The organism is Streptomyces massasporeus, from assembly GCF_014648995.1.
GTDB lineage: Bacteria > Actinomycetota > Actinomycetes > Streptomycetales > Streptomycetaceae > Streptomyces > Streptomyces massasporeus.
In genome coordinates, this window is the sequence record NZ_BMSE01000008.1 from 107946 (window position 1) to 162975 (window position 55030).

Annotated in this window: 54 protein-coding genes, 1 tRNA gene and 5 pseudogenes (2 of these 60 only partly in view); 23 read left to right on the top strand and 37 right to left on the bottom strand. The window is 69.6% G+C overall.

Annotated features, from left to right (window positions below):
• On the bottom strand, positions 1-26 hold the beginning of the coding sequence (locus IE153_RS19400) for an MDR family MFS transporter (protein ID WP_189590943.1). The gene continues 1279 nt to the left of window position 1, outside the view; 26 of the gene's 1305 nt are visible here — the first part of the coding sequence; the start codon lies at positions 24-26; the stop codon falls past the left edge of the window.
• 195 nt (positions 27-221) lie between these two features.
• Between IE153_RS19400 and IE153_RS19405 the strand changes: the two genes are divergently transcribed.
• Positions 222-983 carry a phosphoglyceromutase gene (locus IE153_RS19405; protein WP_189590945.1) on the top strand — a complete coding sequence of 254 codons (762 nt, stop codon included), beginning with the start codon at positions 222-224 and terminating at the stop codon, positions 981-983.
• Between the two features lie 78 nt (positions 984-1061).
• Here IE153_RS19405 and IE153_RS19410 read toward each other — a convergent pair whose 3' ends face one another.
• From IE153_RS19410 to IE153_RS19450, 9 genes are all read right to left on the bottom strand, one after another.
• Positions 1062-2300 (bottom strand): tyrosine-type recombinase/integrase, encoded by a 1239-nt coding sequence (locus IE153_RS19410; RefSeq protein WP_189590947.1) that lies wholly within the window; start codon positions 2298-2300, stop codon positions 1062-1064.
• A gap of 76 nt (positions 2301-2376) precedes the next feature.
• Entirely contained in the window at positions 2377-2622 is a 246-nt protein-coding gene (locus tag IE153_RS19415; protein WP_189590949.1) for a helix-turn-helix domain-containing protein, read from the bottom strand.
• Between the two features lie 446 nt (positions 2623-3068).
• A complete protein-coding gene (locus IE153_RS19420) occupies positions 3069-4550 on the bottom strand; it encodes an AICE element replication initiation protein (RefSeq protein ID WP_189590950.1) in 1482 nt (493 codons plus the stop codon).
• Entirely contained in the window at positions 4543-5406 is an 864-nt protein-coding gene (locus IE153_RS19425) for a bifunctional DNA primase/polymerase (protein ID WP_189590951.1), read from the bottom strand. Before IE153_RS19425 ends, IE153_RS19420 begins: the two co-directional genes overlap by 8 nt.
• A gap of 94 nt (positions 5407-5500) precedes the next feature.
• On the bottom strand, positions 5501-7342 hold the full coding sequence (locus IE153_RS19430) for a P-loop NTPase family protein (protein ID WP_189590952.1): 1842 nt from the start codon (positions 7340-7342) through the stop codon (positions 5501-5503).
• Positions 7343-7659: 317 nt separating this feature from the next.
• Complete coding sequence (locus IE153_RS19435) at positions 7660-8043, bottom strand: DUF6251 family protein (protein ID WP_189590953.1); 384 nt, start codon at positions 8041-8043, stop codon at positions 7660-7662.
• 65 nt (positions 8044-8108) lie between these two features.
• A complete protein-coding gene (locus IE153_RS19440) occupies positions 8109-9119 on the bottom strand; it encodes a DUF2637 domain-containing protein (RefSeq protein WP_189590954.1) in 1011 nt (336 codons plus the stop codon).
• Positions 9116-9412, bottom strand: a complete 297-nt coding sequence (locus IE153_RS19445; protein ID WP_189590955.1) for a DUF6303 family protein — start codon at positions 9410-9412, stop codon at positions 9116-9118. Before IE153_RS19445 ends, IE153_RS19440 begins: the two co-directional genes overlap by 4 nt.
• Positions 9409-9657, bottom strand: coding sequence for a DUF6284 family protein (locus IE153_RS19450; protein ID WP_189590956.1), 249 nt, complete (start codon positions 9655-9657; stop codon positions 9409-9411). The genes IE153_RS19445 and IE153_RS19450 overlap by 4 nt, the downstream gene beginning before the upstream one ends.
• A 457-nt stretch (positions 9658-10114) precedes the next feature.
• Here IE153_RS19450 and IE153_RS19455 point away from each other — a divergent pair, with 457 nt between their 5' ends.
• The 3 genes from IE153_RS19455 to IE153_RS19465 all read left to right on the top strand — a co-directional run bounded on the left by IE153_RS19455 (position 10115) and on the right by IE153_RS19465 (position 13499).
• Positions 10115-10888, top strand: a complete 774-nt coding sequence (locus tag IE153_RS19455; RefSeq protein WP_189590958.1) for a GntR family transcriptional regulator — start codon at positions 10115-10117, stop codon at positions 10886-10888.
• Positions 10885-11454 carry a GNAT family N-acetyltransferase gene (locus IE153_RS19460; protein ID WP_189590960.1) on the top strand — a complete coding sequence of 190 codons (570 nt, stop codon included), beginning with the start codon at positions 10885-10887 and terminating at the stop codon, positions 11452-11454. Before IE153_RS19455 ends, IE153_RS19460 begins: the two co-directional genes overlap by 4 nt.
• 224 nt (positions 11455-11678) lie before the next feature.
• Positions 11679-13499, top strand: coding sequence for a DUF262 domain-containing protein (locus tag IE153_RS19465; protein WP_189590962.1), 1821 nt, complete (start codon positions 11679-11681; stop codon positions 13497-13499).
• Between the two features lie 740 nt (positions 13500-14239).
• On the opposite strand, the pseudogene IE153_RS42375 reads toward IE153_RS19465, so the two are convergent.
• The 3 genes and pseudogenes from IE153_RS42375 to IE153_RS19475 form a co-directional block, all read right to left on the bottom strand.
• Positions 14240-14395 (bottom strand): annotated as a pseudogene (locus IE153_RS42375) (DUF6415 family natural product biosynthesis protein); the annotation flags it as partial.
• A gap of 12 nt (positions 14396-14407) precedes the next feature.
• Entirely contained in the window at positions 14408-14569 is a 162-nt protein-coding gene (locus tag IE153_RS19470; protein ID WP_189590964.1) for a hypothetical protein, read from the bottom strand.
• 175 nt (positions 14570-14744) lie between these two features.
• Positions 14745-15482, bottom strand: coding sequence for a dienelactone hydrolase family protein (locus IE153_RS19475; protein ID WP_189590966.1), 738 nt, complete (start codon positions 15480-15482; stop codon positions 14745-14747).
• 325 nt (positions 15483-15807) lie between these two features.
• On the opposite strand from IE153_RS19475, the gene IE153_RS19480 reads away from it, so the two are divergent.
• The 3 genes from IE153_RS19480 to IE153_RS19490 all read left to right on the top strand — a co-directional run bounded on the left by IE153_RS19480 (position 15808) and on the right by IE153_RS19490 (position 18108).
• Positions 15808-16437 (top strand): DinB family protein, encoded by a 630-nt coding sequence (locus tag IE153_RS19480; RefSeq protein WP_229829060.1) that lies wholly within the window; start codon positions 15808-15810, stop codon positions 16435-16437.
• A 110-nt stretch (positions 16438-16547) separates the two neighbouring features.
• Positions 16548-16970 (top strand): YciI family protein, encoded by a 423-nt coding sequence (locus IE153_RS19485; RefSeq protein ID WP_189590968.1) that lies wholly within the window; start codon positions 16548-16550, stop codon positions 16968-16970.
• Positions 16963-18108: an RNA polymerase sigma factor gene (locus IE153_RS19490; RefSeq protein ID WP_189590970.1), complete on the top strand. Its 1146-nt coding sequence runs from the start codon at positions 16963-16965 to the stop codon at positions 18106-18108. Before IE153_RS19485 ends, IE153_RS19490 begins: the two co-directional genes overlap by 8 nt.
• Before the next feature lie 36 nt (positions 18109-18144).
• Here the strand turns inward: IE153_RS19490 and IE153_RS19495 are convergent, their stop codons facing one another.
• From IE153_RS19495 to phoU, 3 genes are all read right to left on the bottom strand, one after another.
• Entirely contained in the window at positions 18145-18396 is a 252-nt protein-coding gene (locus IE153_RS19495; RefSeq protein WP_189590977.1) for an SCO4226 family nickel-binding protein, read from the bottom strand.
• 163 nt (positions 18397-18559) lie between these two features.
• On the bottom strand, positions 18560-18715 hold the full coding sequence (locus IE153_RS19500; protein WP_175433285.1) for a hypothetical protein: 156 nt from the start codon (positions 18713-18715) through the stop codon (positions 18560-18562).
• Between the two features lie 208 nt (positions 18716-18923).
• Positions 18924-19625 carry a phosphate signaling complex protein PhoU gene (phoU, locus tag IE153_RS19505; protein ID WP_189590979.1) on the bottom strand — a complete coding sequence of 234 codons (702 nt, stop codon included), beginning with the start codon at positions 19623-19625 and terminating at the stop codon, positions 18924-18926.
• A gap of 266 nt (positions 19626-19891) precedes the next feature.
• Between phoU and phoR the strand changes: the two genes are divergently transcribed.
• The gene (gene phoR, locus IE153_RS19510; protein WP_189590981.1) at positions 19892-21184 is read left to right on the top strand and encodes a two-component system sensor histidine kinase PhoR; all 1293 of its coding nucleotides are present in this window, start codon (positions 19892-19894) and stop codon (positions 21182-21184) included.
• 5 nt (positions 21185-21189) lie between these two features.
• Positions 21190-21861, top strand: coding sequence for a two-component system response regulator PhoP (gene phoP, locus IE153_RS19515; protein WP_020271862.1), 672 nt, complete (start codon positions 21190-21192; stop codon positions 21859-21861).
• Positions 21862-21951: 90 nt separating this feature from the next.
• Here the strand turns inward: phoP and IE153_RS19520 are convergent, their stop codons facing one another.
• Entirely contained in the window at positions 21952-22635 is a 684-nt protein-coding gene (locus IE153_RS19520; protein WP_189590983.1) for a copper chaperone PCu(A)C domain-containing protein, read from the bottom strand.
• A 604-nt stretch (positions 22636-23239) separates the two neighbouring features.
• Between IE153_RS19520 and IE153_RS19525 the strand changes: the two genes are divergently transcribed.
• The 6 genes from IE153_RS19525 (at position 23240) to IE153_RS19550 (ending at position 29694) form a co-directional block, all read left to right on the top strand.
• The gene (locus IE153_RS19525; RefSeq protein WP_003953493.1) at positions 23240-23722 is read left to right on the top strand and encodes a CarD family transcriptional regulator; all 483 of its coding nucleotides are present in this window, start codon (positions 23240-23242) and stop codon (positions 23720-23722) included.
• A 326-nt stretch (positions 23723-24048) separates the two neighbouring features.
• On the top strand, positions 24049-24813 hold the full coding sequence (gene ispD / locus IE153_RS19530) for a 2-C-methyl-D-erythritol 4-phosphate cytidylyltransferase (RefSeq protein ID WP_189590985.1): 765 nt from the start codon (positions 24049-24051) through the stop codon (positions 24811-24813).
• Complete coding sequence (gene ispF, locus IE153_RS19535) at positions 24803-25297, top strand: 2-C-methyl-D-erythritol 2,4-cyclodiphosphate synthase (RefSeq protein WP_097217387.1); 495 nt, start codon at positions 24803-24805, stop codon at positions 25295-25297. Before ispD ends, ispF begins: the two co-directional genes overlap by 11 nt.
• A 100-nt stretch (positions 25298-25397) precedes the next feature.
• Positions 25398-26795 (top strand): cysteine--tRNA ligase, encoded by a 1398-nt coding sequence (cysS, locus tag IE153_RS19540; protein ID WP_189590987.1) that lies wholly within the window; start codon positions 25398-25400, stop codon positions 26793-26795.
• Between the two features lie 131 nt (positions 26796-26926).
• A complete protein-coding gene (gene rlmB, locus IE153_RS19545; protein ID WP_185007148.1) occupies positions 26927-27868 on the top strand; it encodes a 23S rRNA (guanosine(2251)-2'-O)-methyltransferase RlmB in 942 nt (313 codons plus the stop codon).
• Between the two features lie 128 nt (positions 27869-27996).
• Entirely contained in the window at positions 27997-29694 is a 1698-nt protein-coding gene (locus tag IE153_RS19550; protein WP_189590989.1) for a DoxX family protein, read from the top strand.
• Positions 29695-30029: 335 nt separating this feature from the next.
• Here IE153_RS19550 and IE153_RS19555 read toward each other — a convergent pair whose 3' ends face one another.
• From IE153_RS19555 to IE153_RS19565, 3 genes are all read right to left on the bottom strand, one after another.
• On the bottom strand, positions 30030-30761 hold the full coding sequence (locus tag IE153_RS19555) for a nucleotidyltransferase family protein (RefSeq protein ID WP_189590990.1): 732 nt from the start codon (positions 30759-30761) through the stop codon (positions 30030-30032).
• 99 nt (positions 30762-30860) lie between these two features.
• Positions 30861-31310 carry a hypothetical protein gene (locus tag IE153_RS19560; RefSeq protein WP_189590991.1) on the bottom strand — a complete coding sequence of 150 codons (450 nt, stop codon included), beginning with the start codon at positions 31308-31310 and terminating at the stop codon, positions 30861-30863.
• 218 nt (positions 31311-31528) lie between these two features.
• Positions 31529-32617, bottom strand: a complete 1089-nt coding sequence (locus IE153_RS19565) for an ABC transporter ATP-binding protein (RefSeq protein WP_031105478.1) — start codon at positions 32615-32617, stop codon at positions 31529-31531.
• Between the two features lie 309 nt (positions 32618-32926).
• On the opposite strand from IE153_RS19565, the gene IE153_RS19570 reads away from it, so the two are divergent.
• Positions 32927-33000 (top strand) — tRNA-Thr (locus IE153_RS19570).
• A gap of 46 nt (positions 33001-33046) precedes the next feature.
• On the opposite strand, the pseudogene IE153_RS19575 reads toward IE153_RS19570, so the two are convergent.
• From IE153_RS19575 to IE153_RS19585, 3 genes and pseudogenes are all read right to left on the bottom strand, one after another.
• Positions 33047-34431 (bottom strand): annotated as a pseudogene (locus IE153_RS19575) (tyrosine-type recombinase/integrase).
• 63 nt (positions 34432-34494) lie between these two features.
• Complete coding sequence (locus IE153_RS19580; protein ID WP_189590993.1) at positions 34495-34698, bottom strand: helix-turn-helix domain-containing protein; 204 nt, start codon at positions 34696-34698, stop codon at positions 34495-34497.
• 468 nt (positions 34699-35166) lie between these two features.
• Positions 35167-36079 (bottom strand): annotated as a pseudogene (locus IE153_RS19585) (AICE element replication initiation protein); the annotation flags it as partial.
• Here IE153_RS19585 and IE153_RS19590 point away from each other — a divergent pair.
• Both IE153_RS19590 and IE153_RS19595 read left to right on the top strand, forming a co-directional pair.
• Positions 36073-36288 (top strand): annotated as a pseudogene (locus IE153_RS19590) (XRE family transcriptional regulator); the annotation flags it as partial. The pseudogenes IE153_RS19585 and IE153_RS19590 overlap by 7 nt on opposite strands.
• A 2-nt stretch (positions 36289-36290) precedes the next feature.
• Positions 36291-36764: an NUDIX domain-containing protein gene (locus IE153_RS19595; RefSeq protein WP_189590996.1), complete on the top strand. Its 474-nt coding sequence runs from the start codon at positions 36291-36293 to the stop codon at positions 36762-36764.
• On the opposite strand, the pseudogene IE153_RS19600 reads toward IE153_RS19595, so the two are convergent.
• Positions 36752-37317: pseudogene (locus IE153_RS19600) on the bottom strand (HD domain-containing protein). The gene IE153_RS19595 and the pseudogene IE153_RS19600 overlap by 13 nt on opposite strands.
• Before the next feature lies 1 nt (position 37318).
• On the bottom strand, positions 37319-37804 hold the full coding sequence (locus tag IE153_RS19605; RefSeq protein ID WP_308432195.1) for a GntR family transcriptional regulator: 486 nt from the start codon (positions 37802-37804) through the stop codon (positions 37319-37321).
• 575 nt (positions 37805-38379) lie between these two features.
• On the opposite strand from IE153_RS19605, the gene IE153_RS42380 reads away from it, so the two are divergent.
• Positions 38380-38514 (top strand): hypothetical protein, encoded by a 135-nt coding sequence (locus IE153_RS42380; RefSeq protein WP_268251814.1) that lies wholly within the window; start codon positions 38380-38382, stop codon positions 38512-38514.
• Between the two features lie 423 nt (positions 38515-38937).
• On the opposite strand, the gene IE153_RS19610 is transcribed toward IE153_RS42380, so the two are convergent.
• The 6 genes from IE153_RS19610 to IE153_RS19635 all read right to left on the bottom strand — a co-directional run bounded on the left by IE153_RS19610 (position 38938) and on the right by IE153_RS19635 (position 47177).
• Positions 38938-41487 (bottom strand): tetratricopeptide repeat protein, encoded by a 2550-nt coding sequence (locus IE153_RS19610; protein WP_189590998.1) that lies wholly within the window; start codon positions 41485-41487, stop codon positions 38938-38940.
• A 17-nt stretch (positions 41488-41504) separates the two neighbouring features.
• Positions 41505-41936 carry a hypothetical protein gene (locus IE153_RS19615; protein WP_189591000.1) on the bottom strand — a complete coding sequence of 144 codons (432 nt, stop codon included), beginning with the start codon at positions 41934-41936 and terminating at the stop codon, positions 41505-41507.
• A 457-nt stretch (positions 41937-42393) separates the two neighbouring features.
• Positions 42394-43320 carry an aminoglycoside phosphotransferase family protein gene (locus tag IE153_RS19620; RefSeq protein ID WP_438817925.1) on the bottom strand — a complete coding sequence of 309 codons (927 nt, stop codon included), beginning with the start codon at positions 43318-43320 and terminating at the stop codon, positions 42394-42396.
• A 75-nt stretch (positions 43321-43395) separates the two neighbouring features.
• Entirely contained in the window at positions 43396-44898 is a 1503-nt protein-coding gene (locus tag IE153_RS19625; protein ID WP_189591003.1) for an MFS transporter, read from the bottom strand.
• A 68-nt stretch (positions 44899-44966) separates the two neighbouring features.
• Entirely contained in the window at positions 44967-45950 is a 984-nt protein-coding gene (locus IE153_RS19630; protein WP_189591004.1) for a zinc-binding dehydrogenase, read from the bottom strand.
• A 66-nt stretch (positions 45951-46016) separates the two neighbouring features.
• Positions 46017-47177: an FAD-dependent oxidoreductase gene (locus IE153_RS19635; RefSeq protein ID WP_189591006.1), complete on the bottom strand. Its 1161-nt coding sequence runs from the start codon at positions 47175-47177 to the stop codon at positions 46017-46019.
• 129 nt (positions 47178-47306) lie between these two features.
• On the opposite strand from IE153_RS19635, the gene IE153_RS19640 reads away from it, so the two are divergent.
• Positions 47307-47984 carry a pentapeptide repeat-containing protein gene (locus tag IE153_RS19640; RefSeq protein ID WP_189591008.1) on the top strand — a complete coding sequence of 226 codons (678 nt, stop codon included), beginning with the start codon at positions 47307-47309 and terminating at the stop codon, positions 47982-47984.
• Positions 47985-47993: 9 nt separating this feature from the next.
• Here the strand turns inward: IE153_RS19640 and IE153_RS19645 are convergent, their stop codons facing one another.
• Positions 47994-48650, bottom strand: a complete 657-nt coding sequence (locus IE153_RS19645) for a hypothetical protein (RefSeq protein WP_189591009.1) — start codon at positions 48648-48650, stop codon at positions 47994-47996.
• A 68-nt stretch (positions 48651-48718) separates the two neighbouring features.
• Positions 48719-49219, bottom strand: a complete 501-nt coding sequence (locus IE153_RS19650; protein WP_185007171.1) for a hypothetical protein — start codon at positions 49217-49219, stop codon at positions 48719-48721.
• Positions 49220-49256: 37 nt separating this feature from the next.
• On the opposite strand from IE153_RS19650, the gene IE153_RS19655 reads away from it, so the two are divergent.
• Positions 49257-50672 (top strand): M1 family metallopeptidase, encoded by a 1416-nt coding sequence (locus tag IE153_RS19655; protein ID WP_229829061.1) that lies wholly within the window; start codon positions 49257-49259, stop codon positions 50670-50672.
• Positions 50673-50676: 4 nt separating this feature from the next.
• Here the strand turns inward: IE153_RS19655 and IE153_RS19660 are convergent, their stop codons facing one another.
• Both IE153_RS19660 and IE153_RS19665 read right to left on the bottom strand, forming a co-directional pair.
• On the bottom strand, positions 50677-51189 hold the full coding sequence (locus IE153_RS19660) for a GNAT family N-acetyltransferase (RefSeq protein ID WP_189591011.1): 513 nt from the start codon (positions 51187-51189) through the stop codon (positions 50677-50679).
• Positions 51190-51613: 424 nt separating this feature from the next.
• Complete coding sequence (locus tag IE153_RS19665; protein WP_033312269.1) at positions 51614-52189, bottom strand: TerD family protein; 576 nt, start codon at positions 52187-52189, stop codon at positions 51614-51616.
• A 146-nt stretch (positions 52190-52335) separates the two neighbouring features.
• Between IE153_RS19665 and arfB the strand changes: the two genes are divergently transcribed.
• On the top strand, positions 52336-52773 hold the full coding sequence (arfB, locus tag IE153_RS19670) for an alternative ribosome rescue aminoacyl-tRNA hydrolase ArfB (protein ID WP_189591013.1): 438 nt from the start codon (positions 52336-52338) through the stop codon (positions 52771-52773).
• On the opposite strand, the gene IE153_RS19675 is transcribed toward arfB, so the two are convergent.
• Positions 52770-53270, bottom strand: coding sequence for a GNAT family N-acetyltransferase (locus IE153_RS19675; protein ID WP_189591015.1), 501 nt, complete (start codon positions 53268-53270; stop codon positions 52770-52772). The two genes, arfB and IE153_RS19675, sit on opposite strands and share 4 nt — an antisense overlap.
• Before the next feature lie 91 nt (positions 53271-53361).
• Positions 53362-53946 carry a flavin reductase family protein gene (locus IE153_RS19680; RefSeq protein ID WP_189591017.1) on the bottom strand — a complete coding sequence of 195 codons (585 nt, stop codon included), beginning with the start codon at positions 53944-53946 and terminating at the stop codon, positions 53362-53364.
• 385 nt (positions 53947-54331) lie between these two features.
• Between IE153_RS19680 and cdgB the strand changes: the two genes are divergently transcribed.
• Positions 54332-55030 carry the beginning of a diguanylate cyclase CdgB gene (gene cdgB / locus IE153_RS19685; protein WP_189591025.1) on the top strand. It continues 960 nt past the right edge of the window, so only the first 699 of its 1659 coding nucleotides appear in the window; it begins with the start codon at positions 54332-54334; the stop codon falls past the right edge of the window.

Genomic DNA, 55030 nt, shown 5'->3' on the forward strand with positions numbered 1-55030 from the left:
CGTCGGGCACGCAGGGCGTACGGCATGGATCCCCCCGGAGGCAAAAAGGATGTCGGCGGCGCCGGACAAGGGGCGCTCACGACGCCCGTAAGCAGCGCCGACCGCATGCGCACATTACAAACCGTCGGTTGCCAGGGGCCACTCGATTAACAGATCCGGTCAAACGTCCGCCTGCCGGGCAGCCACACGAACGGGCGAAAGCGTGGATTACGCTCTGAGGCATGGCCGACGCACCGTACAAGCTGATCCTCCTCCGCCACGGCGAGAGCGAGTGGAACGCGAAGAACCTGTTCACCGGCTGGGTGGACGTCAATCTGAACGAGAAGGGCGAGAAGGAGGCAGTCCGCGGTGGCGAGCTCCTGAAGGACGCCGATCTCCTGCCCGACGTGGTCCACACGTCCCTCCAGAAGCGCGCGATCCGCACGGCGCAGCTGGCCCTGGAGGCCGCGGACCGCCACTGGATCCCCGTCCACCGCAGCTGGCGCCTCAACGAGCGCCACTACGGCGCCCTCCAGGGCAAGGACAAGGCCCAGACGCTCGCCGAGTTCGGCGAGGAGCAGTTCATGCTGTGGCGCCGGTCCTACGACACCCCGCCCCCGGCGCTCGACATCGACGCCGAGTACTCCCAGTTCTCCGACCCGCGCTACGCGACCCTCCCGCCGGAGCTGCGCCCGCGCACGGAGTGCCTGAAGGACGTCGTCGTCCGCATGCTCCCGTACTGGTTCGACGCGATCGTCCCCGACCTGCTGACCGGCCGCACGGTCCTGGTCGCGGCCCACGGCAACTCGCTCCGCGCCCTGGTCAAGCACCTGGACGGCATCTCCGACGCGGACATCGCGGGCCTCAACATCCCCACGGGCATCCCGCTCTCCTACGAGCTCGACGCCGACTTCAAGCCCTTGAACCCGGGCGGCACCTACCTGGACCCCGAGGCGGCGGCAGCGGCCATCGAGGCGGTCAAGAACCAGGGCAAGAAGAAGTAGAGCCCGTGATCATGCCCCCGACCTGCGCATACGGCGCGGGGCGGGGGCGTTTTCACGGCCAGGGCCCTCTGTGGGACCTCAGCGCGGCGGGTCCTGCGGCGGGCGGAGTGCTTGACCGAGTGCCTTCCGGGCCCGGTCCCGGCTGCTCGGCATGAGGTGCGCGTACACCTTCAGCGTGAGTCCCGGGTCGGAGTGTCCGAGGTACTCGCTGACAGCCTTGATGCTCTCGCCCGCGTCCAGCAGCACCGACGCGTAGAAGTGCCTCAAGGCGTGCATGCCGTGTTCCCGCGCGGCAGAGTGCTCTCGGCTCTTGGCCTTCGGGATGACGCCCACGGACGCCAGAGCGGGTTTCCAGTGGTCCTCATTCAGCGAGGTACGCCAGACGTGGCCACCGTTGGGCCCGGTGAAGATCAGACGCTTGGTCACGGGCTGGCCGTTCGCCCGCATCCAAGGCAGCGTGATCTCAACGGGCGGGAACCGCTTGATGTGCTCCTTGAGCGCTTCCGCCACGGGATCGGGCAGAGGGACGTCACGGAGCTTGCCGCCCTTCGGGGGCGCGAACACGGCCTTGCTCAGGCTGAGCTTGAGCTGCTGCACCACGTGCAAGGTGCCGCTGTCGAAGTCCAGCTCATCCACTGACAGTCCCAGGACTTCGCCTTGCCGTAGGCCACAGCCGGCGCCCATGTCCACCATGGGCCGGAAGCGTTCGACCATGGCGGCCCGCATGGCGAAGACGCGGCCCGGCTCCCACGGGACGACCCTGCGCATGCCCATCTCGGGGAGCGTCACCGTGCGCGAGTTGCACGGATTCCGCCGAAGGTAGCCGTCCTCTAGGGCCGCAGAGAGCACGGCCCGGACGTTGGAGAAGATCACACGGGCGTACGCGCCGGACATGCCGGACGCTTCGAGTTGCGTCACGAACTCTCGGATGTGGCTGGGCTGGAAGGATCCCAGGGGCCGCGACCCGATGCGCGGGAAGGCGTGCAGCTTGAGCTGGGACTGCATCGACGCGCGGGTGTTCGGGTCTCCGCTCTGGCTCGCGAGCCAGCCTTCAGCGAACTCCTGAAACGACGTCCGGGACGCGTTCGGGTCGATGTAGTCGCCCCGGGCCACGTCCGCCGTGACTTTGCTCAGCCACTGCTCAGCGAGCCGCTTCTGTCCGTCGGGGAAGGACTTGCCCTTGCGCTTCCCGTCGGGCGCGAAGTAGCGGGCCCGGTAGCGCAGGCCGGTCCCGTAGCGCTCGGTCTTGACGCGGATGGTCTTGCCGTTGGCGTCGGTCTCGGTCTTGAACCAGCGGTCTTGGATGCTGCCTGCCATTGGAGGCGGAGTCCCTTCTCAGCATGGATCAGGGGTGGCCGTTCAACGGCCACCCCTGGCGGTGTGCGAGGTTGTGTCAGGCCGCGACGCGGTCGACGTTCTTGAGCTGAGCGACGTAGGCCCCCACTTCGGCGGGGTCGTAGCGGACGTGCTTGCCGACGCGGAAGCCGGGAGGACCGGTGCGCTTCCTGCGCCACTGGTAGACGGTTTCGAGGGGGACGCCGAAGATCTCGGCGATGTCGTCGGGAGTGAGGTACCGGTCGGGGAGACCGCTGCGGAGGGTGGCGTGGGGATCGGGTTGAGCGGAACGAGTTCGGCTCATGGGGTCCTCAGAAGTTGAGTCGCATTGGCTTGGGGGGTGCCTCGGACGTGGTGTGTGTCCGAGGTGTGGATTTCTGCGTCACCGCGTCATCTGCGTCATTTAGGGCTCTGACCTGCGGTTTTTGGTGACGCTACGGATCGAGGCTGCGTCACCCTTGCGTCACCGGTTGCGTCACCGGGTGACGCAGGTGACGCAGGATGACGCAGAGCCAGCCGTCTGCGTCACCGCTGTCGGCGCAGGTCAGCGGCCGTTTCCCGGCCCGGGTGACGCAGGTGACGCAGCGTCTTCCTACTTAGGACAAAGAAGGGGCTGCCTGTAGTAGTTCGGTGCGCCTTACAGAGCGAAGAAGGAGCCGCTGCGCGGCACGACCTTGGGGCGGCGTTCCGCCGAACAGCAAGAGGAGCACGTGCTCCTCTTGCTGTTCGCTTGAGCGTGCGGATCGCGGGTCAGAACGCCCGCGTCTGCTCGTGTGGAGGCAGGGTCAGGACGACTGTTCGGGTCATTTCGAGGTAGCGGCCAGCCTTGGTGCGGCCCGAATCGATGAGGACGCCCCGGGCCGCCAGAGTCGGTTGGAGGCGCTTGAGCCGGTCGGAGAGGACTTTGCCGGTGGTCGGCCAGCCCTTGGGCAGGGGACGGCAGTCCTCGCCCGCGTAGAGACGGCTGAGGCAGGACAACCACTCGGTGGACGTCATCTGCTGCGCGCCGCCGGGCTCGATGGTGTCGGCATGCAGAAGGACGGTCTGCGCGAGGAGGTCACCCTCAATGACGTCGTCGTTCAGGTCGTCCAGACTCGCCCGGTACGCGGGCAGCGCCCCGAGGCCGGTCGCGGCGTCGAACTGCGCGCACAGGTGCGCGAAGTCCGCCATCCGCAGGTCAGTGGGAGTCTCCGCTTCCATGGCGCGCACCTTGACCGTGAGGTCCAGGAGCGAGCCAAGCACGACGGGCAGGACTTCCGCGTAGTCAGCCCACAGTTCGGCCTCGGTGCGCCGGACGCGGGGCCGCTCCAAGCGCAGGGGCAGAAGCCGTTCCGCGAGGTCGGGTCGGATGACGCCGACGTCGATACCGGTCAGGAGCAGGGGCCGGCGGTAACCGACGCGGAACACGTCGCCGTCGGTGAACAGGGCCCGCTTGACGCTCTCGGCTCCTGTGACGATGCAGCACATCGCGTCGGACAGGTCCGGGGTCATGTGGGAGAGGTTGTCCAGCGCGGTGACCCATCCGGCCGCCACCGCCGCAATCAGGTTCTCCTCGTCCTTGGGCGCCCGGCGAAGGTCACCGCTCATACCCTCGATGATCCGCACGAGCATCCGCCCCCCTGTGGACTTGCCCGCGCCCTGCGGGCCGGTGAGGAACGGCGCGGGGACCGGCACGGACGGGCCGAGGCAGCCGATCAGCCACGCGATGGCCAGGCATTCGGTCTCGGCGTTGGCGAAGTTGCACAGTCGCATCAGCAGGTCGATGCCCTTGCCGTCGGTGTCCTTGGCCGGCAGGGGCAGTTCCCCCGTGAGCTGCGTGCGTCGCCAGCACACCTCGCGCGGGTCGGGGGTGAGGACGTCCCAGCCCGATGGGTGGATGCGGACCGATTGTCCGTCGTCGCGGCCCAGGTCCAGCCACGTTGCCCCGTCGAATCCGGGGGCGACGCGGATGTGCACGGGCTGGACGTCCTCCGTGAGCGCGAGCGCTTCGATCAAGTCCAACGCCTCCTTGAGCGCGGATCCGTTGAAGACGCCGATCCCGTCCCTGAACAGGCCAACCATGAGTTCCTGCCGGTGGCTGCCCGTCGTGCCTTGGGAACGGATCGGGCGGGCCACGGGGTGGCCCTTCTTCTGCGCGTACACGGTCCCGTCGGCGGTGCGGAAGTAGCGGAAGTGCTCCTGCGCGTAGTCCGCGATGACCTCACGGGCGGGCGTCTTGTCGTCCTCAGACATGGCTCAGTCCCAACGTGGTCAGGGCGTTGGTCCACGCGTCGGTGCAGTGCCGCGCGGTCTCGCCCTTGGCCTGCGCGGCGGTGAACAGGCGCGTGGTGTGGGCGTCGGTGAGGCAGCCGCACCGACCGTGCGTGGACAGCACCGCGAGAAACGTGCGGTAGACGGTGGCGTGCACTGCCTCCCGGGCCTCGGCGATGCGCTGCTCCGCCATGGCAATGCCACGGTCCAAGTAGGTCGGCGTGCGGTGCGGACACGCCCCGCCACCGGCCGGTGTGGGCACCGTGACGGACGCCGGACGGGCCGGGGCCGGCTCCTTCACGATCAGCGCGCGAACCACGTCCGGGAGGGCAGTCATGGTGCCGGTACCGGGCCCAAGCCAACGGGCGTACTGCATGGACGACTTGATGTCCACGCCGGGGCGTACGGCGTTGGCCGACTGCATCGTCCCCATGTAGAGCCAGTGCTCGCCTCGGGTCGTCGACACGGTCCGAGTGGAGGGCAGCGTGGCACGGGCCCAGGTGATGGCGGCCGGGTTGTCCAGGTCCACGACGGTGAGGCCAGCGCCGCCGGGGTGGTAGGCCACGCCCGCCGCTTCCCGCCACGCCCGCGCCCACGGCGTCGAGTTGATGACGGTTGGGTCGGTGGTGGCGGCGGCCCATCCGTGGCACGGGTTCGGGCAGGCGCAGGGGCCGGGGGCCTTCATGTTCGGCCGGCCACCACAGACGTTCTTGGCGCAGGCCGGGCAGTTCCCGAACGGCACCTTGCCCGCTCGTAACGGGAGCGGAGGCACTCCCCAGGCTGCGAGGGAGAGAGCGGTAGCGAGGTGGTCTCGCCGAATGTCGGTCGGTTGGGTCATGCTGGAGGTCTCCAGTTCGGTGTAAGCGGGCTGGATTGGCGGCGGCCCCGGCTCTTGGTCGGATTGGGGCCGCCGTTTCGTGCGTCGGGGGTGGTCAGGCCGCTTGCTGGCCGGGCAGGAGCCGGCCATCGACGGTCCGGTGCACCGATCCGTCGGCGGTCAGGGCTCGGATTTCGCGGGAGACGGTGCCCTTGTTCAGGCCGGTCCGGTCGACCACGTCCCTCGCCGTCCGGGCTCCGGCCTGTACGGCGGCCAGCACCTTGTCCCGGTTGCTCAGCGCCCCGGACGGTGCGGCCGTCTCCTTGACCAGGTGCAGCGGTCGCGACGACTGCCCGCTGGACGACTGGTCCGGGGTCCAGATGGACTTGGGCAGCTTGCGGACGCCCGCGTCGTCCAGGGTCCAGGTGCGGAGCATGCGCGGCCCGTAGCCCTTGAGGTAGCCGTGCCCCCGGTACTCACGGCCCTCGGGGATCTGGTGCGGGGCGTAGTGCGCACAGTCATCCAGCGCGACCTGCGCCTGTGTCGTGCCGGCCACCCGCAGCGAGAACCGCGTCAGGAGGTTGGGTGCGATCAGCTTGTGCACGCCCGGGGCCCCGCCATCGGTGAGCGGGTACTGCGTCGCCCACCACAGAACGACACCGCGCGAGCGACCGAGCGAGGACAGCTCAATCAGCCGCTGCAGCCGCTCCTTGTCCTTGGAGATCAGGGCCAGGATCACCTGCCCCTCATCCACGACCACGGTGAGCTGACGGCCGTCCCACACGCTGATCCCGCGCTGCTTCATGTCCACCTTGCGGCGGGTCATCTCGGCGTGCGCGTCGTCCACACCGGCCGTGATCTCGTCGCTCTCCACGGCGACGCGGCACGCGTGCTCCCAGACGGTGGCCTCTTCGCCCTTGCCATCGATGAGCAGCAGGTCACCGCGCAGGTGCGCGGTCGCCATCAGCGGACGGAACGACCAGGACTTGCCGGTGCCGGACGCGCCGGACACCAACAGCCGCTCATCGAACGGGATCAGAACCTCGTCACCGGTCTCGGTGTCCAGACCGAGGCTCATCGCCATCGCATCGGACGGGATGCGGTCCGGAGTCCACAGCGAGGAAACGCCCGCGGCTGCCGACCGCGTCGCCAACGTGAGGACAGCCCAGCCGCCGCGCGAGGCTGAGGTGATCCGTATGCGCAGGGCGGTGCGGGCACCGAGCAGAGCACGCACCGAGTCGGCCTTGTCCGCGAGCGTCTTGACGGTCCACGTCCCGTCCAGCCGGATCTCACAGCGGATGCCGCCCGGCTCCATGGCCGGGGGTGTGGTCACCGTGCCGGACAGGCCACGGTCCGGGGCGTGCTCCACCCAGTAGGACGGGTCCAGACGTTCCATGAGCTGACGCTCTTCCACCGTGACGGACTCATCGACCGGCACCCGCAGCTTGCGCCGACCGAGCGCGAGACCGGCCACGTTCGCCCCGATCAGCGCGGCCGAGGCGGCGGCCGGCCACAGCGTCAGGTTCGAGGCGGACATCACCACGGACGTGATGACCGTGGGCACGGCGTGCACCGCGTGCGCCTGAATCGCCCGAGCTTTGAGCGTGCTCGGGTAGTTCACCCGAGCGGCCTTGAGCTTGGCGCGGGTGTCGCGCTCGTGCCGCGCGGCTGCCTTGCTCGCCACCCGCGCCGCCCGGCGGCCCGCCGCGAACGGATTGTTCGACGCGGCGCGCGCGGTGAGTTGCTGCGACTTGGCGGTGGCGCTCGTGGAGCGCGCGGCGTTGTGCTCCTTCTGCGCCGCCATGAGCGCCTTCAAGTGCTCCGGGGTGCGCAGCTTGTCCCGCCGGTCCGCCTCAAGATCCCAGCGGACCGCGAACGGCACACAGACGGGTGCGAGCGAATCCAACGCGCTGTTGGTGGTGTTGGCGGTGGTCGACCATGCTTGTTTCCAGTCCACGAAAGGGTCCTCCAAGACCGTGGATGAGGGCCGGTGCGCCGTTGCGTGGCGTCACCGGCCCGCCCGAGTTGCAGGGGCGGTGCTGTCGGTTGCGTCGACAACCCCGGTTGAACCCCTGCAACCGCCTGTGACCTGCGAAGTTGCAGAGTTGAGCGATGGGGAGGGGTGGGGCCCTACGCGCACGCGCGCGTAGGGCGGCGGAAAACAGGGCCGTGCAACCCCCTGGCGAGGCCCTGAAACGCCGTTCACGGCCCCGGGGGTCTGGACCCACACGCGAGGGGGGTCGAACGCTCTGCGGGCCACCTACGGGTTTCGGATCAACGCCCCTTTCGACGCACGCGCTTGGCGGCGGCCTTGCCGTCACCGCCACCCACCGAGCGGACGACCGTGACCACGCCCCACGTCATGACAGCGGCCAGCAGCGCGAGAATCGCCAAGTTCGCGGCGATGGCGGTGAGCACGCCGACGAGCAGCGGGCCGAAGTAGACCCCGGCGGCCACCGCGCCGGCCCCGACGCCGGAACCGAGCGCGAGACGCTGCACCGTGCGGTCCGGCGGCGCGTGGTGGATGTGCTGAATCACCGTCGGCGCCCACTGCTGCGGGTCAGCCATCGGGACGATGTTGGCGGGGGTGTCGTTGTAGACGTAACGGCCGTCCGGGAGGCGGACGACGCCGGGCACGGGCAGGTTGTCGGAGTCCACCGGGGACCTCCCAGGTCAGTTGGAGTCGGCGCAGGGAACGCAGGCACTCACGGGTGCGGTGGCCATCAGTGGCCCGTGCCGGCGAGATCGACCGGCACGCCGTTGACGGGCCCGCGCAGTTCGGCGTAGCGGGTCGAGACCCAGCCCACTGACCAGCCGCACAGTTCGGCAGCGGTCCGCACCGACAGGCCCTCGGCACGGGCGGCGGCCACGATGGCGCGCGCGTCGTCCTCGGGCAGCTTGTCCGTGGCAGGACCGGCGGACAGCAGCGCGGCGCGTTCACGCGCGGCCCGCTCCTCCCGCTCCTGCCGTTCATGGCGCTCCCGCTCGGCACGCTTACGCTGCTCGCGTTCCGTGCGTTCGGCGGCCTCCCGCTCACGGCGTTCACGCTCGCGCTCACGCTGTTCACGCTCACGCTCGGAGCGTTCACGCTGCTCGCGCTCAGCACGCTCCCGAGCCTGCTCACGCTCTCGTTCCTCCCGCCGCGCGGCGGCCTCCCGCTCGCTCTGTTCACGGGCCATGCGGGCTTCGTGCTCACGCTGTTCACGCGCCAGCGCCGCCGCGTGCTCGCGCTCCTCGCGCTCCCGCCGGGCAGCCTCGTCACGCCGCTCGATCGCGGCGCGCTCGCGGGCTTCCCGCTCTGCCTCCCGCTTGGCCTCCAGCGCCAGCACGGCGGCAGTGATCGCGCGCCGGTAGGCCAGTCCGGTCTCTGCCGTGACGATCAGCAGCAGCGGCGCGACCGCGTGCACAGCCACGCCCACCAGGTCGTTCTTCAGCGCGGAGTCGGCCACGTTGAGGGCGAGCGTCATGCAGCCGGTCATCCACCGCAGCGCGATCGGCCACCGTCCGCCGTTGCCCCCGAGCCGGGCGAGCACCGCGTCAAGCCGGACCACGATGACCACGGCCGCATCCACCACCAGGGGAAGGATCGGGGCGGTCCAGTCCCACCGGTCGGGGGTGTGGGCGGAGGCGAGCGGCGTGACCGTGAGGATCGAATAGAGCATCGCGCCCCCGACGATCAACCACGTCCCGGCCGACAGCGCCCGCTCTGCTGAACGGATCTGAACGCCGTTCACGCGCTCACCCCCGACCACGAACGGACCCGGATCGCAGCGATCAGAACGACCGGGGAGGCGGGGTCGTCGGGGATCTCGCTGTCCTCGGTCCACGTCCACTCAGCGCCCGGCACCGGCTCGAAGCCGAGCACGCTGAGCGCGTTCGTACGGTCCGTGAACGTTGGGATCGAGCGCCCGAACCGGTGCTCGGGCCACTGCTCGGTGGTGTTCATCAAGGCCACGTACAGACGCCACCGGCCCTGACGCATGGACATCTGCGCGGCGAACTCCCGCGCACTCTTCTGGCCGCTCACGCCGCGCCGCCCCGGTGCGCGTCCGTGGCCTGGTGCGCCAGCGCGGTGAGCAACCGGCGGCGGATCCGCCGGACGTCCAGCTCGGTGGGGGTGCGGTCCATGGTGATGATCTGCGCGTCCAACAGCTCGACGCCGGCCAGGATGACCGGCATCTCCCGCTCGATCGCGTCCAGCTCGGCGTCCGTCGGCTCCATGAAGTCGGCGAACGCGGTAACAGCGTCCTGAACAGTGACGATGTGATCCATTGGGTCGTGTGTCCTTCCAGGTGGACGGCCCGAACAGCGGCCCCGGTGTTCGAGCACCGGGGCCGCGCGCCGTTGAAGTCGGTAGATCCGGCTCCCCTCAGCGCTGCTCGTACGAGACGAGCAGCGGAGGCAACCGGCCGCAGCGAAGCGCTGCGGGATTGAGTTGCGCTGTGCCTCACACGGGAGACCCGTGTGGCCGCCTACTTGGCCGAGGAGAGGCGGCGTGATCCCCATTTAGTTGTCAAGGAACGAGCGTTGCCTTCGTACTCACCCCCTTGACCAGGGGCTTTCCTCCGGACGCCATCAGCGCAAGCGGGCGCACTCAATGGTGTTGCACCACCTGCTCAGCTTGTTGGTACAAGCTGATGCAGTGATGTTGCACCGCTGGATGGTGGGGCGTCAAGGGGTTAGAGGCTGCCTGTACCAACAAGTGGGGCGAGTGCGTCATGATGGGGTCATGAACAAGCAACCGAAGTACCGCCAGGTGGCCGACGTCCTGCGCCGAGAGATCGCCAATGGCGACTTCCCGCCAGGCGCGCGGCTGCCCTCGGAGAGTGAGCTTCAGCAGCGGTTCGACGCGTCCCGGAACACCGTCAGGAACGGTCTGAGTCTGCTGGTCAGTGAGGGTCTGATCTCGTCCAGCCAGGGACTCGGCTACGAGGTCAAGTCACACGAGGTGTTCGAGCTGAACGCGTCGAAGTTCGAGAACCTGAACTTCCCGCAGAACGGCGACGCGTACAACACCAACGTGACCAGCGCGGGGCGTCGGCCGCATCAGACGTTCCGTGTTGAGATGCTGCCGGCCTCAGAGGAGATCGCCGACCGGCTCAAGGTCACCGCAGGTACGAAGGCTGTATTGCGGTTTTGTCATCGCTATGTGGACGACGTTCCTTGGTCGACTCAGGCCACCTACTATCCGTCGTGGCTGGTCGACGGCTCGCCGCGTTTGGCTGAGCCCGGAGACATAGAGGAAGGCACCACGCGGTATCTCGCTGCGCGCGGCATTGAGCAGGTGGGGTACTTCGACGAGATCGCCGCGCGGATGCCGACCCCGGAGGAGGCACGGTTGTTGGAGATCGGAGCCGGCGTGCCAGTGCTGCTCTGGACGCGGACGGGCTACTCGGCAGAGCGGCCCATCCGATGCACCATCACGACGTTCCGGGGTGATCTGAACCGGATGAACTACGAGATCGGCGACCTGACCGCCCGAAGCGAGAACGAGCCTCAGTGAGAATTATCCCCGCCCGCCCGGACGACGTCTCCAGGCTGCTGGCCTTCCGCGAGGAGGCCGCAGCCTGGCTTTCCCGCCTCGGCACCGACCAGTGGCGACGCCCCTATCCCGCTGACAAGCTGCTGGAGACCATCGAGGCAGGAACCGTCTTCATGGTTGTGGACGACGATGCGACGGTCGGGACCATCACTCTGACTCCTGATGCAGAGGCAGGACTCTGGACAGAGCAGGAACTCGCAGAGCCCTCCCTGTTTATCAACAAGCTCACTGTGGCGCGCACGCATGCCGGGGCGAACGTCGGGGGGCGCCTGCTCGACTGGGCAGGGGATCGGGCTTATCAGGCCGGAGCCAAATGGCTCCGTCTCGATGCGTGGACGACCAATGAGGGGCTTCAGGCGTACTACCTTCGGCAGGGCTTCGAGCATGTTCGGACAGTCGTTGAGGGAGCGGCCGTGAACGGCGGCCCTCGGGTGTCTGGCTGGCTTGCTCAGCGCCCGACACGTCCTGCGGAGCACGGTTTCACCGACGACACTCCCAAGCTGGGCGGGGGCTGCTCCTCTTCATGAGTGAGGCCCAGGGTGACATTGCCGGGCCCTCCGTGGGCCCCTCTGGGCCCTCCGAGGTCGACCGACGACGACCACAACGACGGCCCGGCCGCAGTTCAATTGGGGTGCGCACGCCTCTGACCAGGGCCGTCGGCCGGGTCTGGGGGCCCGTTTTTCAGCGTGGACCCTTGGGCTTGCGCTACCGTTCACGTTGACGCATTTCGTGGCGAGGTGTGGGGGTCGGAATGACAGAGTCAACTTCTAGCATTGATCTGATTCCAATTAAGAGCCAGACGAAGACCATCCAGAATTGCTTCCGAGAGTTTCTGTACGAAGTTCCCAATTTTCAGCGACCTTACAGCTGGACTCAGGAGCAGCTCAGCGATTTCTGGAACGATGTAATCTTGGCAAACGGGGATTTCTTCTTTGGCTCTACGGTGACATGGGTCAGCGAGAAAAGAGCTCTTTTCAACGATACGTACTCAATTATCGACGGCCAACAAAGGTTGACCACGAGTACAATCCTACTATCGGTTGTTCGCGACACACTCAGAGAAGTGGCCGATAAGTACGATAACGTCGATGATTTTGACACGAATACGGCCACCAGTCAGGCGACGGCCACTCAGAAGTACCTGATGATCGAGGACGATGATGGCAAGAGCCATCCGGTCTTGCGTCGACCTGAACCTATGTTCTACGAAAAGATTCAGAAACCGAACGCCATTCCATCGGGGGAAAAGTGGAATGGGAGCGCTACACGAATCGGAGAGGCGCGATCCTTCTTTGAGGAGAAGATTCTCGCCGCGATAAAGGGGTTGACTCCGAGCGAACAGGTCGAACGCCTTAAAGGAATTCGATCAAACGCCTTGAAGGCGCGTGTAATCCAGGTTGAATTGGCGTCTGAAGAAGACGGATTCCTGGTCTTCGAGACGTTGAATACGCGCGGGGCAGACTTGCGGCTGTCCGACCTCGTCAAGAACCTACTGATTCGCGGCGGAGCCACAGGCGCCGACGATCGAAAAGCGGTCGCAGACCGCTGGGACCGGCTAGTCGACCGCGTTCAGCTAGGGCGTGTGAACGCAGATGTTGTCGATAGGTTCATTTGGCAGTCATGGAATTCGCGACGTGAGGCAGTGAGGGAACCTGAACTCTTTAAGAAGATTAGCCACATGGTGGTCGGCAATCCAGCCGCGCACGTCTCCTATCTGGAGGAACTCGAACGAGATGCGGAAAACTATGCGTGGCTAGAGGACGAGAGTGTGCAGGTCCAGCCAAAAGTCAACGGAATGCGTAACGCCTTCGCACTCCCGGACTTCGTTGACAGTGTTCGCGCACTCGCAATCTTCAATGTCTCAGTGGCAAACTCTACGATCCTCGCCGTAGCCCGCAAGTTCCGAGAGACGAAATTCATCAAGCCGGCGCAGGTCATCGAAGCCCTAAGACTCGTCGAAGCTTTCCATTTCCAATACACCGCACTAACGAATGGCGGCTCCACGGGCGGCACGCGAGGTCGGTATAATCGCTTCGCCGTTCGCTTGGAGAGTGCAAAGTCTGTCGCCGATGTCGCGTTGGCCATCACGGATTTGAAAGAGAAACTTCGCGCAAGTCTGCCCGATCGCGCGAGAGCGCTAAAAGAGTTCTGCTCTCTGTTCTATGCGCCCTCACTTCAGCTCACCCAGAAGCAGAAACTCCGATCTCGTAAGATTTTCATCGCTTACGTACTGATGTCGTTCGCGAAGCGAGAAAACTTGCTGCCAGCGGGTCAGAATCTCACGACGTGGTCGATTGAGCACATCAAGCCACAATCGAATGCCTCATCGAAATACAACGATCCGGTCTACTCGATTGGCAATCTAACGCTACTCACCGAACGCCTTAACTCTGTCCTTGGGGACGCTCCGCTGTCGGTTAAGGCTGCGAAACTCAAGGCAGGGAGTGCGTTTTTCGATCGGGAACTCGCCTCGTGGGAAGCGAGCGGTAGCGATTCTCCATCTGATGCCCAGATTGAGGCGAGGTCACTTTTCCTGGCGACCGACGCTTTGGATCGGGTGTGGCGCCTGTAGCGCAGGAATACTCCGCACCAGTCGTGCCTAGCTACTCCTGCCGGCCAGCATGCGACTGCCATTCCCTGTAGCGCCACGTGAGTGCCTCGGCGTGTGGGCGTCGAGGCAACTCACGAAGGTGCGGCGTGACGACTTTAAGCTCTTCGAGAGTCGGACCCTGGGGTCGCGTAGTTTGAGAGAGGTGGGCTGAGCCCAGTGGATTGTCGGCGCTCAAGGGCTGGTTGGTGGGTCGCCCATCCAGGGTGAACACGCCTATGGATCAGATGGCTGCTCTTCTTCGTGGCTGAGAGTCCAGGGCGACACCGCTGGGCCCTCTCTGGGCCCTCCGAGGTCGACAGCGGTCGACCAACAACGACCAACAACGACGGGTCAACCGCAGGTCACTTGAGATGCGCAGCTCGCTGACCAGGGGCGAAAAGCGGGCCCGCCAGACCCAGGGCAAGAAGAAGTAACTCGACGCCAGTAAGCCCCCGAACTGCGGTTTCTTCGCGGGGCGGGGGCTTCTTGGTGGGGCTGGGGCCGTCTCTGGTCCCTCAGAGGCCATTCCCGAGGACGAGACCGCGCCGGGCCTGCCGGTACTCCTCGTAGAGCCGGTCGCCGGTCACGCAGTCGCCGACGGCCTCGCCGTTGTCATCCACGATCCGGCAGTCCCGGCACCCGGAGCAGTGCAGCAGCATGCGGACGTAGGCGGCTCGCTCGGGGGCGTCAGGGCACTGATGGTCCTCACTCTCGTGGTCGCAGAGCGTGCGGACGGAACGGCCAAGGCGTTGCGCGTGAGTGGTCCGGGCCGCGGCAGACAGAACGCGGCCGGGCTCGGCGCCCAACCGCAGGCGGGCCTCCCCGACGCAGGAGAGCGCACACGCCCGCGCCACGTTGTCCTCGGGCAGAGCCAGCGCCGCCGTCTCGACCTAGGGGACAGCCGGCATGAGATGGCCGTGCAGCTGGCGCGTGAGCGTCTCCAATCGGTCCGGCGCCGACGCCGCATTGTCGTGCGCGAGGAGCCGGTCCGCGCAGGCGCGCGGCGTCTCGACGTCCAGCGGGGGCGCGGCCTTGCCGACGGGCGCGGTCACGACTCGTCCTCCTCGACCGGGTATCGGCCCACCACGACGAGCGCCGGCGTTGGCCCGGTGTCGCACGGCGGTGTCGGCTCGATCGAGCCGATGCAGCATATGGGCGGCGCCCATCCGGCTGGGGCGAGGACCGCTTCGGCGTCGATGCCTCGTCACAGATCCATGCCTGCCTGGGTCATGCCCCCAGGTCCTCCGTCACGGGCAGGCACTCGGCGAGCAGGTCGACGACGTCGCGCCAGGCTCGCTGCGCGTGCTGTGGGTGGTAGCCGACACCGGGGACCACGGGGTGGTCGACCGGCGGGTGGTGGAAGGCGTGCAAGGCGCCGCCATAGATCGCGAGGCGCCAGTCGACGCCCGCGGCCTGCATCTCAGCGGTGAACGCGTTTCGTTGCGCGGGCGGCATGATCGGGTCTTCCGATCCGACCCCGGCCCACACCGGGCAGCGGATGCGCGCTGCCTCGCCCGGTCGGCCCGTGGTAGTCGCGTTGACTGTCCCGATCGCGCGCAGGTTGACGCCGCCTCGCCCGAGTTCCAGCGCGATGGCGCCCCCGGTGCCGTAGCCGATGGCGGCGATCCGGTCGGGGTCGGTCCGGGGCTCGGTGCGCAACTCGTCGAGTGCCGCGTGGCCGATGCGCCGCATCCGGTCGGGATCAGCGAGTAGTGGCATACAACGCGCCAGCATCTCCTCGGGGTCACCCAGATAGCGCCCGCCGTGAAGGTCGAAGGCCAGCGCTACATACCCCAGCTCGGCGAGAGCATCGGCCCGGCGGCGCTCGACGTCGCTGAGCCCCATGCCCTCTGGTCCGAGCAGCACTGCGGGCCGGCGGTCGACACCGGCCGGGAGCGCGAGGTACCCGATCATCGTCAAACCGTCGGCCGGGTACTCGACCGTGCGCGTCGTAATCGGCGTCATGAGACGGGACTGTAGTGATCGTCGAGCCCGGTCCGGCCGGTGTTCTGACGCTGGCAGAACAGCGTAGGTGTCCCTCTGAAATGCGGGACGGGCCCGGCGCTCAGGGTTTCAAGATCATCCCGTTGTCCCTTTGGCGCGGGACATGAGGACTGGCCGAGCGTCCTGGACGAGGAGTCGCGTCCTCGGTGGTTGCGTCCCCCTCGGGAACCGGTCGCTTTCGCGGAGCAGACCCCGGTAGGCGCCCGCTGCCCAGATTCACGCGACGTGTGACCCGCCAGTCCGATATTCGGTGGCGCCCCCGCTCCCCCCGGTCCACCATGCCCGCATGGTCTCAGGTGAACACCCCGGCGAAGCAGTGATGGCGGAAGCCTCGGACACGACGCGGTGGACGCGGGCGACCGTCTACCCCGACATGTGGGTCGACCCCGAGGACGACCCCCGCGAGACCGACGCCCAGCCCGACGACGAACGCGGCATCCTCCTCGACAACCTGCGCAGCTACCGGCTCACCCTGGAGATGAAGTGCGCGGGCCTGGACGCCGAGCAGATGGCCAGGCGGTCCGTCCCGCCGTCGACGATGTCCCTGCTCGGGCTGGTGCGGCACCTGACCGAGGAGGAGCGGCACGTCCGCCGGGTGATGGCCGGAGAGGACGCGCCGAAGCTGTACCGCACGGCGGAGGACCGGGACGGCGACTTCAACGGCGCGGTCGCCGACCCGGCGGTCGTGGACGCGGCCTGGCGGCAATGGCGTACCGAGGCCGAGCGCACCGACCGCTACCTGGCCGGCATCGCCGACCTCGCCACCCGCAACGCCGGCCACTCGGACTTCGGCCCCGAACCCGGCGGACAGATCCAGCTCCGCGACCTCCTGGTCGCGCAGATCGCCGAGTACGCACGGCACTGCGGCCACGCCGACCTCCTGCGCGAACGCATCGACGGCCGCGTCGGGCAGTGAGCGAAAACTTCTGAGAAAAAAGTTCGGCGGCGATGTCGAGAACCCGCGTCCGGCTCCGTCCCCGGGGTGAAGGCGGCCAGGATGGGTCGCACAGGACCGAGGAGAAGACGATGGCCAAGTACCTGCTTCTGAAGCACTACCGCGGCGCCCCGGCAGCGGTCAACGACGTGCCCATGGACCAGTGGACGCCGGAGGAGATCTCCGCGCACATCCAGTACATGAACGACTTCGCGGCCCGGCTGGAGAAGACCGGCGAGTTCGTCGACGGTCAGGCGCTGGCCCCCGAGGGCTCATGGGTCCGGTACGACGGTGAGGGGCGCCCGCCGGTCACCGACGGCCCGTTCGCCGAGACCAAGGATCTCATCGCCGGCTGGATGATCATCGACGTCGACAACCACGAGCGGGCCGTCGAGCTCGCGGGGGAGCTGTCCGCCGCTCCCGGCGCGGGCGGGAAGCCGATCCACGAGTGGCTGGAGGTGCGTCCGTTCCTGACCGCGCCGCCCACCATCCCGGAGTGCTCCGTCCATGGATGAGGCACTGCTGCGCAGCCTCACCCCGAGCGTGCTCACGATCCTCGTCCGCCGCGGAGCCGACTTCGCGGCGGCCGAGGACGCCGTGCAGGACGCACTGATCGAGGCGCTCCGCGTGTGGCCGGCCGACCCTCCCCGGGACGCGAAGGGCTGGCTGGTCACCGCGGCCTGGCGCAAGTTCCTCGACCAGGCGCGGGCGGACAGTGCCCGCCGCCGGCGTGAGGACCTGGTCGACGAGGAGCCGGCGCCCGGGCCCATGCCCGACGTGGACGACACCCTCCAGCTCTATTTCCTGTGCGCCCACCCCTCATTGACGCCCTCGTCGGCGGTCGCGCTCACGCTGCGCGCCGTCGGCGGGCTCACCACGCGGCAGATCGCTGACGCCTACCTGGTGCCCGAGGCGACCATGGCGCAGCGCATCAGCCGTGCCAAGCGCACCGTCTCCGGCGTGCGGTTCGACCAGCCCGGCGATGTCGCGACCGTGCTGCGCGTCCTCTACCTGGTCTTCAACGAGGGCTACTCCGGCGACGTCGACCTCTCCGCCGAGGCCATCCGGCTCACCCGGCAGCTCGCGGGCACGATCGACCACCCCGAGGTGGCGGGGCTGCTGGCGCTCATGCTGCTCCACCACGCTCGGCGCGCCGGCCGTACCGCGCCCGACGGCAGTCTGGTGCCGCTCGCCGAGCAGGACCGCAGCCGGTGGGACACCGCGGCCATCGCCGAGGGCATCGGGATCCTGCAGGCGGCACTCGCCCGCGACCGGCTGGGCGAGTTCCAGGCCCAGGCCGCCATCGCGGCGCTGCACGCCGACGCGTTCACCGCCGAGGAGACCGACTGGGTGCAGATCGTGGAGTGGTACGACGAACTGCTGCGCCTGACGGACAACCCGGTCGTCCGGCTCAACCGCGCGGTGGCCGTGGGCGAGGCCGACGGACCGCGCGCGGGACTGGCGGCGCTCGCGGCGCTGGACGACTCGCTGCCCCGTCACACCGCCGTGGCGGCGTACCTCCACGAGCGCGACGGCGACCCGGAAACGGCCGCCCGTCTGTACTCCGAGGCGGCCCGCAAGGCTCCCCACCTCGCCGAACGCGACTATCTGACCCGCCAGGCGGCCCGCCTCAACGCCGACCGGCGCCGCTGACGGGCCGCACGCGGCAGGTCACTCGACGGTCACAGGTCACTTGACGGACAACGGCACAGGGTGCACCTCGTCCGCCATGTGCCCGGCCCGCTCGTGAATGCGCTGGACCGCTTCGGCCGAGGGTGCCTCGGAGAGACAGTAGACGTGGCCGGACTCCGGGTCCGCCCAGGCCATCTCGAAGTGGACCTGCTCGTCCTTCTCTATGGCGAGGTCCGCGTTGTGGGCTTCACGGAGCTGTTCCTCCGTGATGCCTTTCATGCCGCGATGGACATCCATGAACTTGGGCATGCCGCGCGTCTCCTTCCCGGCACGGCGCCGGCCGGCGTCGCCTTGCCTCCCTCCCATGCTCCGCCCGTACGGCCACGGGGGCGACCCCACGCCGCAGGGCCCGGCGAGACCGCCGGGCCCTGCGGGTCGTACGAACTCCAGGTCGTACGACAACGCGTCGGCGTCAGCCGCACTGGCAGGGGCTGCCCGACTGGCAACCGCAGCCGCAGCCCGAGCCGCAGCCGCACGCGGCGATCAGGGGAAGGCTCCTGATCTCGACGGGCTGCTCGGTCTCGCGCTGCCGGGCGGGGTCGGGCGTCGTACTGGGGGATTCGGCCATGGGTCCCTCCTCGAGGCTGGTGCCTGTGCCCATTGGATGCCCGTTCCGCTGGGCGCATCAACGGCGCACTGAGGCGCCCACGCGCCCCAGCCGATCCCTGTCCGCCCCCGGCACCCGCCCCCGGCACCCGCCCCCGGCACCCGCCCCCGGCACCCGCCCCCGGGTCGGCGCCCTGCTCCCGCCCCGGCCGGCGCCCGGCACGGCCCCGTCAGGCGCTCTCGGCCCCCGAAACCGCCTGGATCTCCGGCTGCGCGTCCGTCTGGAGCTCGTCCGCGTGCTCACCCGTCACCAGGTACACCACACGCTTGGCGACCGACACCGCGTGGTCGGCGAACCGCTCGTAGTAGCGGCCGAGCAGCGTGACGTCCACGGCCGTCTCGATGCCGTGCTTCCAGCGGTCGTCCATCAGGTGCTGGAAGAGGGTGCGGTGCAGCAGGTCCATCTCGTCGTCGTCCTGCTCCAGCTGGAGCGCCAGGTCGACGTCCTTGGTGACGATCACCTCGGCGGCCTTCGCCATCAGGCGCTGCGCGAGCTGGCCCATCTCCAGGATGGTGGCGTGCAGGTCGCTCGGGACCGCGCGGTCCGGGTAGCGCAGGCGCGCGAGCTTCGCCACGTGCTGGGCGAGGTCGCCCGAGCGCTCCAGGTCGGCCGACATCCGCAGCGACGTGACGACGATGCGCAGGTCCGTCGCCACCGGCTGCTGCCGCGCCAGCAGGGCTATGGCCCGGGCCTCCAGGTCGTGCTGGAGCTCGTCGACCTTCTGGTCGGCCTCGATGACGGCCTCGGCCAGCTTCAGATCGGAGTCGAGCATGGCGGTCGTGGCGCGCCCGATCGCCGACCCGACCAGCCGGGCCATCTCCACCAGACTGTCGCTTATCGAGTCCAGTTCCTCGTGGTACGCGTCCCGCATCAGGCTTTCCCTCTCGTGCGTCTGTGTCGGGGGTTCATCGGGCCGGGGCCCGCCGAACAAGCCGGGGCCCACCGAACAACCGGCGGTACGACCGTCGTATTACCAACGGTCCGAACCCCACGCTCCCACGTTCCGCCCCGTACGCGTCCGTTTCCGTCATCCCAAATGAACCAATACTGGCTCCAAGGTGAACTCTGGGCGACGAGTGTTCGAGCTCGCACCCCGACGGCTGTGGAGGGTGCCCGAGCCATGCCTAACCTGGGTGCATGGACGTGAACGCGGCGGTTGCCGCAGCGGCAGCGATCGCCGGGGTGCTCACCGGTGTCATCGCCGTGCTGGCGTTCCGGTGGAGTGAGCGCGAGCAGAAGCGCCCCACCCGTAGCTCCCTGCACACCGACGCGGTGCTCCCGCCGGGCGTGGACACCGTCCTGTCGGTCCTCAGGTCGTCCGCCGTCGTCCTCGACGAGGCGGACGCCGTGGTCAAGGCCAGCTCGGCGGCGTACGCCCTCGGCCTGGTCCGCGGCGGCAAGCTCGCCGTCGAGCCGATGCTGCAGATGGCCAGGGACACCCGCCGGGACGGCGAGATACGCCAGGTCGAGCTCGATCTGCCACGGCGCGGCACCGGACGCGGAGAGGCCCTGGCCGTCTCCGCGCGGGTCGCGCCGCTCGGCTCCCGGCTGGTGCTGCTGCTCGTGGAGGACCTGACCGAGGCCCGCCGCATCGAGGCGGTCCGGCGCGACTTCGTCGCCAACGTGAGCCACGAGCTGAAGACGCCGGTGGGCGCCCTCTCGCTGCTCTCCGAGGCTGTGATGGACGCGTCCGACGACCCCGAGGCCGTCGAGCGGTTCGCCGGACGCATGCAGATCGAGGCCACCCGGCTGACCAGCCTGGTGCAGGAGCTCATCGACCTCTCACGGGTGCAGAACGACGACCCGCTGGAGGACGCCGAGCCGGTCCGCGTCGACGAGCTCGTCGCCGAGGCCGTCGACCGCTGCCGGCACCAGGCCGGCGCCAAACAGATCACCATGGCCGCGGGCGGGGCCGCAGACCTGCGCGTCTGGGGAAACCGCGGCCAGCTCGCCGCCGCCCTCGGCAACCTCGTCGAGAACGCGGTCAACTACTCGCCCGCCCGCACCCGCGTCGGCATTGCGGCCCGCAGTGTGAACGCGCCCGGCGGGGACCACATCGAGATCGCCGTCACCGACCAGGGCATCGGCATCTCCGACAAGGACAAGGAGCGCATCTTCGAGCGCTTCTACCGCGTCGACCCGGCCCGCTCCCGTGCCACCGGCGGTACGGGACTGGGGCTGGCGATCGTGAAGCACGTGGCCGCCTCGCACGGCGGGGAGGTCGCGGTGTGGAGCGCCGAAGGCCAGGGCTCCACCTTCACCCTGCGGCTGCCGGAGGCCGGTGCGGCCCGCGACCGCGCACATCAGCAGACCGCCCGACACGAGCGCGCAGGAGGCGCGGGCCTCGACGAGGAGGCCGGGCGGTCCACCCCCACATCCCCCGAATCAACCGCGTACGAAACGCTTCCCGCCCCGGAGGTCCTTCCGTGACCCGAGTGCTCGTCGTCGAGGACGAGGAGTCCTTCTCCGACGCCCTGTCGTACATGCTCCGCAAGGAGGGCTTCGAGGTCGCCGTCGCGACCACCGGGCCCGACGGACTCGATGAGTTCGAGCGCAACGGCGCCGACCTCGTCCTCCTCGACCTGATGCTGCCCGGCCTGCCGGGCACCGAGGTGTGCCGCCAGCTGCGTGGCCGTTCCAACGTCCCCGTCATCATGGTGACCGCCAAGGACAGTGAGATCGACAAGGTCGTCGGGCTGGAGATAGGAGCCGACGACTACGTCACCAAGCCGTTCTCCTCGCGCGAGCTGGTCGCGCGCATCCGTGCGGTGCTGCGCCGCCGCGGCGAGCCCGAGGAGGTCACCCCGGCGGCCCTGGAGGCCGGTCCGGTCCGCATGGACGTCGACCGGCACGTGGTCACCGTCGGCGGCACCAAGATCGACCTGCCGCTGAAGGAGTTCGACCTGCTGGAGATGCTGCTGCGCAACGCCGGCCGCGTCCTGACCCGCATGCAGCTCATCGACCGCGTCTGGGGTGCCGACTACGTCGGTGACACCAAGACCCTCGACGTCCACGTCAAGCGGCTGCGCGCCAAGATCGAGCCGGACCCGGGGGCCCCGCGCTACCTGGTGACGGTCCGCGGCCTCGGCTACAAGTTCGAGCCGTAGACCGGCCGCGCACGACGGCAGAACAGAACGAAGGGCGGGACCTCCCCTCGGGGAGGTCCCGCCCTTCGTGCCATTCGTTCCAGGACCGGCTCAGTGGCCGGCGCCCGCGCTCGCCGAGGCCGCGTCGCTCGGCGTGCCGGACGCCTCGTGGCCACCCGGCGTCTCACCGCCCGCGGGGCTCTCCGGCGCGCCCGAGGCACCCTCGGCCGGGGAACCGGACGGCGACCCGGACGGGGACGACGACGCACCCGGCGCGGCCGGGACCTCGGACGGGCCCCACTCCTTGAAGTAGTGCTCGGCGGGGACGACGAACGCGCGCAGGCTCACGGCACCCGTCTTGCTGAAGGTGAAGGTGACCTTCTGGGCGTTGCCGTCCTGCACTGCCTCACGGCTGCTCGGCAGCATCGCCGTGGCGTTGTCCTTGCCGCCCAGGATCAGCGAGCCACCAGGCGGGATGCTGAGGCTGCCGCCCTTGGCGGGCTTGAGCTCGGCGGTCTTGCCGGTGCCGGGGAGAGTGATGGACTCCAGCGTCTCGGCGCTCTTGCCGGAGTTGAACAGGGTCGCGGAGACCGCGGCCGGGCCCGTCGACTCGAGGTCGGGCTGCGTGATGACGATGGCGTTCTGGACCTTGATGTCGCCGACGCTCGTGGCCGCGTTGTCCGGCTGGATCTCCAGGGTCTGAGCGTTGTTGCCGGCGCCGCACGCGGCGAGCGAGGCGATCGAGAACGCGGTGACGACGGCGGCGAGGGCACCGCGTCGAAGGCTGCTGCTCACGGCGGCGGCAACTCCTTGACTCGAGCGGAGCGGCCGGAAAAGCCGCCCTAAGTGTCTGTCAGCGGGCCTTAGGTTACCGAGCCGTCCTGGTCCGGCCGCACCCGACCCCCCGTCACCGGCGATCCCACCTGAGTCACACATGACTCCCGGGTCACATTGACGCGGTGCTCGTCCGGCATTCACATAAGAGCCCCGGGCAGTACCGCTAAGAGCCCCGGGCAGTACCGCAAATGTTCCGTGAAGGAATGCGCGGAGTACCTCGAAATTGATCATCGGCGGCCCGCCGGGGCGGCTGGTGATCAATTCCGGATTCGACCGGAACCCGGCTCGGGCCTCCGAACGGAGTAGCGGAAGTCGATCATACGGAACCGGACATATGGGGATGTTCGGCCTTCTGGGGGATGCTCGGGATGCGTGTAACGTACGCGTTTCGCTCACCCCGGAGAGCCGCTCCCACCTGCGAATACCTTCTTCCACTCCCTGTCCGAAGCACGTTCCTGTTGGAGTTGTCAAGCCCCGAGATATGCCCTGACCTGCGAAAACGCCATTCAGAACCCGCAGTTTCCGTGTTACCCTGGATAGCCACGGAAGGGGTACCTGTCACATGACGTTCAAGGTTGGCGACACCGTGGTCTATCCCCATCACGGGGCCGCGCTGATCGAGGCTATCGAAACTCGCCAGATCAAAGGCGTGGACAAGACCTACTTGGTGCTGAAGGTCGCCCAGGGCGACCTGACGGTACGTGTGCCAGCGGACAATGCGGAGTTCGTCGGCGTGCGTGATGTGGTCGGTCAGGACGGGCTGGACCGGGTCTTCGAGGTGCTGCGCGCGCCGTACGCCGAGGAGCCCACGAACTGGTCCCGTCGATACAAGGCAAACCTGGAGAAGCTCGCCTCGGGCGATGTCATCAAGGTCGCGGAAGTGGTGCGTGACCTGTGGCGTCGTGAGCGTGAGCGTGGACTCTCCGCCGGTGAGAAGCGCATGCTCGCCAAGGCCCGCCAGATCCTGGTGAGCGAGCTGGCCCTCGCGGAGAACACCAACGAGGACAAGGCCGAAGCTCTGCTCGACGAGGTTCTCGCCTCCTGAGGCGAAGCCCGGTCGCTCAGCGCTGTGCTGATCAAGGCTGATGCTGATCAAGGCTGCTGATCAAGCGCGCGCCTGCACATCGAAATGCCGCGGTGCCCGATGACGAATTCCTTGTCGCCGGGCGCTGCGGCATGTTCGTACCCCGATGCCGATGCACCGTCACCCCGGGATGTGTTATCACTCACGCCCCGGTTGTTTGTCTGGCGTGCCGGGCCCGGGCAGCCGGCTCGACCGGCGTCACGGAAGGGTCCGGTCGAGCGCGTCGCGCCCGGCACTCCTCCAGGCCATACCCACGCCAGGCCAGCACACAAACCTGACAGGAACCGATGTCTGACGATTCGCGTCCCTCGCCGCCCGCAGGCCCCTCCACGGCCCGTACGGCGGCCGTGATCCCGGCCGCCGGCCGGGGTGTACGGCTCGGCCCGGGCGCCCCCAAGGCACTCCGCGCGCTGGGCGGCACCCCCATGCTGATCCACGCGGTCCGGGCGATGGCCGCCTCCCGCGCCGTCTCCCTGGTCGTCGTCGTGGCCCCGCCCGACGGCGCCGCCGAGGTCAAGACGCTGCTCGACGCGCACGCGCTGCCCGAGCGGACGGACTTCCTCGTCGTCCCGGGCGGGCGCAGCCGCCAGGAGTCCGTGAAGCTCGGCCTCGACGCCCTCCCGCCCGGCCACGACATCGTCTTGGTCCACGACGCGGCCCGGCCGCTGGTGCCGGTGGACACGGTCGACGCCGTGATCGAGGCCGTACGGGACGGCGCACCGGCCGTGGTGCCGGCGCTGCCGCTGGCCGACACCGTCAAGCAGGTCGAGCCCGCCGGCACCCCCGGCGAGCCGGAGCCGGTCGTCGCCACGCCGGAGCGCTCGCTGCTGCGGGCGGTGCAGACCCCGCAGGGCTTCGACCGGGCCACGCTGGTGCGGGCGCACGAGACGGTGACCGGCGAGGTCACCGACGACGCCGGCATGGTCGAGCAGCTCGGCCTCACCGTCGTGGCCGTCCCCGGACACGAGGAGGCCTTCAAGGTCACCCGCCCCCTGGACCTGGTCCTCGCGGAGGCGGTCCTGGCCCGCAGGAGGCTCAACGATGGCTTCTGACCAGCCTGTTCTGCCCCAGGTCGGCATCGGCACCGACATCCACGCCTTCGAGGAGGGCCGCGAGCTGTGGTGCGCCGGCCTGAAGTGGGAGGACGCGGGCCCGGGCCTGGCCGGACACTCCGACGCGGACGTCGTCGCCCACGCCGCCTGCAACGCCCTCTTCTCCGCCGCGGGTCTCGGCGACCTCGGACAGCACTTCGGCACGGGCCGTCCCGAGTGGTCGGGCGCCTCCGGAGTCACCCTCCTCACCGAGGCCGCGCGCATCGTGCGCGAGGCGGGCTTCCGGATCGGCAACATCGCCGTACAGGTGGTGGGCCCCCGCCCGAAGATCGGCAAGCGCCGGGACGAGGCCCAGAAACTCCTGTCGGAGGCGGCCGGGGCCCCGGTGTCGGTGTCGGGCGCGACGACGGACGGCCTGGGCTTCCCCGGCCGGGAGGAAGGGCTGATGGCGGTGGCCACCGCACTGGTCGTGCGCACCGGCTGAAGACAAGGGCCCGGGGCGTTCCCATTGCCAATGTCACGAATATGTGCGCCCCCGGGGTGAAGGTCCTGATGCACACCCCGGGGCCCACTACCCTGGAGTGGTGACTATTCGCCTGTACGACACCAGCGCCCGGCAGATCCGTGACTTCTCCCCGCTCCAGCCGGGTTGCGTCTCGATCTACCTGTGCGGTGCCACCGTGCAGGCCGCCCCGCACATCGGGCACATCCGTTCCGGGCTGAACTTCGACATCATGCGCCGCTGGTTCGAGTACCGCGGCTACGACGTCACGTTCGTGCGGAACGTGACGGACATCGACGACAAGATCATCTGGAAGGCCGGCGAGCAGGACCGCCCCTGGTGGGCCATCGGCTACGAGAACGAGCGCGCCTTCAACGACGGCTACACCGTGCTCGGTTGCCTGCCGCCCACCTACGAGCCGCGTGCCACCGGCCACATCACCGAGATGGTCGAGATGATGCGCGGCCTCATCGAGCGCGGGCACGCCTACGAGGCCGACGGCAGCGTCTACTTCGACGTCCGCTCCTGGCCCTCCTATCTGGAGCTGTCCCGGCAGGACCTCGACGAGATGCGGCAGCCCGCCGAGGAGGGCATCACCGGCAAGCGCGACCCGCGTGACTTCGCCATGTGGAAGGCGGAGAAGCCCGGGGAACCGAGCTGGGAGACGCCGTTCGGGCGTGGTCGCCCGGGCTGGCACCTGGAGTGCTCGGCGATGGCGCACAAGTACCTCGGGACCGCCTTCGACATCCACGGCGGCGGCCTGGACCTGGTCTTCCCGCACCACGAGAACGAGATCGCGCAGGCCAAGGCCTACGGCGACGAGTTCGCCCGGTACTGGGTGCACAACGCCTGGGTCACCATGAGCGGCGAGAAGATGTCCAAGTCGCTCGGCAACTCGGTCCTGGTCAGCGAGATGGTCAAGCGCTGGCGTCCCATCGTGCTGCGCTACTACCTCGGCACCCCGCACTACCGGTCGATGATCGAGTACAGCGAGGAGGCGTTGCGCGAGGCCGAGTCGGCGTTCGCGCGGATCGAGGGCTTCGTGCAGCGCGTGGTGGAGAAGGCCGGCGTCGTCGAGCCCGCCCCCGAGGTGCCGCTCGCCTTCGCCGAGGCCATGGACGACGACCTGGGTGTGCCGCAGGCGCTCGCCGTGGTGCACACCACGGTCCGGCAGGGCAACAGCGCGCTGGCCGCCGACGACAAGGAAGCTGCCGTGGCCCGGCTCGCCGAGGTCCGCGCGATGCTCGGCGTGCTCGGCCTCGACCCGCTCGACGCGCAGTGGGCCGGTGAGGGCGACCGGGGCGAGGACCTGCACGGCGTGGTCGACACGCTCGTCCGCATGGTCCTCGACCAGCGCGAGGCCGCCCGGGCCCGCAAGGACTGGCCCACCGCGGACGCCATCCGCGACCAGCTCGGCCAGTCCGGCCTGGTCATCGAGGACGGCCCGCAGGGACCGCGCTGGAGCCTCGGTCCGCGCTGAGACGAGCCCCACGGGCTGACCGACTGTGCCGCCCGGGCCTCCGGGCGGCACACTGCATAGACGGAACAGACATACACAGCCGTACGGACGCAGTCGTACGTACGCATCACCTCACGGAGACGAGTAGCTCAATGGCCGCGAACAACCGCCGCATGTCCGGCAAGAAGGGCGCGCAGGTCGGCAGTGGCGGCCAGCGGCGCCGGGGCCTGGAAGGCAAGGGCCCCACCCCGCCCGCCGAGATGCGCAAGGGGCACAAGAAGAACCGCGTCGCCAACGCCAAGGCGAAGCAGGCCGTGCGCCGGCCCACCGTGCGCGGCCGCGGCGGCAAGGGCACGTCCGAGCTGGTCGTCGGGCGCAACCCGGTCCTGGAGGCGCTGCGCGAGGGCGTCCCGGCCTCCACCCTCTACGTCCAGCAGTTCATCGACAACGACGAGCGGGTGCGCGAGGCCCTCCAGGTCGCCGCCGAGCGCGGCGGCATCAACCTCATGGAGGCCCCGCGTCCCGAGCTGGACCGGATGACCAACGGTCTCAACCACCAGGGCCTGGTCCTCCAGGTTCCGCCGTACGAGTACGCCCACCCCGAGGACCTGGCGTCCGCCGCCTACGACGACGGGGTGGACCCGCTGATCGTCGCCCTCGACGGCGTCACCGACCCGCGCAACCTCGGCGCGGTCGTCCGCTCCGTCTCCGCCTTCGGCGGGCACGGCGTGGTCGTCCCCGAGCGCCGCGCGGCCGGCATGACGGCCGGTGCCTGGAAGACGTCCGCCGGTACGGCGGCCCGCACCCCGGTCGCCCGCGCCACCAACCTCACCCGGGCGCTCGAGGCCTACAAGAAGGCCGGCATCACGGTCGTCGGCCTGGCCGCCGACGGCGAGTCCGAGGTCGGCGAGCTTCCGGCGCTGGACGGCCCCGTCGTCATCGTCGTCGGCAGCGAGGGCAAGGGGCTGTCCCGGCTGGTCGGGGAGACCTGCGACCACCGGGTGCGGATCCCGATGCCGGGTGGCGCCGAGTCGCTCAACGCCGGTGTGGCGGCGGGGATCGTGCTGTACGAGGCGGCTCGCCGACGCAGCTGAACAGGCGTCCGGAACTTCACCCGTACGGGGTAATTCCGGTGTCATCGGGGCGAGGAGGACAAGCTTGACGGGGTCCGGACAGATCCGGCGGGTCAAAGCAGTGTCCTAACGCGACGTCACTCGGTTAGATGAGTGTGGACACCAGAACACCCCGCACACCCACGGGGGACCGCTCGTCGGGACTCGACGACGCTCCCGCGCTGAGCATGGTGAAGGTGCCGAGCGACCCGGCGCAGGTCATCGTCAATCACGCGAGTTTCCGCGTGCAGTTGGGCGTATCGACGCGTCGCGTCCAGTCCCCCCGGGTCGCACGGCATCTGACCGCCACCGAGGACACCGCCCGCATCCCCCAGGCGGGGGGCGAGGCGGACGGGGCCACCGCCCGCCGCCGGCCCGTCGTCTGGAGCGGCAGATCCGCCCCCGACGACACCGGCGCGCACCGGCTCCTGCAGGCCGTGCGGCACGAGAGCGTCCGCCACGCCGAGGAGTCCGCCTCCGACACCGGAGCCACCCAGGTCATCTCCCGCGTGGGACCGGGCTACGACCGCCCGGGCTACCCGGGCGCGGGCTACGGCGGCGACGGTTACGGTGGCGACGGCTACGGGGAGGACCTCGCCCAGACCGTCGAGACCCCGGTCGTCGGCCCCCAGCGCACTCACGAGTCCGCCGACGGCACCCGGCTGCTGCCGCCCATGCGTACCGTCGGCAGTGCCTACGACGAACCGGCCTACGCGGACGGTGAGTTCGAGGACTCCGCCACCGACGCGGACGACGCCGGCCGCCGGGCCAAGCGGCACGGCGACGACCCGGCCCGGCACGCCTACTACCCGGGCCGCCGGATGAACCTCGGCGTCGTCCTGCTCCCGCTGCGCGTCTTCCTCGGCTTCATCTCGATCTACGCCGGCATGGGCAAGCTGTGCGACCCCGTCTACTTCGAAGGCGGCAAGCGCGGCTCCATGGTCAAGTGGCTCAACACGCTGCATCCGTGGGAAGTCGCCGAGCCGCTGCGCCAGTTCGCCCTCGAGCATCCGGTCGGCGCCGGTCTGGTCATCGCCTTCGCGCAGGTCATCGTCGGCGTCCTGACGGTGCTGGGCTGCTGGCAGCGCGTCGCCGCCTGTCTGGGCGCCTTGCTGTCGGCCGCGCTGCTGGTCACGGTCAGCTGGAAGAGCGTCCCCGCCTACGAGACCCCCGACATCATCTACCTCGCCGCCTGGTCGCCGCTGATCATCGCCGGCGCCCCCGTCTACTCCGTCGACGGCCGCCTCGCCGGCAGCGCCTGGCGCCGGCTCGGCCCCCGCGCCGACATCTGGGACCTGCGCCGCTACGTGCTGCGCCGCGGCGCCCTCGTCACCGCCATCGCCACCGGCATCACTCTGCTCGTCGGCTCGCTGCTCGGCGGCGCCGTCCGCGACGCCGACCGGGTCGTCGTCCCGGGCCCCGGCGAGGCCCCGCGCAACGAGCTCCCCGGCTCCCCGCTCCCGGGCGAGCCCGGCAAGCGACAGGAGAAGCGGACCCCGTCGGCCTCCTCCTCGCCCACGCAGGGCGCCACGGCCGGCTCGGCGAGCCCCAGCGCGGGCACCACGACCAGGCCGGGCGCCACGCGCGACACCGGCACGGTCACCGGTGGCTCCCCGAGCCAGACCCAGGGCACCGCGGGCCAGGCCCCGCCCCAGCAGTCCACCCCGGAGAACCAGGCGCCGAGCACCACGACCGGCCCCACCTCCGGCGGCACGGCGACGGGCGGCTCGGGCTCGACGGGCGGCTCGGGCACCGGAGGCTCGTCCTCCACGGGCCGCCCGGGCTTGGTGGGCGGCCTCCTGGGCTAGCCCCGACCAGCACACCAGAAGGCCCCGCACCGAAAGGTGCGGGGCCTTTCCACAGCAGCGGCCGGCCGCCCCTCAGCGACGCGGTGAACACCTCTCGACGCCCGGGAGCCAGACGCCCTTCACGGGCGCGGTGAGCACTTCTCGACGCCTGGGGGCCAGACGTCCTTCAGGGGCGGGGGGAACTGCGCGAGCAACCACGACGGGCCCGCGGTCGCACGCGATGCCGAGGGCACTTCTCGACGCCGGGGGGCCAGACGCCCTTCAGGGGCGCGGGGAACTGCGCGCGAGCAACCACAACGAACCCGCAGCCGAAGCACACCGCACACCGCACCCGGCTAACGCCCCAACGCCGCCAGTTCCTTCGCCGCCTCCGTCAGATCCTTCGCCGTGTCGATGGCCCGCCAGTACGACCCCTGGGGAATCGTGAACCCGGCCAGCCGCCGCTCACGGGCCAGATGGGGAAACGTCGTCCGCTCATGGTCGCCCCGGTGCGGCAACAGCCCGGCGAACTCGGGGGAGAAGACGTACACGCCGGCGTTGATCTCGAACGTCGACGGCGGCGCCTCGATGAAGTCGGTGATACGCCCGAACCCGTCGGTCTGCACCGCCCCCCACGGCAGCCTGGGCCGCGCCAGCGCCAGCGTCGCGACGGCATCGCGCTCGGCATGGAAATCGGCCATGTCCCGCAGCGAGAACCGCGTCCAGATGTCCCCGTTGGTCGCGTACCAGGGCTGGTCGGGGTGAGGGAGATGCGCCGCGGCGTACTTGAGCCCGCCGCCGCGTCCGAGCGGCTCGGGCTCGACGACCGTCGTGACGGAGACGGGCAACTCGGCCGTCTGCAGCCACTTCTGCAGCACCTCGGCGAGATGGCCGCAGGAGACCACGACGTCCGTCACGCCCTCGTCGGCGAGCCAGGACAGCTGATGGCCGATGATCGGCGTCCCCGTCCCGGGGATCTCGACCATCGGCTTGGGCCGGTCGTCGGTGTACGGACGCAGCCGGGAGCCCTGGCCACCGGCCAGAACGACGGCTTGAACGGGGCGGGACGCAGCGCTCGGATCGCTCATGGACACGAACTGTACGTGGCGTCCCGCCCGGGACAGCGGCCGACGACGGATCTCACGTCAGCCGTAATGGACTTCCCACCCGTCGGCAGGGCGGTGCGCTCAGCTGTGCGCGGCGGCGACGCCGGTGGCGAAGGCGGTGTCGCAGACCGGGCGCGCGTAGGACTGGGCGCGGGTGGGGCCGTAGACGCGGACGGCGGCCTGGCCGAGGGCGCGCGCGATGGACGCGCAGTGCTTCGCCAGCGACGGGCGGCCGTTGACGGCCTGCTGGAGGTGGGTGAGGGCGACGCCCGGGTCCTCCTCCTGCAGTTCGGTCAGCAGCTTGTCGCGCAGGATGTCCTGGGGGGCGCGCTTGGCGACCCGTGGGGAACTCAGGGAGGTGTCCGCGGCGGTGAGCACCGGGTCGGTGGAGTTCCCCGACCAGTTGACTCGGGTGACCGCGAGGGTCCCGGAGAGCACCAGGACGACGGGCAGGACGAATGCGAGGGTGCGGCCGATCCGGCGGGCGGGGCCCCGGCCGCGTCGCGTCTGTTGGTTCATGGAGTGCTTCACGCGTGTGAGGGTAGCGCCCGGTAATGGTTTGTAGACATTTAGTCACCGGTTCGGGGGATGAGAGAGTGCCACTTTCCGGGTAAGGGGTTGACGCACACAGCTCGAAACGTCCGGTCTGCCGGGGTATTTGTCGACAACGACGAGGGCCCCGCAGCACGCTGCGGGGCCCTCGTCGTCAACCTCGGTGATTCACCCGGGGTTGTGCGTTTTCTGGTTGATCAGTCGGACAGGCGCGCACCGGTCGACGTCGAGAAGACGTGGGTCTCGCCGGAGCGGGGCACGACGTGCAGCTGGCTGCCCTTCTCCGGGACGTCACGGCCGCTGACGCGGACGACGAGGTCCTTGGAGTCGTCGCCGACCTTGGCGGTGCCGTAGACGTACGCGTCGGCGCCGAGCTCCTCGACGACGTTCACCGTGACCGCGAGGCCCAGCTCGGCGTCCGCGCCGGCCACCTCGAAGTGCTCGGGGCGGACGCCGACGGTGACGGTCTTGTCGGTGGCGGCGGCGATCGCGTCGCGCTGCACCGGTACGACCGACTTGCCGAACTTCACGCCGCCGTCGGTGATCGGCACCTCGACGAGGTTCATCGCCGGGGAGCCGATGAAGCCGGCCACGAAGAGGTTGGCGGGCTTGTCGTACATGTTGCGCGGGGTGTCGATCTGCTGGAGCAGACCGTCCTTGAGGACCGCCACGCGGTCGCCCATCGTCATGGCCTCGACCTGGTCGTGGGTGACGTAGACGGTGGTGATGCCCAGGCGGCGCTGGAGCGAGGCGATCTGCGTACGCGTGGACACACGGAGCTTGGCGTCCAGGTTGGACAGCGGCTCGTCCATGAGGAACACCTGGGGTTCACGCACGATGGCGCGGCCCATGGCGACACGCTGGCGCTGACCGCCGGAGAGCGCCTTCGGCTTGCGGTCCAGGTAGTCGGTGAGGTCGAGGATCTTCGCGGCCTCCTCGACCTTCTGCCGGATCTCCGCCTTGTTGACGCCGGCGATCTTGAGCGCGAAGCCCATGTTGTCGGCGACGGTCATGTGCGGGTAGAGCGCGTAGTTCTGGAACACCATGGCGATGTCCCGGTCCTTGGGCGGCAGGTGCGTGACGTCGCGGTCACCGATGCGGATGGCGCCGCCGTTGACGTCCTCGAGCCCCGCGAGCATGCGGAGCGAGGTGGACTTTCCGCAGCCGGAAGGGCCGACGAGGACGAGGAACTCGCCGTCCTCGATGTCGATCTCCAGCGCGTCGACGGCGGGCTTGGTGGAACCCGGGTAGATCCGGGTCGCCTTGTCGAACGAGACAGTGGCCATGGTGAATGAACCCCTTCTACCGGCAGGAACGTGCCGGACGATCCGAGTAGGAAGGCGGTGCCACGACGGGTGTTCCGTTGTGGTGTAGTCCACGCGTGTGAACTGGCTCAGGACGGTACCTGGCGTTCACACGTCTGTCAGTAGTTCCGGGCCTGTGAACTTCGCGGAAATTTTCGAAGCGGCACGTCACGGCTGCATGGCACGCTGCGACGGCCGTGGCCTACGGCAACGGAACTTCGTGGCTCGGCGTAACGGGCTCTGTGTACAGTGGAGCCGCCCTCCCGCGCGGCAACGCGCCACACGGCACCCGCCTCCTTAGCTCAGCTGGCCAGAGCAACGCACTTGTAATGCGTAGGTCGTCGGTTCGAATCCGACAGGGGGCTCTGCTGAAACCCCAGGTCGGAAGTGGTCCGACCTGGGGTTTTGTCGTCAGCGGATGCGGCGACGGCGCCGGGCGCGGGCCGCGCGGGTGTCGGCGGTCTCAGTTCTGGTCTCAGTGGGGCCCGGATCCGTGGGGGCGGCGGGCGCGGGCACGAAGAACTCGCCCATGCGCCGCATGGCGTCCTTGGACAGGTGTGACCGGCCCTTCACGTACCGCCGGGTCTGGCTGATCTGGGTGTGGCGGAGGATCTCCATGATCGTGGGCATGTCCACGCCCAGCTCGTTGAGGATGGTGCCGGCGGTGTGGCGGCTCCCGTCGTAGAGGCGGCGGTCATCGATCCCGGCCTCCTTGAGCAGCTCCTTGAATTCCTCGTACTCGGCGCGCGGGTCGAACGGGCGTCCGTCCGGCCGTGAGAACACGACGTCGTGCTCCTGCCACAGCTCGCCGGCGGCGGCCCGCAGCTCCTCTTGCTCGGCCTTGTGCTCGTGCAGGAACGGAATGAAGACGGGCGGGATCGGGACGGCGTTCCGGCTCTTCTTGGTCTTGGGGCGGGTGAAGACGAGACCCCCCCTTTGGCTGCGGGCAGGCGCTCGCGTGCCTCGTGCATGCCTTGGGGCACGGCTTCGGGCAGCCGCGCTTGTAGCTCTTGTGCCGGGCGCATCCGGCGGGGCACGGCACGAAGCGGTGCAGGCGTGCGGGTCGGCGCAGCCGTGCCGCCACGTGAGGCGCTGCAGCTGCCACTCGGGACGGAACAGCTCCGCCTCCAGGTCGACGTACGACCAGCGCAGGCCGAGCGTCTCACCCTGCCGGAACCCCATGCCGACACCGACGATCCACCGCATGAACGTGGGCCGCTTCGACGCGGCCTCCAGGAAGGCCTTGGTCTCCTCCTTGGTGAAGGGATTGGCCTCGATCTCGTCGATGCTCGGCGGGTCCACGAGCGTGGCCACGTTCTCGCCGATGATGCGGCGCCGGTGGGCGATCTTCAGGGCCCGGGACAGGATGCGGTGCACCTTCACGACGTGCGAGGGAGCGTGGCCGGCGTCGAGCATGGCCCGGTACATCCGCTCCAGGTGCTCGGGCTGCAACTTGTCGATGCGGTGCTGACCGACGCCGGGGACGATGTCGTTCCGGGTCTTCGACCAGTAGTCATCGAGCGAGCGCGGCTTGAGCTTCAGGCTCGCGATGTCGGTGAGGTAGGTCTCCATCCACTGCGCGACGGTGGGCTTCCGCCCCGCGGTGGTCGCGCGGCCCTGGTCGCGCAGCCGCTCCAGCTCCCGGACCTTGCGGCGTACCTCGGCCTTGGTCTTGGCGCGGCGGTGCCGGCGGTCGGGGCTGCGGCGTTCTTCACGCCCATCGTGACGCGTCCGTGCCACCAACCGTCCGCACCGAAGTAGATGGTCGATTCCATGTTGGGCTTGCGGGGGCTCATGTGCTCCTCCATGCGGGAGGCGCCCCGAGCAGAGTGCTCGGGGCGCCTCAGGGCGTGCTGGGGTCAGTTGGGCAGAGGGGCGAGGTTCGCCACGTACTCCTCGAGGTCCGTTCGCCGGATCCTGCGAGTGCGGCCCAACTTGATGTACTTCAGGGCGCCTTCGGCCATCAGCTCGTAGACGGTGGATCGGCCGATGGCGAGCGCTTCCGCAGCTTCCTCGGGCTTGTACAGGAGTCGGTCGACGGGGGCGGCGGTCGCCGTGGTCATCCGGGGTGCCTCCTAGGCGGGAGGGTCTTGGGCGCTCTCAGGTCTCGTGTCTGTCCGAAGTGCGGATTTCTGCGTCATTGCGTCATCAGCGTCATCCGGGCTTCTAACCTGCGGCTTTGTGTGACGCAGTGGAGTGAGGGTGCATCGCTGGGGCGTCATGGGCCGCGTCATCGGGTGACGCAGATGACGCAGGATGACGCAGACGCTGCCATCAGCGTCATGCCTCCAGTCGCAGGTCAGGGGCGGTTTCTCGGCCCGCGTGACGCAGATGACGCAGGGTTCCTCCCCTTGGGACAAGAGAGAGGGGCGGTGTCTGTTGTGGTGCCGGTGCCGCTTCAAGCGTGAAGAGCGAGCCGCTGCGCGGCGCGAATATCGCAGGGCGGCAGTCGCCGAACCGCAAGAAGAGCACGCCAGGCCGGTGGTGCTCTTCTTGCTTGTCCGGGGACCGTACGGGGGCACAGGGCGGGCTCAGAACATCCGCTTCTCCTCGTGTGGCGGCGGCGCCTGCAGGTGGGTCATTTCGAGGTAGCGGGCCCTCGCTGGTGCGGCCCGACTCGATCAGGACGCCGCGAGCGGCAAGCGTGGGTTGGAGGCGCTTGAGCCGGTCGGAGAGGACCTTGCCCGTGGTCGGCCACCCCTTGGGCAGCGCACGCAGTTCGTCGCCGCTGTAGAGGCGACTGAGACAGTGCAGCCACTCGGTAGAGGTCATGCGCTGCTCCCCGCCCGGTTCGATGGTTTCGGCGTGCTTGAGGACGGTCTGCGCGAGCAGGTCGCCCTCGATCACGTCGTCGTTGAGGTCGTCGAGGCTGCGCCGGTAGGCGGCGAGGGCTCCCAGGCCGGTCGCGGCGTCGAGCTGCGCGCACAGGTGCGCGAAGTCCGCCATCCGCAGATCGGTGGGGGTCTCTGCCTCAGCCGCACGGACCTTGACCGTGAGGTCGAGCAGGGATCCGAGAATGGCCGGCAGGGCCTCGGCGTACTCCGCCCACAGCTCCGCCTCTGTGCGCCGCACGCGTGGGCGTTCTAGGCGCAGGGGCAGGAGGCGTTCGGCGAGGTCGGGGCGGATGACGCCGACGTCGATGCCGGTCAGCAGCATGGGGCGGCGGTAGCGGGCGCGGACCACGTCCCCGTCGGTGTACAGGGCGCGTTTGACGTTCTCGGCGCCGGTGACGATGCAGCACATCGCGTCCGACAGGTCCGGGGTCATGTGGGAGAGGTTGTCCAAGGCGGTGACCCATCCCGCGGCCACAGCTGCGATCAGGTTCTCCTCGTCCTTGGGGGCGCGGCGCAGGTCGCCGCTCATGCCCTCGATGATCCGCACGAGCATCCGCCCGCCGGTGGACTTGCCGGCGCCCTGTGGACCGGTCAGGAACGGCGCGGGCACACGACACGGTGCTCTACAACTCGATCTACCGCGCTGATGACGAGATGTTGGCCAACACACACGTGTACGGGATCGGCGCCTACATGGCGCCCGTGTTCCACCTGCGGCGGCTCCCAGGAGGCGGCCTGTTCGACACCTTCGCCAATAGCGTTCAGCAGACCTGGGAAGGCGCCAGGGCAGTAACCAAACGCGACATCACGGGAGTCTGAGCATGGGACGTATCGACTACCTGCACGACCCGGACGCGCCGCCGGCCAACTCGGTCGTGCCGTCCGTCGTCGCGTTCGTGCAGAACGACGCGGGCCAGGTATTGATGATCCAGCGCTCCGACAACGGGCGCTGGGCGCTGCCCGGTGGCGGTCACGACGTGGGGGAGTCGATCAGCGACACCGTTGTGCGTGAGGTCTGGGAAGAGACCGGGATCGAGGCGGAAGTCGTCAACGTGTCCGGGGTCTACACAGACCCCGGACACGTGATGCAGTACGACGACGGCGAGGTGCGCCAGCAGTTCAGCATCTGCTTCCGCGCGCGGCCGGTCGGCGGCGAACTCCGTACGAGCAACGAGACGACTCAGGTCCGCTGGGTCGACCCCGCGGACCTGACGACGCTGGACGTGCACCCCACAATGCGGCTCCGGATCGAGCACGCCATGGATCGGGCGCGCACGGCTCCCTACATCGGCTGACGCTTGGCCGCGGCGACGCGTTCGAGCACGCGGGACGTGCAGGCCAGGATCTCGGGCTCGGCACGGCGGATGAACTGCCCGATCAGGCTGTCGGGCCCCTACCGTCCGGCGATCTCGTTGATCCGGTCGATCGGGTTCGTGGACGTGCCGTCCGGCGTGGTGTTCATGTCGCAGTAGCAGAGCGCGTCGTTCAGGTGCGCGCTCTCGCGGGGGAACTCGACCTCCAGCTCCTCGCGCATGCCGCGCGCTTCCGCTCCATCCAGGCGCAGGAGTGGTGGGCGACCAGGTTGATGACCCGGTTGTCGGCGCCAGCCACGTCTCGGAGGTAGCGGGCCCCGTCCAGCGGGTGGAAACCGGTCTTGGCCAGGTCTGGCGCGTAGCCGATGTCATGCAGGACCGCGGCGGCCTCCAGCAGATCGGCGTCCTGGTCGAGAACGAGTGCGATTGTGCGGGCCCTCTCGGCGACTCCGAGGCAGTGCTTCCACCGCCGCGGCAGCGGCTCGGCGAGCAGTGACTCAGCCAGGGGATAGGCCCACTCAGCCAACTTCGGCAAGCTACGAACGCTCCTCTCGCGTCGGCACAGCGCGGACCGTCCGCACCTTGCCCTGTCCGCCCCCGGCCAGCACACCGGCGGCCTCCAACTTCTCCAGTGCTTTGGTGATCGTGGGACGGGAGACCCCGAAGCGTTCGGCTAGCACGGAGGCGCTGGGAAATGGTTGTCCCGCTTCTAGTCCGTCAGCCCTGATGATGTCCGCTGTCCGCTGATCGAGCGGGCGCCGGTCGACCTGCTGGCTCGCCCGCACGATGCGCCACCGCCCGCCCGGGAACGGTTCGGCCACTCCCTCCTGCTTCAGCACGGCGAACGCGCGGAGCGCGACCCCACGCGAGACGTTGTAATGGCTCATGATCTCGGCCAGGGAAGGGAGCTCCGTCACCTCAGGGTCCGCATTAATCCACGCCTTCAACGTGTCGGCGATTATCAGGAAGGTCCCCCGAGGGTTGGCCTGCTGCGACACCCGCTCTCCCCTCTGCTGGTTCACGGTCCCAAGAGTCCCACGTGCGTCGCCTCCCTGCGGAGGCCGACAACCTTCAGTTCGTGCATGCAGGATGAGCAGCCCTCTGCAAAGTGATCTGCGTCATATGGCGTCGCCTTGGTGGGGCTGCGTGATGAATATGTTAGGCAAATGGTGCCGCAGTCGAAGGGCCGTGGCGTGTTCCTCTGGCGTCTCTCGGGCACTCCAGGCCGCCCTGGACTGGCTGGGCGGCGGAGTCCCCTGCCTCAAGCGCGACCTCGGGAAACTAGGGGTTTCGCTGTCTGCGTTAGTGCTTTGCAGCGCTAATGACTAGCGGCGAGTTGGCCCTAGTTAGCCCTAATCAAACCCACTCTATGGCAACAATGGTTGCGCTGAAGCAAATTCCCCGAGCAAATCGATCATGATCGCAGGTCATGGTGGCGTTAACTGGTGTGCGGCCTTCTGGCTCTTTTTCGGAGCCCAACCTGCTTATGCTTAGGCCTGGTTCTTCCTCCTCGAAGTCCCGCAGACCCGTTCGCTATTAGAGGCGAACCCCTGGGTTGTACTCAGGGTCACTCCGGGATGGAAGGGAGAGGCGCTAGGTGGCCGAGGAGCAATTCCCCGACGATCGCTGCACGCGGTGTGGACGCCGCCTGTCGTTCAGGCAGGCGGTAGTGGACTGGGTGCCAGTGATCGTGGTGGTCATCAAGGAAGTGGTGCAGTACCTCTCGTCGTGATGAGAGAGCGTGGACCCGCCGGTGGGCTCAGGGAACGAGCCCGACCGAATGATGGCCGGCCGGGCTCGTGATCTGCACCCTCTGGGGCCTGACGCTGCACCACCAGCGTCGGGCCCTTCCTCGTCTCTTAAGGCTTGCGAGGGGGCAACTGCATCGTAAGCCATTAACGGACCGCGCAATGCAATGCAATGCAATGCTTTACGGCGCCCCGTAGCGACCGGCGACCATGGGAAGCGTTAAACGACTCGCGCACCCCCGCTCCCGCGCCGCCTGGTCAGGCGAGCGTCCCTGGCACCTCCGCTAAACGTTTCGCGTAGGTCGTCGGTTCGAAGTCGACAGGGGGATCCCTTGAACCCTCAGGTCGGTTGTGGTCCGACCTGGGGTTTCGCCGTCAGTGGTTGTCAACGGGTGTGACGGCGGGACCTATGGTCCAGCGTCTGGTGGGAACTCGGCATTCGCTCGGGATGCGGCTGCTGCTTCGTCGTCGCCGGCGCGAGTGTAGGCGGCGGCGGACTGTTCCCATGCCGCCCTAACCCGGGACGGGTCGGCACCGGATGCGTTCAGGGTGGTGGCGAACTCGGCCCATGCTTCGCCGGTAAGCGCCCAGTCGTCTTCGTGCGCCAGCATGGCAACCGCTTTCTCACCGGCTGCGATCGCCTCCGCGTATCGCTTCAGGCCTCGATGGTCGGTGCCGAGGTTATTCCAGACGATGGCTTGCCCGTGAGTGTCGTCGGTCTGCTTGAAGAGGTCGAGGGCGGTTTGATGGGCGTCGCGCGCATCGGTGTAGAGGTCGAGCCCCGCGAGTGCGGTGCCGAGATCATTCCAGGCAGTGGCTTCGCTGTGGGTGTCGCTGGTCTGCTTGAAGAGGTCGAGGGCGGTTTGGTAGGCCTCACGTGCTTCGGTATGGCGCTTGAGCTCCTGGAGTGCGCTGCCGAGACCCTTCCAGGCCCTGGCTTGACTGTGGGTGTCGCTGGTCTGCTTGAAGAGGTCGAGGGCGGTTTGGTAGGCCTCACGCGCTTCGGTGTGGCACTTGAGCTTCTGGAGCGCGGTGCCGAGGTTGCTCCAGGCGATGGCTTGCCTGTGGGTGTCCTCGACCTGTTTGAAGAGGTCGAGGGCGGTTTGGTAGGCCTCACGCGCCTCAGCGTGGCGCTTGAGCTCCTGGAGCGCGGTGCCGAGGTTGCTCCAGTCCCTGGCTTGCCCGTTGGTGTCGCCGATCTGCTTAGAGAGGTTGAGGGCGGTTTGGTAGGCGTCGTGCGCATCGGTATAGCGCTTGAGCCCCGAGAGCGCGATGCCGAGACCATTCCAGGCAGTGGCTTCGCTGTGGGTGTCGCTGGTCTGCTTGAAGAGGTCGAGGGCGGTTTGGTGGGCATCGTGCGCTTCGGTGTAGCGCTTGAGTTTGACGAGTGCAGAGCCGAGGTTGCTCCAGGCGCCAGCTAGATTCAAAGCGTCACCGAGTGCCTGGCACGCTTCGAGTGCGTGGGCGCTGACGGTCACCATGTCCTGGTGTCGCCGTCGCCATTCCAGGTAGCGACCGAGGGAGAACCCTAGATCCACGGCCGTCTGAGTGCCGGCATAGGTTTGGGTTGCGGCGAGGAGGTTCTCGCGTTCGGCGTCGAACCACGCCAGCGCCTGCTCCCGTCCGGAGAACAGCGTCGACACGGCTTCGCCGGGGAGTCGGAAGTGGGTGTCGGCCGCTTCGGCATGGCGGACGTAGTGGTCAGTGAGTCGGGTTCGGGCCTGTTCGTACCGTCGGCGGGGAACTCGTCCACGGTCCATGGCGATGCGGGCCAGTTCCTGGGCGTGGACGCGCAGGAGGTCGTGCATGGACCAGCGGTCGCGCGCCTCGCTGTTCTGGGCGAGCAGGCGTGCTCGGACGAGCTGTCGCAGCACCGGAGTGATCTTGTCGGCTGGCTGGCCGGTAAGGGCTGCGACGGCGGGGGTGGAGATGTCCGGGCCAGGGTGGAGCCCCAGGAGGCGGTAGAGGTCGGCCTCCTGATGGGAGAGGCGAGTGAGGCATTCGTCGAAGACGGCGCGCAGGTTGCGTTCACCGTCGTCCAGGCCGCCGAGGCGGGTGCCGGCGTCCGTGAGCATCCGCACACGCTCGGACAACGGCTGGTCGGGATCGTCGGCGAGGAGAGCGGCGGCGATCTGCAGCGCCAGGGGCAGGTAGCCGCAGAGCGCAGCGAGTTCCTCTGCGGCCGCGGGCTCGTCCTCCACCCGCCGGTCGTCGGGGTCGGCGACCTCCAGCCGCTGGTGCAAGAGGTCGACGGCGGCATCTGGCTGGAGAGGGTGAAGGTTGAACAGGCGGGCGCCGAGGCCTGGCAGGGTGTGTCGCGAGGTCACCAGCACGGCGTGGTGACGGGCCGGCAGCAGCGGCCGGACCTGGTCCGAGGTCGAGGCGTTGTCCGCCAGGATCAGAACCCGCTGCTCCTCCCGCGCCAGAGCATCGAGTTGGGACCGGTACAGCCCCTCCCGCTCGTCCAGCGTGGGCGGGATGTGTTCCGCCGCGACGCCAAGGGCTCGCAGTAGCGCCTCCAGGGCGTCCTCCGGCGGGACCGGGGTCGGGTCGTAGCCGCGCAGGTTCACCATCTGCACCGCGGTGAACCAGCCCTTATCGAGCGCGGCATGCCCCACGGCATGGGCGAGGGTGGTCTTGCCCACACCCGGCAGCCCCGCGACCGACCCGACCGCCGCACCCGAACCGATCCCGGGATCGAGGATGGACAGGATCTTGGCGATCTCGTCGTCGCGACCGGTGAACTCCTGTGGCAACCCCGGCAGAGAGTTCAATGCGGTCGGCACTGCCGCGTACGCCTGCACATTGATCTTCGTGGTCTGTGTTCCGCTACCGAGCACCTGGCTGCGCTCGAAGGACGCCCCCGCGAAACTGCTACCGGTGCGTTGTCCCAGCCGGGGACGTTTGTCCTTCTTCCCGCTGCTCTTGCGCTTGCCGGACGTCTTCTTTGCCCCCATGCCTGCCGCCCGTACAGCTACCGGTTGATCGTGTTGTTCTGCGTGCCGCTTCCCAGAACCTGGCTGTCGGTGAACGTCGCGTTGCTGAAGTCGTTGTGTGTCGTGTTCGCCGGGGCGTGGTCTCGCGCCTGCTGGACCAGAAACTGCAGCTCAGCGGCTACCTGCTGCCGCTCCTCATCTGGGAGTTGCTCGAGGAGCATCTCCAGGCGGGTCTGCCAGCGGGTCGCCAAGACGGTCTGCACCCGCTCCGACCCGGCTCCGTCGCCGGCCGCCTCCAGCTCGGCCCGGGTCTGCTCGAGCCGCTCCAGCTCGGCCTGCTCCCGCCCTGCTTCGCCACGACCGAGGATCCGCGCGACACCGCTACGAATCCCGGCCCACGCGTCTGTCCCCGCCGCCTGCACGATCGCCCCGCCACCGGCCGCAGCCACCGCGATCAGTCCCTCGACCAACACGACAACACCCCCACGCATCAACGGACAAGAAGCTCAGCATAGGACGAGACCCCCCACCCGATGAGCCGAACCACCAACCCGCGCCCACCTGCCCTGACGCCTCGGCCGAGGAGCTACCAAGCCACGCGACCTGACGATGGGCTGCCCTGGACCTACTGCTTTGCGTAAGCAGCCGTGGGCTCATTCTTGGTCTCAAACCGCCCTCGATCCAAACTCGTCCATAGACGTCCACCCAGCTCCGGCAGGGGCCGTGAGCAGGTTCGACGCCCGGCTCCTGGACTTGAGTGGACGCCCGCAGAACGAGATCCGACAACTTGTAATGCGTAGGTCGTCGGTTCGAATCCGACAGGGGGCTCTGCTGAAACCCCAGGTCGGAAGTGGTCCGACCTGGGGTTTTGTCGTTCAGTTCGCGTGGTGGCGACGCCGGGGCGCGTCGGAGGAGCGGCGGCACAGTTCAACGCACGTGGCCGCGGAGCCGTCGGGCGATCTCCAGCTGTTCGTCGTCGACGGGGCGGGCGTCCTCGATGTCCCACAGGGTGTTCTGGAGGAGGCGGGCCAGGGTCCAGGCGTGGGCTCGGGGGCGGTCCAGGGCGAGGACGTCGGTCATGGCGTCGAAGCGCCAGAGGATGTCGTCGGGGTCGTAGCGGTTGTCGAGGGCCGGCCACAGTTCGAAGCCGGGGTCGCCGGCGAGGGGCTTGGGGTCGATCGCCAGCCAGGGGGCGCGGGTGGTGGCCAGGACGTTCTCGTCGTGGAGGTCCCAGTGGAGGAGGCGGTCGCCCGGGTCGTCCACGACCTCGCGTACGGCGGCCGCGCAGTCGGCGACCAGACGGCGGGCCTCGGGGTCGGGGATGCGGGCGAGGGCCCAGGGGGTCCGGTCGAGCATGCCCTGCGCGATGTCGCCGAGGCGGCGCATGCCGGGCGGGGCCGGGAAGGACGTGAGGTGGGCCAGGAGCTCGGCGATGGTGACCACGGCCTGGTGGGGGTCCGGCAGGTGGGACAGCATGCGGGTCTCGTCGAGGCGCTCCAGCAGCATGGTGCCGGTGGGCTCGTCGAGGTCGAGGAGGCGGACGGCTCCGTCGCCGTTCCAGACCCGCAGCGCGACCGGTTCGCCCTCGCTCTCCTCGTCGAGGATCTGGAGCTTGAGGACCGCCGGGGTGCCGTCGGCGGTCCGGACGACCGGGACGACCAGGGCGGAGACGCCGTGCATCGGGGGGCCGTCGGGCTTCAGGTCCCAGTGGTCGAGGAAGCGGGCCGTCCGATCGGGCAGCCCGGCGATGAAGGCGCGGCCCGCCTCGCCGTTGAACTTCGCCTGTGATGCCGCCAGTTCCCGGGGAATGTCGATCACTCCCGGCACGGTAGTGGGGCGCGCGGGGTGGGGCATGCGAATTTCGCCCCGGTTCCCCGGTTCCCCGGTTCCCCGGCTCCTCGGTTCCCCGGCTCCCCGGCTCCCCGCCCCTCAGGCCACCGGTTCCGGCATCGGCGTGGCCGCCGGGGTGCCGTGTTTCGGGGCCTTCTTCGTCACCATCAGGCCCGCGATGAGCCCGGCCAGCAGCATGATGCCGGCGGCCCACCAGATGGCGACGGTGTAGCCGTGGACGACGCCCTCCCGCATCACCCGGGTGCGGTCGGACGGGTCGGTGAGGTGGGCGGTGACGTACGTGGCGGTGCTGGTCGTCGCGATGGTGTTGAGGAGGGCCGTGCCGATGGAGCCGCCGACCTGCTGCGAGGTGTTGACCGTCGCGGAGGTCACGCCCGAGTCCTGCGGGGCGACGCCCGCGGTGGCGGTGGCGAAGACCGGCATGAACGTCAGGCCCATGCCGAGGCCGAGCAGCAGCAGGGCGGGCAGGATCTCGGAGGCGTAGGAGGAGTGCGTCGTGATCTGGGTGAGGAGGACCATGCCGGTCGCGGCCAGGACCATGCCGGGGACCATCAGCATGCGCGGCGGCACGCGCTGGAGGAGCCGGGCGGAGATCTGGGTCGAGCCGATGATGATCGCGCCGGTGAGGGGCAGGAAGGCCAGGCCCGTCTTGACGGGGGAGTAGGCGAGGACGGCCTGGAGGTAGTACGTCATGAACAGGAACAGGCCGAACATGCCGATCACGGCCAGCGCCATGGTCAGGAAGCAGCCTGCGCGGTTGCGGTCGCGGATGATGTGCAGCGGCAGCAGCGGGCTGGGCGCCCGGGACTGCCACCACACGAACACCGCGAGCAGCACGATGCCGGCGGCGAACAGCGACAGCACCATCGGGTCGCTCCAGCCCCGGGACTCGGCCTCGCTGAAGCCGTAGACGATCGCGACGAGGCCGCCGCAGCCGAGCAGGACGCCGGGGACGTCGAGGCGGGCGCCGGCGTGGCCGGGGCGGTCGTGCAGCAGGGCGAGGGCGCCGAACACGGCGACGATCGCGATGGGCACGTTGACGTAGAGGCACCAGCGCCAGTCCAGGTACTCGGTGAGCAGTCCGCCGACCATGAAGCCGATCGCGGCGCCGCTGCCGGCCAGGGCGCCGTAGATGCCGAAGGCCTTGCCGCGCTCCTTGGGGTCGGTGAACGTCGTGGTCAGCAGGGACAGCGCGGAGGGGGCCAGGACGGCGGCGAAGGCGCCCTGGAGCGCGCGGGCGCCGAAGAGCATGCCGGCGTTGGTGGCGGCGCCGCCGAGCGCGGAGGCGGCGGCGAAGCCGATCAGCCCGATGACGAAGGTCCGTTTGCGGCCCACCAGGTCGGCGATCCGGCCGCCCAGCAGGAGCAGCCCGCCGAAGGCGAGGGTGTAGGCGGTGATCACCCACTGCCGGTTGCCGTCGGACATGCCGAGGTCGCGCTGTGCGGAGGGGAGGGCGATGTTCACGATGGTCGCGTCGAGGACGACCATGAGCTGGGCCAGGGCGATGACGACCAGGCCCCACCAGCGGCGCGGGTCGGTGTCCACGGGAGGGCCCTGTTCGCCTGTCCGGGTGACACTCATCTCGTCAGAAGACCATGGATCCGGGCGGCCTGCATCCGCGGATTCGTCGCCGCTGGTGGGGCGTCGGGTCATGGCTCCAGAACCACCTTTCCGACCGTGCCGCGGGTCTCCAGCGCGCGGTGCGCGGCCGCGGCCTCGGCGAGCGGGAAGCGCTGCACGGCTGGGGTGAGCCGGCCGGCGGCGGCCTCGGCGAGGGCGCGCAGTTCGAGGGTGCGGACGGGGTCGGGACCGCCGGCCTTCCCCAGCATCACCGGGCCGAGGACCTGCTCGGAGACGCCGTCGACGAGGTAGGGCTCGCCGTCCCGGATGCCCTCGCCGGACCAGCCGAAGACGATGTGCTTGCCGCCGGGGCCGAGGAGGCCGACGGCCTCGCGGGCGATGTCGCCGCCGACGCCGTCGAAGACGACGGTCGCGGCCCGGCCGCCGAGATGCGCACGCACCTTCGCGGGCCAGGCGGGGTCCTTGTAGTCGACGGCGAGATCGGCGCCGCCCGCCTCGACGCGCGCGGTCTTCTCCGGCCCGCCCGCGAGGCCCACGACGGTCGCGCCGGCGTTCTTGGCGTACTGCACGAGAAGGGTGCCGATGCCTCCGGCCGCGGCCGGGACGATCACCACCGAGTCGGGGCCGAGCTCGGCGAACTGGAGGATGCCCATCGCCGTACGGCCCGTGCCGATCATGGCGACTGCCTCGGCGAAGTCCAGGTTGCCGGGGATCTCGTGCAGGCGCACGGCCTCGGTGACGGCCAGTTCGGCGTACCCGCCGGGGACGAAGCCGAGGTGGGCGACGACCCTCTTGCCGAGCCAGTCGCCGGCGACGCCCTCGCCCAGGGACTCGACGACCCCGGCGACCTCGCGGCCGGGGATGGTGGGCAGCGGAGTCGGCTCGGCCGCCGGGCCGCCCCTCATGCCCTCGCGCAGGGCGGCGTCGAGGAGGTGGACGCCCGCCGCCCGTACGGCGATGCGGACCTGGCCGGGGCCCGGCCGGGGGTCCTCGACCCGCTCGTGGGTGAGGTTCTCGGGCGGGCCGAAGGCGTGCAGCCGGATGGCGTGCATGGCGACTCCTCTGGTCGGGCGTTCGGTGTCTTCCGGTCGGGCGTGCGATGCGACCAGCCTTCAACCTCAAGCTTGCTTGAGGTCAAGCTCGCGTCGTCCGAGGGCCAGCGAGACCGCCGTCAGGGCGCTGTTGAAGGACACCTCCGACAACACACCGGGGGCCGCGACCTGGTCGCCGGCGAGGTAGACCCCGTCGCCCCGGTCCACGGCCGGCCGGTCGCGCCAGCTGGTGCCGGGCGGATCGACCGCGCCCGTACGGCCGCTCGCCACCGACTCGCGCCGCCAGGTGACGCGCTCGCGCCAGCCGGGGAAGCCCAGGTCGAGCAGCTGCTCGGCACGGGCGGTGCCGTCGGCCTTGGACTCGTGCGGGGCGAGGGGGATCTGACCCTGGATCAACTGCTCGCCGGCCGGGGCGAGGCCGCGGTCCTGGGCGGTGAACCGCTCCAGCCAGCCGGGCGCGTCCAGGTCGGAGACGACGAAGGCGTCCCCGCGCCGGGTGCGTACGGCCAGGTCGACGAGGGCGGTACGGCCGCTCGGCCAGGTCAGGGAGTCGTCGCCGAGCAGGCGGCGGGCGGCGTCGAGGGAGGTGGCGACGACGACGGGCGTGTCCGTGGGGAGCGTGTCGACGCGGGACAGCGTCTCCATCCGAACGCCCAGGTTCCAGGCGCGGGCGGCCATCCGGTCGACGAGGCTCGCCCAGCCGCCGCGCGGGTAGTGCGCCTCGGGCGGCAGCTTGGTGGCGCGGCGCAGCCGCTCCTGCACGAACGCGGCCGACAGGGATCCGGGGTCGTGGTGGAACAGGGCGACCGCCGAGTAGTGGGCGGCGGCCCGGGCCCCTTCCTCGCCCGCGATGTCCGTCGCCCAGGTCAGGAAGTCGGCGTCCACGGGCGCCTGACGGCCCGTCCGGCGCAGCAGCTTCAGCATCGCGAAGGGCGGGGTGCGGCGCAGCACGCCCTGGTGCCGCAGCCGGAGCCGGGCGGCCTCCAGGGGCGGGAGCGGGGCGAGCGGGCCGATGAGGTCGCGCTGCTTGAGCCAGGCCCAGTGCGGGCCGCCGTTGTAGAGGGCGTGCGGGCCCTCGTTGGTGCGGTAGGGGCCGTCGGCGGTGCGCGCCCGGCCGCCGAGGGTGTGATGGGCCTCGTGGATGGTGACCTTGGCGCCCGCCTCGGCGGCGGTGATGGCCGCGGTCAGTCCGGCGAGGCCGCCGCCGATGACGGTGATGCGGTGCATGGCTGGGGATCTCCCTCGGGTCGGGGTCGCCTTCTGTGAGTACGACCGGATGACGGCACCGGAATGTGACATCACCGGTGTCCGTGCAGGTCAGGGCCGGTTGTCAGTGGCGGGGTGCAGCATGGGGACATGGCGAGGAGAGCGGCGGGCGGTACGGGTGTGAAGGGCGCGCGGCGACCGGAGGTGCGGCTGCCGGAGCTGGAGCCGTACGAGGGCGGCGGGCTGGAGCCGGACGGGGACTACGACGGGCTGGACTTCCGGGAGGCCGACTTCTCCGGGCAGGACGGGTCGGGCGCCCGTTTCATGGACTGCGCCCTGACGGGCTGCGCGCTGGACGAGACCCGGCTGCGGCACGCCCGCGTCCTGGACTCCACCCTCACCGGCGTCCGCGGCGTCGGGACCGACCTCGCCGAGGCGACCCTGCGCGACGTGGAGCTGACCGATGCCCGGCTCGGCGGGCCGCAGTTGCATGGGGCGGTGCTGGAGCGGGTGCTGATCCGCGGCGGCAAGATCGACTATCTGAACCTGCGCACGGCCCGGCTCAGGGACGTCGTCTTCGAGGGCTGCGTCCTGGTCGAGCCGGACTTCGGCGGCGCCCGCCTGGAGCGCGTGGAGTTCGTCGACTGCGCCGTGAAGGGCGCCGACCTGCACGCGGCGACCCTCACGGACGTCGACCTGCGCGGCGCCGCGTCCCTGGAGATCACCCGCGGGCTGGACCGGCTGTCGGGGGCGGTGATCAGCACGGCTCAACTCCTGGACCTGGCACCGGTGCTGGCCGCGCAGTGGGGGATCAGGGTGGAGGGCTGACGGTGTTTCTCACCTCCCGTACCAGCCCTCCGATCCCGCCTGCTCCGGGCAGTCGTAGGACTGGTGCAGCCCGATGAGGGCGTTGACCAGGCGCGGATCCAGGTCCTGCCTCAGCACCTGGTAGTCCTCGGCCACCGCGCGGAAGACGAGATGGACACGGCGTGAGGTGTCGCGCCAGATGATGCGTCGCGGCGGGCGGAATCCGTCGTCGATCTCCGCCATGAGCGCCAGGACCAGGAACAGCAGGTAGACCGGCAACCCCAGCGGCCACCACAGCAACCACGACACCAGTCGGCCCTCGTGCCCCCGCAGCACCGGGCCGGCGACCGGTTCCACCGTCCAGCGCTTGCGGCCCCAGCGGAAGGCACGGCGGCGCCGCAGAGTGATCCGCCCGAGTGGCGCACCGTGGTGATCCAGCACCTGGTACACCGCTGGGCGCCCGCTCAGCCGTGAGCCCAGAGCCTGCTCGGTGACCACGCGGGCGAGGGGTGTCCAGTCCTCGGCGCGCAGATGGAAGGCCCGCAGCGAACGGAGCCGGTCCGAAGCGGGACCGTCGGGGTCACGGAAGAGCCGGACGGACGTGCCCTGAACCGGCCCTTCACCGCTGACGACGGCCGGTGGACTGACCTTGTAGTTCATCCCGTAGGTCACGCGCCCCTGTGCCATGGTCCTTCTTCTCCCCGTGTCAGGTACCGATCACAGGTGATGGTGTCATCGAGGGTCGCCGGGGCCGGTCAGGGGAGTCTGGGAAAGCGGGCCTGGAGGGTCCAGATCGCCGGGTTCTCCGCGAGGTCGTCGTGGAGGTCGGTGAGGTCGGCGATCAGGTCGTGCAGGAAGTCCCGTGACTCGCGGCGCAGTTCGCTGTGGGAGACGGTGAGCGCGGGCTCCTCCGCGCGCATCCAGTCCGCCTCGATGTCCACCCAGCCGAAGCGGCGCTCGAACAGCATCCGGTCCGTCGACTCGGTGAAGTCCAGTTCCGCCCGCTGCGGCCGGGACGCCCGCGAGCCCGCCGGATCCCGGTCGATGCGCTCCACGATGTCGCACAGCGCCCACGCGAAGTCGAGCACCGGCACCCATCCCCAGGCTGTGGACACCTCGTGATCCGTCTTGGTGTCCGCCAGATAGACGTCCCCGCAGAACAGGTCGTGCCGCAGCGCCCGGACGTCCGCCCGGCGGTAATCCGTCTGCGGCGGGTCGGGGAAGCGGTTGGAGAGGGCGTAGCCGATGTCGAGCACGGAGGTGATGGTGTCACGCGATCGTAGGATCACGAGCGTGGCCCGATCTGTACGTCTTGTCCCCACGCTGCCCGCAGCCTCCCTGCTCGCCGGCGCGCTCGTCCTCAGCGCGTGCGGCGGCGGCGTGCACGGCACCCCGGGCGGCTCCGGCGTCCGCGACCCGTACTTCCCGAAGGCCGGCAACGGCGGCTACGACGTCACCCACTACGGTCTGCGCCTCGCCTACGACCCCGACGCCCGCCACCTCACCGGCACGGCCACCCTCACCGCCCGCGCGGAGAAGGACCTCTCCGCGTTCAACCTCGACCTGCTCGGCATGGAGGTCGAGAAGGTCGCCGTCGGCGGCGAGACCGCCCGCTGGAACCGCGCCGGGCAGGAGCTCACCGTCCGGCCGCACGGCGACATCGACCGGGACGAGACGTTCCGTGTGACCGTCCGCTACTCCGGAACGCCCGAGACCGTCACCGACCCGGACGGCTCCCAGGAGGGCTGGCTGCGCACCACGGACGGGGTGCTCGCGCTCGGCGAGCCGACGGGGTCGATGGCGTGGTTCCCCGGCAACCACCACCCCTCCGACAAGGCGGCCTACGACCTCGCGGTGACCGTGCCCAAGGGGCTGCAGGCCGTTTCCAACGGGGAGTTGCGCAGCGAGCGGACCGCGCGGGGCCGAACGACGTTCGTGTGGCACAGCGGGGAGCCGATGGCGAGCTACCTCGCCACCCTCGCGATCGGCCGCTTCGACATCAGCCGCTCCAGAGCCGGGGACCTGCCCCTGTACACGGCCGTCGACCCGGCCGAGGCGGCGGCGAGCCGGCCCGTGCTCGGGCGGATCCCGGAGGTGCTGCGGTGGTCGGAGCGGAGGTTCGGGGCGTACCCCTTCTCCTCCACCGGCGCGATCGTCGACAGCGCGGCCTCCGTCGGCTACGCCCTGGAGACCCAGACCCGGCCGGTCTTCCCCGGCGCCCCCGACATCACGCTGCTCGCCCATGAGCTCGCCCACCAGTGGTACGGCGACTCCGTCACGCCCGAGAGCTGGCGGGACATGTGGCTCAACGAGGGGTTCGCGACCTACGCGGAGTGGCTGTGGGACGAGGACCACGGCGGGGACAGCGCGCAGGAGACGTTCGACGCGGTGTACTCCGGGGCCCACTTCGACACGGAGGAGGCCGGGGAGGAGATCTGGGAGTTCCCGCCGGCGGACCCGCCGAGCGCCGGGCAGATCTCGGACCCGCCCGTGTACTGGCGGGGGGCCATGGTGCTGCAGAAGGTGCGGCAGGCCGTCGGGGACGACCGGTTCTTCTCGATCCTGCGGGGGTGGGCGGCCAGGTACCGGCACGGCAACGCCGACACCGCCGACTTCACGGCCTACGTGGAGAAGCGGGCGCCCGGGACGGACCTGGAGGGCATCTGGGACGACTGGCTGTACGGGGAGGGGAAGCCGGAGCAGCCCTGAGGCCTCACGGCCCGGTCAGTTCCTTGCGCAGGACCGCGCAGGGGCGCCCCATCTGCTGGTCCTCACGATGGTCGACGACCTCGTAGCCGAGGGCGGTCCAGAAGGCCAGGGCCTTGGGGTTGTTCGCCAGGACGGCCAGGCGGACGGCGGTGCGGCCGGCCGCGCGGAAGCGGTCCTCCACGAGTGCGGCCAGGCGGCGGCCGTGGCCCTGGCCGTGCAGGCTCGCGTCCACCATCAGCAGGCCGATCCAGGGGTCCGGGTCGGCGGGGTCGGGGTGGTGGGCGAGGGTGACGGCGATGCCGGTCAGGCGGCCGAGGCTGCGGCCGAGCAGGATCTCGGTGCCGGGTGGTTCCCATTCCTGCGCCAGGGCGGCCGCCACCTGCTCGGGGCGCACGTCCTCCGGGTCGGGGAAGTCGCCGGTGAGGCGGTGGAACGCGGAGTTGGAGGCGTAGAGGGCGGTCAGCTCCGCGAGGAGGGAATCGGCCAGAGGGCCCGCGGGCAGGGGGTCGAGGCTCATGGGGGAGACGTATCCCTGGAGGAGAGGGCTTCGATGCGCCGTAGGGGCTCGGGGTTTTGTCCGGTGCGGGTGGGGTGTGGCTTGTCGCGCAGTTCCCCGCGCCCCTGAGGGCGGAGCCCCCCGGGCGTCGCAGTTCCTCGCGCCACCTGAGGGCGGAGCCCCCCCCGGGCGTCGCAGTTCCTCGCGCCACCTGAGGGCGGAGCCCCCCCCGGGCGTCGCAGTTCCTCGCGCCCCCTGAGGGCGGAGCCCCCGGGCGTCGCAGTTCCTCGCGCCCCCTGAGGGCGGAGCCCCCGGGCGTCGCAGTTTCCCGCGCCCCCTGAGGGCGGAGCCCCCGGGCGTCGCAGTTCCTCGCGCCCGGTGAGGCGAAGCCCCCCGGGCCGGTCGTCCGGCCCGGGGGGCTCCCCGCGAAACGCTCAGGTGTCCGTCAGACGTTGACGCCGAAGTCCTGGGCGATGCCGACCAGGCCCGAGGCGTAGCCCTGGCCGACCGCGCGGAACTTCCACTCCGCGCCGTTGCGGTAGAGCTCGCCGAAGACCATGGCCGTCTCCGTCGCCGCGTCCTCCGACAGGTCGTAGCGGGCGATCTCCGCGCCGCCGGCCTGGTTGACGATGCGGATGTAGGCGTTGCGCACCTGGCCGAAGTTCTGCGAGCGGTTCTCCGCGTCGTAGATCGAGACCGGGAAGACGATCTTGTCGATGTCGGCCGGGAGGGCGGCGAGGTTGACGTTGATCGCCTCGTCGTCGCCGGCGCCCTCGCCCGTGCGGTTGTCGCCGGTGTGGACGATCGTGTTGTCCGGCGTCTGCTTGTTGTTGAAGAAGACGAAGTGGGCGTCCGAGTAGACCTTGCCCTGCGTGTTGACCGCGATCGCGGAGGCGTCGAGGTCGAAGTCCGTGCCGGTGGTGGTGCGGACGTCCCAGCCGAGGCCCACGGTGACGTCGGTCAGGCCCGGAGCCTCCTTGGTGAGCGAGACGTTGCCACCCTTGGACAGGCTTACAGCCATTGTTGGGAGTCCCTTCCCTCGTTTACGTACGGCAAAGAAGCTACAGCTACCCCCATGAACGTGGAGAGGGGTACGCGAGGTTCCAGCTCCTTTACTTTCTTTACTCGCGATTATTCGGGTGACGTGGACGGGACAGAAGCGGGAACATGGACGGCATGTCCGGTTCCCACGTCATCCGCGGCTCCGTCTCCCTGCCCGAGGCCGAGCTCATGTGGCGTTTCTCGCGGTCGTCGGGGCCGGGCGGGCAGCACGTCAACACCAGCGACTCGAAGGTCGAGCTGAGCTTCGACCTGGCGAAGACCGAGGCACTGCCCGCGGTGTGGAAGCAGCGGGCCCTGGAGCGGCTCGCCGGTCGCCTGGTCGACGGGGTCGTCACCGTGCGGTCCTCCGAGCACCGCTCCCAGTGGCGCAACCGCGAGACCGCCGCCGTCCGTCTCACCGCGCTGCTGGCCGAGGCCACCGCGCCCCCGCCCAAGCCCCGCAAGCCCACCCGGATTCCCCGGGGCATCAACGAGCGTCGGCTGCGGGAGAAGAAGCAGCGCTCGGAGACGAAGCAGGGGCGCTCCCCGCGGAACTGGGGTTAGGGGCCTACTGGCGGCTCTCCGCGGCGTCGCCGGCCCAGCTCCAGCACGCCCACGGTCTGGCCTCCGGAGGTCTCCCCGTTCGGGCGGAAGCCCAGGCCCAGGTAGAACCGCTCCGGGCCGTTGGGCCCCGGGTGCCAGGTGACGTAGAGCTCCTTGCTGCCGCGCCGGCGCAGTTCGGCCGCCACGGCCTCGACGGCGAAGCGGCCGTAGCCCTTGCCCTGCTCCTCGGCCGCGATGTTCAGCCGCCACAGGCCCGAGCGGCGGACGCTGCCGTCCTCGTACCAGTCGATGTCGAGGCAGGCCATGAGGAAGCCGACCGGCCGGTCGCCGTCGACGATCAGGCGGGGCCAGGCGACGCCGGGATGGACATAGGCCTCGGCGAGCGACTTCACGACCGGGGCGACCGCGTGTTCCTGGTCGGGGCGGACGTGGATGCCGAGGGCGGCGTCGAGATTCGCGGGGGTGATCTCTTCGAGGCGCGGGCCGGTCGTCGTCATGGGCGGACCATGGGCGTGGTCATGGGCGCACTCCGGGCGTCGTCATGGGCGCACCCTAGGCGGGCGGCTCGGCGCCCGGCCAACGGTTTCCTCAGCCCAACTTCCGGTACCTGCCGCGGAAGTACGTCAGCGGGCCGCCCTCCGCGCTGGGGACGGAGGCGGTCAGGACCCGGCCGATGACCAGGGTGTGGTCACCGGCGGCCACCCGCTGCTCGGTGCGGCACTCCAGGACGGCCAGGGCGCCGCCGACCAGCGGGGAGCCGGTGTACTCGCCGCGCGTGTACGGGATGTCCGCGAACAGCAGCCGGTCGCTGACGCGGCCCTTCATCGCGAAACGGCCCGCGATGTGCCGCTGGCTCTCGGAGAGGACCGAGACCGCCCACAGGTCCTGCTCCTCCAGCAGCTCGTCCATGCGGGAGCCCTCGCGCAGGCTCACCAGCACCAGGGGCGGATCCAGGGACACCGACATGAAGGCCGTGGCCGTCATGCCCACGTCCTCGCCGCCCGGCGCCGTGGCGTCGTCCGGGTCGAGCGGCGGCTCTTGAGCGGTCACCAGGACCACGCCCGAGGCCAGCCGGGACATGGCGGCGCGGAACTCGTCGTTGCTCACCCCCTCAGCATGCCCGGAGGCGGGCGACGGAATGATCGGGGACGTGGCAGCGGGAGTGTTCGGCACACCCGAGACGCTAATCTCCGTCCCGCGCGCCCCGCATCGGGCTCCCGCCCGATCACGGTCCTAGGACTCGCGACGGACATCGCGACGGACATCGCGCCGGACATCGCGCCGGACATCGCCACGGACATCCGCGGTCTCCCGGCGGTCACCAGGGAAATACGTGTGCGCAACCCGACAAAGTTTGCGTTCGGTAGAGCACGTGAAGAACGCAGAAACTCCTCTCAATTGTTCAGGTTTGCCTGTGACTTGAGTCACAAGGGGCAGGAATTGTTGACCCTGTGTACCGAGTGAGCAGCGCGCTGTGATTCAGTGGCGGGGAAGCTGCCAGGGCGATACGCCGACGAGAACCCTTGAATCGCTGCGAGTACTCGGGGGGAGGGCGAGCATGGAGACCGAGTCGGAGCCCTACGTCCGTCTTGCGTCCCTGCGACAACTGCACCAGGTCATGGCCGACATGAACACGGCCCGGAGCCTGGCGGACACACTGCAGACCGTCGCGGAGGGCGTCGTCGCGGCCCTCGGGTACGAGCTGGCGTGCGTGAACCTCGTACGGCCGGACGGCGACCTCGTCGTCGCCGCCTTCGCCGGGAACCCCGCCGCCGAGGCCCTCATCACCGGCCGGGTCGGCTCGCGCGAGTCCTGGGAACGCCGCCTCGGCATGGGCGAACACTGGGGCGACCTGGTGTTCATACCGCACACCGAGGGCTGGGTCCTCGACGACGACGACGTCCCGCAGTGGTACACCGACGGCCCCGCCCCCCGTTTCGAGGACGAGTGGCACCCGGCCGACCGCCTCTTCGCCCCCATGTACGCGCCCGCCCCGAAGGGCAGCGGGACGTGCGGCGAACTGATCGGCGTGCTCTCCGTGGACCGGCCGCGCAACGGCCGCAGGCCCGGCGCCTGGGGCCGCGAGGCGCTCCAGATGTACGCCTTCCAGGCCGCCATCGCGATCAGCAACGCCCGGCTGCGTGCCAACATGCAGCGCGCCCTCGTCCGGCTGGAGCGCGAGCAACAGGCACTGCGCGCCAGCGAGGAAAGCTTCAGGCAGGCCTTCGAGTACGCGCCGTCCGGCATGGCCATCGCC

What these genes read in the sequence shown, in the direction of transcription:
- phoR (WP_189590981.1), top strand. Translation starts at nt 19,892, where the DNA reads ATGGACGTGAACGCGGCGGTTGCCGCAGCGGCAGCGATCGCCGGGGTG.
- IE153_RS19465 (WP_189590962.1), top strand. Translation starts at nt 11,679, where the DNA reads ATGACAGAGTCAACTTCTAGCATTGATCTGATTCCAATTAAGAGCCAG.
- IE153_RS19500 (WP_175433285.1), bottom strand. Translation starts at nt 18,715, where the DNA reads ATGGCCGAATCCCCCAGTACGACGCCCGACCCCGCCCGGCAGCGCGAG.
- IE153_RS19565 (WP_031105478.1), bottom strand. Translation starts at nt 32,617, where the DNA reads ATGGCCACTGTCTCGTTCGACAAGGCGACCCGGATCTACCCGGGTTCC.
- IE153_RS19640 (WP_189591008.1), top strand. Translation starts at nt 47,307, where the DNA reads ATGGCGAGGAGAGCGGCGGGCGGTACGGGTGTGAAGGGCGCGCGGCGA.
- IE153_RS19415 (WP_189590949.1), bottom strand. Translation starts at nt 2,622, where the DNA reads ATGAGCCGAACTCGTTCCGCTCAACCCGATCCCCACGCCACCCTCCGC.
- IE153_RS19620 (WP_438817925.1), bottom strand. Translation starts at nt 43,320, where the DNA reads ATGCCCCACCCCGCGCGCCCCACTACCGTGCCGGGAGTGATCGACATT.
- IE153_RS19490 (WP_189590970.1), top strand. Translation starts at nt 16,963, where the DNA reads ATGGATGAGGCACTGCTGCGCAGCCTCACCCCGAGCGTGCTCACGATC.
- IE153_RS19595 (WP_189590996.1), top strand. Translation starts at nt 36,291, where the DNA reads ATGGGACGTATCGACTACCTGCACGACCCGGACGCGCCGCCGGCCAAC.
- IE153_RS19635 (WP_189591006.1), bottom strand. Translation starts at nt 47,177, where the DNA reads ATGCACCGCATCACCGTCATCGGCGGCGGCCTCGCCGGACTGACCGCG.
- IE153_RS19580 (WP_189590993.1), bottom strand. Translation starts at nt 34,698, where the DNA reads ATGACCACGGCGACCGCCGCCCCCGTCGACCGACTCCTGTACAAGCCC.
- IE153_RS19495 (WP_189590977.1), bottom strand. Translation starts at nt 18,396, where the DNA reads ATGCCCAAGTTCATGGATGTCCATCGCGGCATGAAAGGCATCACGGAG.
- IE153_RS19450 (WP_189590956.1), bottom strand. Translation starts at nt 9,657, where the DNA reads ATGGATCACATCGTCACTGTTCAGGACGCTGTTACCGCGTTCGCCGAC.
- IE153_RS19475 (WP_189590966.1), bottom strand. Translation starts at nt 15,482, where the DNA reads ATGACGCCGATTACGACGCGCACGGTCGAGTACCCGGCCGACGGTTTG.
- IE153_RS19410 (WP_189590947.1), bottom strand. Translation starts at nt 2,300, where the DNA reads ATGGCAGGCAGCATCCAAGACCGCTGGTTCAAGACCGAGACCGACGCC.
- rlmB (WP_185007148.1), top strand. Translation starts at nt 26,927, where the DNA reads ATGGCCGCGAACAACCGCCGCATGTCCGGCAAGAAGGGCGCGCAGGTC.
- IE153_RS19525 (WP_003953493.1), top strand. Translation starts at nt 23,240, where the DNA reads ATGACGTTCAAGGTTGGCGACACCGTGGTCTATCCCCATCACGGGGCC.
- IE153_RS19480 (WP_229829060.1), top strand. Translation starts at nt 15,808, where the DNA reads ATGGTCTCAGGTGAACACCCCGGCGAAGCAGTGATGGCGGAAGCCTCG.
- ispF (WP_097217387.1), top strand. Translation starts at nt 24,803, where the DNA reads ATGGCTTCTGACCAGCCTGTTCTGCCCCAGGTCGGCATCGGCACCGAC.
- phoU (WP_189590979.1), bottom strand. Translation starts at nt 19,625, where the DNA reads ATGCGGGACGCGTACCACGAGGAACTGGACTCGATAAGCGACAGTCTG.
- IE153_RS19455 (WP_189590958.1), top strand. Translation starts at nt 10,115, where the DNA reads ATGAACAAGCAACCGAAGTACCGCCAGGTGGCCGACGTCCTGCGCCGA.
- IE153_RS19630 (WP_189591004.1), bottom strand. Translation starts at nt 45,950, where the DNA reads ATGCACGCCATCCGGCTGCACGCCTTCGGCCCGCCCGAGAACCTCACC.
- IE153_RS19555 (WP_189590990.1), bottom strand. Translation starts at nt 30,761, where the DNA reads ATGAGCGATCCGAGCGCTGCGTCCCGCCCCGTTCAAGCCGTCGTTCTG.
- IE153_RS19425 (WP_189590951.1), bottom strand. Translation starts at nt 5,406, where the DNA reads ATGACCCAACCGACCGACATTCGGCGAGACCACCTCGCTACCGCTCTC.
- IE153_RS19610 (WP_189590998.1), bottom strand. Translation starts at nt 41,487, where the DNA reads ATGGGGGCAAAGAAGACGTCCGGCAAGCGCAAGAGCAGCGGGAAGAAG.
- IE153_RS19645 (WP_189591009.1), bottom strand. Translation starts at nt 48,650, where the DNA reads ATGGCACAGGGGCGCGTGACCTACGGGATGAACTACAAGGTCAGTCCA.
- IE153_RS19420 (WP_189590950.1), bottom strand. Translation starts at nt 4,550, where the DNA reads ATGTCTGAGGACGACAAGACGCCCGCCCGTGAGGTCATCGCGGACTAC.
- arfB (WP_189591013.1), top strand. Translation starts at nt 52,336, where the DNA reads ATGGACGGCATGTCCGGTTCCCACGTCATCCGCGGCTCCGTCTCCCTG.
- IE153_RS19660 (WP_189591011.1), bottom strand. Translation starts at nt 51,189, where the DNA reads ATGAGCCTCGACCCCCTGCCCGCGGGCCCTCTGGCCGATTCCCTCCTC.
- IE153_RS19405 (WP_189590945.1), top strand. Translation starts at nt 222, where the DNA reads ATGGCCGACGCACCGTACAAGCTGATCCTCCTCCGCCACGGCGAGAGC.
- IE153_RS19550 (WP_189590989.1), top strand. Translation starts at nt 27,997, where the DNA reads ATGAGTGTGGACACCAGAACACCCCGCACACCCACGGGGGACCGCTCG.
- IE153_RS19625 (WP_189591003.1), bottom strand. Translation starts at nt 44,898, where the DNA reads ATGAGTGTCACCCGGACAGGCGAACAGGGCCCTCCCGTGGACACCGAC.
- IE153_RS19675 (WP_189591015.1), bottom strand. Translation starts at nt 53,270, where the DNA reads ATGACGACGACCGGCCCGCGCCTCGAAGAGATCACCCCCGCGAATCTC.
- ispD (WP_189590985.1), top strand. Translation starts at nt 24,049, where the DNA reads ATGTCTGACGATTCGCGTCCCTCGCCGCCCGCAGGCCCCTCCACGGCC.
- IE153_RS19485 (WP_189590968.1), top strand. Translation starts at nt 16,548, where the DNA reads ATGGCCAAGTACCTGCTTCTGAAGCACTACCGCGGCGCCCCGGCAGCG.
- IE153_RS19665 (WP_033312269.1), bottom strand. Translation starts at nt 52,189, where the DNA reads ATGGCTGTAAGCCTGTCCAAGGGTGGCAACGTCTCGCTCACCAAGGAG.